This window comes from Paucibacter sp. KBW04 (genome assembly GCF_003852425.1).
Classification (GTDB): Bacteria; Pseudomonadota; Gammaproteobacteria; order Burkholderiales; family Burkholderiaceae_C; genus Paucibacter_A.
In genome coordinates, this window is record NZ_QAJN01000020.1 from 1 (window position 1) to 55,270 (window position 55,270).

Below are 55,270 nucleotides of genomic sequence, written 5' to 3' on the forward strand. Positions count from 1 at the left end.
CCCTTCGTATTCGCTCGAGCCGACTCGCGTCGGCAGGCCGCCGCTCGCGGCTCAGCTTCAACGTTAAAGCGCAGTAAATGCCGACGTTCGAACAGTCCATCTACTTGATCGCGGCGCTCGTTACGGTCGCCAACTGCGCTGCTTGCGCCGCGGTTCTAAGGAGTGGCCTGTATACCCGCAGCCAAGTGATCTTGCCGTCGGCTGCCATTTGGCTTGTTCCCATTTTTGGCGCGCTCCTTATCGCCCTAATCTTGCGCTCGTTAGACCACTCGAAATGAAGCCGTCGTTCCATTTCACGTATGAGAGGGACTGGCGAGTTGCGCCCGTTGCGTTCTGGGTGCATGTGCCCGTTCCGGGAACGAGCGAAGCTTGCGATCCACCAGCGCCAGTTGCTATTCCTCATCTCGGCTATCCAGTCCTCCGCGTGGAGTTCGAGGCACATGAGCTTCAGTTCAGCGCACTGGCGCAGCTAGATCATTTCATCGACGTGCTGTCGCGCAAGCCGCTTCCCACTTCGCGGCAGCTGTCTTCGCGACATGGGCTCCCTGTCGGACCGAATGGCCATTGGTTGAGTCGCTTGCCTGCAGAGCTCAAGTCACCCCGGAAGCGCGCACAACTAGTGCAAGTGCTCGGCGCCGTACGCCAGCAGGTTTCTGGCCCGTGGTCTAACCCGTTGCTGCAGCGGACTGCTTCGCAGTCCGCTGAGCGCCGACATTAGGTTGCTGAATATGCTCAGCGACGTGCCCAGCCCCATCGACCTTCGTCTCATGCGCGATGCCCGCGAGTGGGAAAAAACGGCCATGTCCAAACGCCCGTGGCGAACCGAGTTCTTCGAGGCGTTCGCTTCGGAAATACTCTCCAGTGGCATCCGAGTTCGCCGCATTCTGGAGCTTGGCTCCGGCCCCGGGTTTCTAGCCGAGCACCTGCTGGGCGCTCTTCCCGAAGTCGAGTACGTGGCACTGGACTTTTCTTTGGCAATGCACGAACTGGCGGCCAAGCGCCTCGGCCTCTTGGGCTCGAGCGTTCAGTTTGTCGAGCGCAGCTTCCGCGAGCCTGCTTGGTCAAATGGGCTTGGGCAATTCGGCTGCATTGTCACCAATCAAGCAGTTCACGAGTTGCGCCACAAACGCTATGCCGCTGAACTCCATCAACAAGTCAGGTCCTTGCTCCTGCCGGGAGGCGCTTACCTCGTCTGCGACCATTTCGCTGGCGAGGGTGGCATGAGCAACGACCAGTTGTACATGACTGTTGCCGAACAGGCCGCTGCCTTTGCAAGCGCCGGCTTCGCCAAGGTAGATCAAGTTCTTCTCAAGGGCGGCTTGGTGCTCCACCGGGCATGCTAAGGAGTAGGGCTAGGTCGCGCGCAGCCGCGACCTGACCGGTTTGAAAAATCAGCGCGTAGCCTTCCCCCACTCAAATCTTTACGCCGACGGGCACCGCCTGCCGAGAGCTGCTCGAAGGCTTTTTCTCCACCCCCAGCGCCAAGGCCAGCGGCGCGGGCAGGCGGCGGGCCAGGGCATAGCCCAGGCCGCACAGAGCAAAGGTTAGAAGCACCAACAGCAAGCCCTCGGCCAAGGGTGGCAGCCCCCAAGGCTTGAGCGCCTGGCTGAGCACGACGATGAGGCTCTGGTGCAGGATGTAGACGCAGAACACGGCCGCGCTGAGGCGCTGGCGCAGGGGGCTGTCGAAGTTCAGCCATTGGCGCGCAAAGCCGCAGGCCGCCAGCAAGGCCCACCACTGCATGCCGCCCCACAGCAAACGCATCAAGAAGCGCAAAGCCTCGGGCGGTGGGCTGTCGGCAAAGGTCTTGAAATAAAGCATCAGCAGGCCCCAAGTGCCCAGGGCGGCGAGCAGGGCGGGCCAGCGCAGGCGGGCCATGTTCAGCCACTGGCCCTCGCCGGCGTGGGCCAGCATGATGCCCAGCAGAAACAGGCTCAGATACTGGGCATGGGCATACCAGTCCCAGACGAGGTTATGCGTCACTTCAAAACCTATCAGCGTGACGCGCGCTAGGGCCAGGGGCAGGGCGCCCAGCAGCATCAGGAAGAGCGGCGAGCCGCTGCGCTTGGCGATCGCTTGGCTGCCCCAGGCCAGGCTGCGCGGCGCCCAGCGTGTCAGCAGCAGGGCCAGACCCGTGTACGCCCAGAGGTAAGGCAGGAACCAGAGGTGGTTCCAGGTCGGCACGGTCAAGCAGCGGCGCCGCCCTTCCTCGATGGGGCAGAAGTCGGGCCGCGCGCTGAGGTAGTCGCGCATGAAGTCTGCGTAACTGCCCGTGTAATGCAGCTTCTCGATCACCTCGAAGTAAGACTGCGGCGGCACGATCACCAGCATGCCGAACAGCAGCGGCCACAGCAGGCGCAGGCTGCGGCGCCGAAAGAACGCGAATCCGCTGGGCTGGGCCTTGCCCGCCAGCGCGTGCGCCAGGGCCGCCCCCGAGATCAGGAACAAGAGGCCCATGCGCCAGGGCGAGCTGAGCATCATCAAGGGCTCGATGGCATCGCTGGCCGCTGGGCTTTTGACATGCCAGCCCCAGCTCACGTAGTACATGCCGACGTGATAGAACACCAGCAGGCCAAAGGCCAGGATGCGCAGCCAGTCGAGGAAGAAGAGGCGTGGGGTGTGGGTGTTAGGTTCCATGGCGCCAGCATCGCGCGCCGAATGCGCCTCGCCAAGCGATCTGGGGCGAGTTGGTTTTTCTACGGGGTCAGTCGACGGCAGGCCTGAGCAAGACCGTGGCTTTGAGCGTCAGCGGCACGCCCTTGCGCAGCGAGGCCACGCCGATGACTGAGCGCGCATGCACGCCGGCCTCGCCAAACACCGCCACCAGCAGATCGGAGGCGCCGTCCAGCACCTGGGCATGGTCCTCAAACTCGGGCGTGGTGTTGAGTGAGCCCTGCAGTTCGACGATCTGCTGCACCCGGTCCAGCGAGCCCAAGGCCTCTTGCATCGCCGCAATCAAGGCCAGGCAGGCGGAGCGCGCCAGGGCATAGCCCGCTTCGCTGCCGTAGTCCTGGCCCAAACGGCCTTTGGGCAATTGGCCGTCCACGGCCAGCGGCGCCTTGCCGGAGAGAAACAACAGCGGGCCCGCTTGCACGGCGGCAGCGTAATTGCCGGCCGGCGCGCCGCCGCTGGGGGGGTCCAGGCCCAGGGCCTGCAGTCTTTGTTCTGGTGTCATGCTTGGGCCATGCCTTGGTGGAGCTTGGCCTATTTTGCTTCGGCTTGAAGAACGAGCTGATCCCGGTAGCCGCGCGAGACCCGCAGTTTGGCGCCGGAGCTCAGCGTTAGTTCGGCCTCGCCGCGCGCCAGGCTGGCGATGGCGCGGATATGCGCCGGGTTGACCGCGTGGCTGCGGTGCACCCGCACAAAGCCGGCCTGGCGCACGCTGGCGTGCGCCAAGAAATCGGCCAGGGTGTGGCGGTCCAGATGCTGAGCCGGCGGGGCGTGCAGTTCGATGTAGTTATCGGCCGCGGCCACCCATTCCACCTCGGCCAGGGCCAGCTTCATCAAGCCGCCACCGCGCTGCGGCACCAACCAATGGCCGAGCACCGGCTGCAACTGCTGCAGGGCGCTGAGCAGGGCGATGCGGGGGCGCTCGGACTCGGCCTTCATCTCCTTCACGTGCATGCGCTGGCGCAGCCGCTCCAAGGTCTGGGCCAGGCGCTCGGCGCTGAAGGGCTTGAGCAGATAGTCCAGGGCGTTCAACTCGAAGGCGCGCAAAGCGTGTTCCTCGAAGGCGGTGCAGAAGGCGCAGTGAGTGCCGGTGGGCAGGGCCAGGGCCAGCTCCAGGCCGCTCATGCCGGGCATTTGGATGTCCAGCAAGACGAGATCGGGCTGCAGGGCTTGCGCCAAACGCAAGGCCTCTGTCGCGTCACCGGCCTCGCCCACCACCTGCACCTCGGGTGCATGCGCCAGCAGCAGGCGCTGCAGCTTGGCGCGGGCGGGCGGTTCGTCGTCGACGATCAAGACTTTCATCATGGGCTTGGGGGGCTTAACTCAGCGGGCAGGGTCAGCCTCAGCCGGCTGCCGCCGCCCAGCGCCTCCAGGCTCACCTGGGCACGATGGCCGTAGCAGGCGCGCAGGCGTTCGCGGGTATTGGCCAGGCCAATCGAACCGGCACGCGCATCCCGGCTGGGGGCGACGCCGCTGTTGTCTACCGTGATCTGCAGCAGCCCTTCTGCCAGCTCAGCCTGCAGCTTCAGTCGCACCGGGCCGCTGTGTTGGGCCACATCGTGGGTGATGGCGTTCTCGATCGGCGCGATCAAGAGCAGGCTGGGCAGCAGCGCGGCCTGCGCCGCCTCGCTGGCCTCCAGCTGGATCTGCAAGCGCTCGCCAAAGCGCGCCTGCATCAGGGCCAGATAGGGCTGGACCAGGCGCAACTCCTGCGCCAGGGTGTGACGTTCGCTGTGCTGGGCGTTCAAGGCCTGGCGCAAAAGAGTGGCTAACTCGCAGAGCAGATGGTCGGCGCGCGCCACATCCTCATACATCACCGAGGAGATCAGGTTCAGGGTGTTGAAGAGAAAGTGCGGCTGGATCTGATCGCTCAGGCGCTGCAGCTTCGCTTCGGCCAGCTCGCTGCGCAAGCGCTCCATTTCATGGCGACGGCGTTGATCGGCATTGGCCAGGCGCAGGCCTTCGCAGATGAAGACGAAGAGCAGATAGCTGATGCTGTCCTTGGCGCCCTCGTAGGCAAACATGGTGGGTAGGGGGTCGTGCGAGTAGGGCAGGCCCATCGAGGCGTAGACGCTGGCGCGAATCATGAGCAGGCCGGCGACATGAACCAGCACAAAGACGGCCCAGCCCAGCAAATGCGGCGGCAGCAGAGCCCAGCCGCTCAAGCCGCGCTCGCGCAGCCAGGCGTGCCAGCGATAGAGCGCGATGGCTTCCAGGCCGATGATGAAGACGCTGCTCAACTCCCACAAAAACGGCTCCCAGGGATGGGGCCCACCGCGCATCTGGTAATGCTGGAACTCGGCCAGGCTCAGCAGCAGGCCCACGCCCAGCACCAGGGCGGCGTAAGCCCACCAGAGCAGGTGGCGCTGGGGCGAAGCGAGGTCTGGACGGGTTGCGCTCATGGCCCTCACGCTATCACGCGGCCGCCCCGGGCGAAGAGGGGGAAAGCCATCTCGCCCCGGCGCAAGCGCGGCTCGCCCCAAGACTCTGGCGCGCAGCGGCGGCCCTGTTCGCCGCGCCTGCTGGCGATTCGTCGGCTGGGCTGTTGATACGTCGCCCGCGCCGAACCCAGTCGGGCCAGAGGGCGGAGACTGGCCTCAGTTCAACACAGACCGGAGCCTTCGCATGTTTTCCAAGCCCTCAACCTCCCTCGCTCGCCTGCTGGCGCCCGCAAGTCTGGCGCTGGCCGCCGCCCTGGCGCTGCAAGCACCCGCTCAGGCCGCCGCCGAGCCTGGCCAGATAGGCCTGAGCGTGCGCGGCAGCGGCATGCCTGTCCTGATGATTCCCGGCCTCAGCAGCTCGGCCCAGGTCTGGGACGAAACCTGCGCGGCCCTGCAGCCGCAAGTGCAATGTCTGATCGCCCAGCTGCCGGGCTTTGCCGGTGCGCCCGCCGGGCAGCAGCAGCAAGCGCAGTTTCTGGAAGCCATGCGTGATCAGCTGCAGGCGCTGATCAAGGCCCAAGCACCCAAGCGGGTGACGGTGATGGGCCACAGCCTGGGCGGCGCGCTGGCGCTGATGTTGGCGGCGCAGGCCGATGCCGCGCAAATCGAACGTTTGATCATCGTCGACAGCCTGCCCTTCTTGCCTGCCATCCAGAACCCCAATGCCACGGTCGAGAGCGTGCGTCCGCAGATGGCGGCCATGCGGGATGCCATGTCCAAGGGCAAACCGCAGGCGGCCCAGCTCAAGCCCATGATGGCCAGCATGAGCAAGAGCCCGGCGCGGGTGGAGCAACTGGTGCAGTGGGGCCTGGACTCCGACCCCGCCACTGTGGCCCAGGCCATGTATGAGTTGTGGACTACCGATCTGCGCCCGCTGCTGCCCAAGATCAAGGTGCCGACCTTGGTGTTCGGCGCCTGGGCCGCTTACGCACCCATGGGCTCCAGCCAGGAGATCGTCACCCGTCTGTATCAGGGCCAGTACGCGGCCTTGGAGGGCGTGCAGATCAAGGTCAGCCAGGCGGGCTATCACTTCCTGATGTGGGACGACCCGGCCCTGGTGCAGCAATCCACCCGCGAGTTCATGGGGCTAGCCCGGATGCTTCACGAGGTCGGCCCCAACTGACCTACAACATTGATGCCTGTTGAGTTCTCTGCGCTCAACTCGAATTTCAATTTGGATACAGGGGCCTACGCGGGTTTGCGCGGCGCAGGGCTTGCTGGCTGTCCCTCAACTCCTCGCCAATGCCAATCGGCATTGGCTGCGGCCGTCTCGGGCCACCCCGCCGCGCCCTGCACCACGCAATTCCCGCGTCCCTCATGAAGCATCCGGGCTTGGCGGCGCCGCGTCCTGCCCAACAACGCCCTCGGCCAGCAGCACGGCAATCTCGGCCTCGCCATAGCCCAGCTCTTGCAACAAGGCCTGGCTGTGCTCGCCCAGGCGCGGCGGGTCCAGGCGCAGGGGCAGGCGGGCACCGTCGAGGGTGAGCGGTAGCAGGGGCACGCGGGTGCTGCGGCCATCGGGCAGTGTCATGGGGGCGAGGCCGCCGGTGGCCAGCAGATGGGGGTCTTCCATTAGCTGCTCGGGCCGGGTGATGGGGGCAAAGGGCAGGCCCTGGGCCTCGAAGATGGCCGTCACCTCGGCCAGCGGCCGCTGGCCCAGACGCTCGCGCAGGGTGGGGATCAGCCAGTCGCGCGCCAACACCCGCTGCTGATTGTTGGCAATGCGCGCATCCGCCGCCAAGTCTTGGAAATCAAAGGCCTGGCAAAACAGCTGCCACTGGGTGTCGCTGACCACGGCGAGGAAGACTTGTTCATCCTTGGCCAGCTTGAACACATCGTAGATGCCCCAGGGCGAGATGCGGTTAGGCATGGGCGCAGCGGGCTGGCCGGTGATGGCGAACTGCATCATGTGCTGGGCCACCAGAAAGATATTGTTCTCGAACAGCGCCGACTGCACCTGCTGGCCACGGCCCGTGCTGTGGCGCTGCTGCAGGGCGGCCAGCACGCCGATGGCGCCGAACATGCCGCCCATGATGTCGTTGACGCTGCTGCCCGCGCGCAGCGGGTCGCCGGGCCGGCCCGTCATGTACGCCAGCCCGCCCATCATCTGCACCACCTCGTCCAGGGCCGTGCGGTGTTCGTAAGGGCCGGGCAGAAAGCCTTTGTGCGAGACGTAGATCAGGCGCGGGTTGAGCGCGCTCAAGGCCTCATAGCCCAGGCCTAGCGCCTCCATGCTGCCGCTCTTGAAGTTCTCGCTGAACACATCGGCGCCGGCCAAGAGCTTGAGCGCAATCTCCAGGCCGCGCGGGTCCTTGACGTTCAGGGCCAAGCTCTTCTTATTGCGATTGAACAAAGGGTAAAAGCCCGTGCCCGCGCCCAGCAGGCGGCGGGTGTTGTCGCCGCCCAAGGGTTCGATCTTGATCACCTCGGCGCCCAGATCGGCCAACACCATGCCGCAGGTGGGGCCCATGACCATGTGCGTGAACTCGATCACGCGCAGACCCGCCAGGGGCAGGGCTTGGGAAGAACAAGAGGAGTTTTCAGTCATATCTAAGTCAGCTGAGGCAGAGATGCTCGATACAGTATGTCGTAGCAGCCGAAGCGGGGTTGATGACCGATGTAAATGCGCAAGGTCTGCCTTCGTCTTCGCCGCGCCGATGCCGGACAAAGAAAGCAGGAATCCTGATTCATGACCAAGACTTCTGAATCGCCTAGCCCCTTGCCTGCTTCTTTTGACGAAGCACTGCTGGGCTTACGACTGCGCGCGAACCGCAGTGGCTACGCCCAAGCTTTGAGGGAGTTGGATGCTTTCAAGCAGTCGCGAGCCAGCACTGCCTTGGAGATTCACCGCACCCGGATCTTGGAACTGCATCTTTTGGTGATCACCGGGCAATTGCCTGCGGTGGAGGTGTTGGGCGAATCTACTGCGCTGTTGGCGGCGGCCCTCGCGACCTACGAATCGAACTGGCAAGGGGAGGCCTATTTGCTGCAGGCGACGATTCAGCGTCGATGCGGCATGCGTGCCGCAGCCTTGGCCTCGGCCGTTGCGGCCGTGGACTTGTTTGAGCGACTTGGCAATGAAGACATGCTAGGAGAGGCCGTCATCGCGCAGGCCCTCGCTGTGGACTTTTTGGTGGACGGAACCAAAGCTTTTGTGAGCAAGTGGCTACAGCGCCAGCCGCCTTTGTCTTCAAAAGTCCGCATCCATCTGCACAACGTGATGGGGACGGCCGAGTTCAACTTGGCCGAGCAAAGTGGTGATTTGCAGGCCTATAGGCGAGCAATCGACGAACATGAGCGGGTTGTGGCGATGGCCGGTGAGCTCGGCAAACCTCTTTCACAGGCTCTGGCGCACGTGAACGTCAGCGTCAACGCGGGTTTGCTGGGGGATCTGCATTTGGCCGAAGTCCATTTGCAGGCGATGGACCGCTTGTATGACCCGGTGCGGAACAAGCCTTCGGAATCGCAGCTGTGCTGGGTGGCGTTTTGCCGAGGCCTTGTGGCCTTTGGGCGCGGCGAGCAAGAGGCAGGCTTTGCTTTGCTCCTCAAGGCCAAGGAGCAAGCCCAAGCGACTCGCAGGGCCTGTCTGGCCCCCTTGATCAAGATCCAGGAGCTCTTGCTCAAACATTCTGCCGCCTACGAGCAGGGCCGTTATGTTGCGGATTGGGTGAGCGAGTTGACCCGCCTGCACAAAGAGTTCGCCGCGAACAGTCAAGAGTTGACGGCGACTAGTTTTGAAGAACTCGTTAAATCTGCCCAGGCCACCGGCGAGAACCGCGTCTTGCGCAGCCATGGCGACGCGCTGACGCGTGAACTCGCCGCTAGCAATCAAAGCCTGAAGGACACCGTGCTGGAGTTGCGCAGCGAAGTGGGTCGACGCGAGCGGGCCGAGGCCGAGTTGCAAAAAATCAATGAAGAGCTGGAACTGCGGGTGCAGCAACGCACCGCCGAGCTGCAGACGGCTCAGGCCAGCATCGCAGCGCACGAGCGCATGGCGGCGCTGTCGCGCCTGGTCTCGGGCCTGGCGCACCGGCTCAACACCCCGCTGGGCAATGCGCGCATGGTGGTCAGTGGCTTGGGATCCGCCTGTGAGCAGTTCGAGGCGGACTTGGCCAAGGGCGTGAATGAGCGTGAGTTGCATGAGTTCATCGATCTGACCCGCCAGACCGGCGACTTGGCCGAAGCTGCGCTCAAGCAGGCGAGCGAGTTGATGCGGGTGTTCAAGCAGGTCTCGACCCTGGAGCATGTGGAAGAGGCCAAATGTTTCGACCCGGGTGAGGCCTTGCAGGAGTGCTGCGATTCCATGCAGGAAGAGCTGAAACTTCAAACCGTCGTGCCCCTGCATCTGGAATTGCGCGACCGGCCGCAGTGCTTTGGTTACCTGCAGGTCTTGGCCCAGGTGCTCAAGCATTTGTTGGCGAACGCCATGCTGCATGGGCAGCCGGAACTGGGCGGTGCGGGCCAAGCGGGGGTGTGGATCACGCAGGAGCAGCAGGGCGATCGCTTGCAGATCAGCGTGCGCGATGAAGGGCTAGGAATCCCGCCGGACCGTTTGGCCAGCATCTTTGAGCCCTTCAACAACAAGCTCAATGCCAGCGGCCTGGGCCTGGGCCTGCACATTGCGCGCAATCTGGTCACCGATCTTTTGCAGGGCCAGTTGACTGTGACGAGCCAGCCGGGTCAAGGCACTTGCTTTGTCTTGAGCCTGCCGCTGAGGGTGAATGAGGCGACCCTGGAGTACCCGGCCTTGGCCACGGTCTCATAGTTCAGTCACTGCCAAGCTTGATCGCCTGTGCGAGACTGCCGCGCAGGAGAGATTCAGCCATGTTGTACAAAAAAGTTTGCATCGTCGGCGCGGGCGCCATTGGCGGCTGGTTTGCCGCGTATCTGGGCCAGGCCCTGGGCGCCGAGCTGCGTTTGAGTGTGCTGGCGCGTGGCGCCACGCTGGCCGCGCTGCGTGACAAAGGTTTGCGCCTGCAACTGCCTGGCGGCAATGAGACCGTGCAAGTGCCTGTGCAGGCACTCAGCAATGACCCTGCCGAGCTGGGCGAGCAAGACCTCATTATCCTGGCCGTCAAAGGCCCGGCCCTGGCCGCCGTGGCGCCGGCCGTCAAAGCAATGATGGGCCCGCAGACTCGCGTGCTGGTGGCCATGAATGGTGTGCCCTGGTGGTTCTTCGAGGGCCTGGGCGGCGAGCTGGAGGGGACGCATCTGGACAGCGTGGACCCCGGCGGTGCGGTGTCGGCCTTGATCCCGGCCGAGCAGGTGATTGGCTGCGTGGTTCACGCCAGCTGCGCGACGCCGGAGCCCGGCTGGGTACGCCATGTGATGGGCATGGGCTTGATCATCGGCGCGCCTGCCGGTGGCCGACCCGAGCCGGTGCTGCAACTGGCCGAGCTCTTGGGCCGAGCGGGCTTCAAGGTCAGCGTGTCCGAGCGCATTCAGCGCGATATTTGGTACAAGCTTTGGGGCAATATGACGACCAACCCCATGTCCGCCCTGACCGGCGCCACCTGCGATCGCATCCTCGATGACGATCTGGTGCGCGGCCTGATGACTCGAATCATGTTGGAGGCGGCCGAGATCGGCGCGCGCATGGGCTGCGCCGTGGACCAGACGCCCGAACAGCGCCACGCCATCACCCGCTCCCTGGGTGCCTTCAAAACCTCGATGCTGCAAGACGCCGAGGCCGGCCGGCCGCTGGAGTACAGCGCGCTGATCGGCGCGGCACGCGAGATCGGCCAGAAGCTGGGCATGGAAACGCCGTTTACCGATGCCTTGCTGGGGCTGGTGAGGTTGATGGCGCAGACGCGGGGGCTGGTGTAATTGTTCGGTTGTTGAGACGGCGCACAGCGATATCGGATAACTTGCTTATTCGACGGCCCAGCCGGGAGTTCGCCCCGGCAGGCGACCTACTTTTTTGCGTCGCCAAAAAAGTAGGCAAAAAAGGCGACCCGACGCCTGGCCCCTGCGGGGTCTGTTGCGGTGCTCGCAATCCAGGGCCTCGCGCAGAACTCGCTACGTTCACTGGCGTTCACTGCGCTCGGACAGCCGCGCGAAGTCAGTTCTTGAAGGCGCTTCGCGCCGGCCCTGGATTGCTGCGCTCCTCACCCAGGCTCAACGGGACTTGAATACCGTCACGCCTCGCTGCGCATCGGCTTGAGAGGCTGCATGCGCCAAGCGCATGCAGCGTTAGCTGCGGCACTATTGAGGTGACACGCAGCGAGCCGAGTGGCTTGGGGGTCTTTTGCGCAGGAATTTGCACGATGCCCCGCCTTACTTGGGCAGCTTCAACAAACCCTTGTCGCTGAAGCGCACCGTGCCGAACAAACCACCGGCCAGCTTGCCGGTGAGCACATAAGGCAGCTCGCCGCGCGCGGCTGCGTCGCTAAAGCCCATGGCCTGGCGCACGGCGGCGAAGGCGGAGACGGTCAGCGGCACATTCAGCAGCGTCTCGCCAAAGCGCGGCACCTCGCCTTTTTGGTCGCTGACCCCGCTAGCAAAACTCCTGCCGTTCAGCTCAAGATCCAAGGCCACGCCATCGAAGGCGATGGCGCTGTCGTTCGGGTTCTGCACCCGCAGCTTGACGAGGATGCGCAGCTCCAGGCCCTCGCCGGGCAGGGCTTCGACGCCGGCGACATGAACGCGCAAGGCGTCGCGCTGGCCTAGGGCTGCGCAACCGGCCATGGGAAGCAAGGCGAGGGCGCTCAGGCCCAGCAACGATCGGCGGGATGGGTTCATGGGGCGAGGCTCCGGCGAGATGAAGACGGGCCTCAGTTTGCCAGCACGCGCAGCAGCCATGTGTTGAGGTCTTGCACCTCTTCCATGCACAGCGAGTGCTCCATGGGGTACTCATGCCACTCAATCTGGTAGCCCAGGGCTTGCAGCTGCGTCTGCGCGGCTTGCCCACGGTTCAGCGCCACGACCGGGTCGCGCGTGCCATGAGCCAGGAAGATGGGGGTGTTGCGGTTGGCGCTGTGGGCCTCGGCGGCCGTGCTCTCGGCCAGGGGCAGATAGCCTGACAAACCGGCCAAGCCGCCCAGGCGCTGCGGGTAGCGCAGGCCAGCCAGCAAGGTCATGGCGCAGCCCTGCGAAAAGCCCGACAGCACGATGCGATGGGCGGGGATGCCGCGCGCGACCTCGCGGTCCAGCAAGGCGTGCACCTGGGCAATGGAGGCGCGCAGGCCGGCCTCGTCCTCGCGGCGCTGCAGATCGCTGTGGCTGATGTCGTACCAGGCCCGCATGCGGTGGCCCCCGTTGATGGTGACGGGCCGCTCGGTGGCGCGCGGCATCACGCAGCGCACCGGGCCGACGGCCGCCAGATCCAGGGCGTCGAACATGGGGATGAAGTCGGCCCCGTCGGCGCCCAGACCGTGCAAGACGATCAGCGAGGCTGTTGCCTCGGCGGCGGGGTTGAGTTCGATGGTGGAGAGCAAAGCGGTGGGTGTGGTCATGGGAGTTCCGTGGGCTCAAAGCCGGGATAAATTTTGAATTGAGGCAGTGTGCCTGCGATCTCATGCCAGCTGGCTTTGGAGTCGCAAAAGACATGGCGCTGGGGACGCGCGAGCGGGTCGCCGTCCAGGCTGCCCAAGTGCAAGACCAGGATTTCGGGGCGATTCAGGCGCTGGATGACAACAAGGCCGAAGCCACGCTATTGCGTGGCCCGGCCTTGTATTGTCATCGCCTCAAGCTCGCATCAAACCGGCAAGCTACGCAAGCTGGCCAGGGTCTGCAAGCAAGCATGCGCGGCCTCGCGGCCCTTGAGGACAAAATGCTCGCGGAAGAACTGCGTGTGCTCCTCGTGGCCGTGGAAGTCCCGTGGCGTCAGCACGGCAGACAGCACCGGCACATCGCAGTCCAGCTGCACCCGCATCAGGCCGTCGATGACAGCGCTGGAGACGAATTCGTGCCGGTAGATACCGCCGTTGACGACGAAGGCAAAGGCCACGATGGCGTCGAACTGGCCGCTGCGGGCCAGCCTCTGCGCATGCAAGGGGATCTCGAAGGCCCCGGGGACTTCGAACTGGCGCAGGCCGGAGATGGGGCTTCGACAACGCTCGAACTCGGCCACAAAAGACTGGGTCGCAGCAGCGACGATGTCCTTGTGCCAGCCGGCGCTGATCATGGCCACGCGGGCCGGGGTGTTGCTGGAATTGCTGGGTTGCTGATGGTCAATCTGATTCATGGTTTGTTTCCTCAAAAGGAGGGGTTGCCAGAATCAGGGCGCACGCAAACGCAGCGGCGGCCATGGGCAACGCTGAACGAGCCCCTTGTGCGCCGCACATCCTCGCTTCGGGCGGTCTGCTGCGTTGCAAATCCTCGCCATAGTTGGACTATGGCTGCGGTTTGCGCCTTGCATCCCATCCCGAACCGAGGCGTGCGGCATCACGGGGCTCATTCAGCGTCGCCCTTCCATGTGATTGGAAGAGGCCATCGCCGTGAGACTGCGTTTCTCTTTCATCCGGACTGTGACCGTCGGCTCTGGTTTCGCACCAGATCTGCTGACCCCCCGGCAGACTTGCATCGGCCAAGGGCGCTCGCGGGCTCTTGTGCTTTGAACAGATAAAAACACAAATACCGCCGGTGGGGAATTTCGCCCCGCCCTGAGAACGCTGCCGGGCACAAAGGCCCGGCGGGGGGAATTCTAGGGTCAAGTCTTGCCAGGGGCTGTCGCCCTGGCGTCCTGGTTTAGATCAGCCAAAAGGCCGCACGCCGATCAAGGCCTGATGCCCCCACAAGGCAAATCCCGCCCAGGCGGCAAGGCCAATCAAGACCGTCAGCACCGTGGCGCTGGCCTTGGTTTGCAGCGGGGCAGCTGGGCTGAGGCGATCACGCTGGCGGGCAGCGCGGAAGGCCAAGACGGCCCAGACCAGAAAGCTGCCGAACAGCAGCACATCGGCCAAGGTGTTGTTGGCCAAAAGATGGGCCAGGGCCCAAACCTTGACGCTGAGCATCATCGGATGGCGCAGCCGGGCCTTGATCGCATTGCCCGGAATGTAGGCGGCCACCAGCAGCACAAAGCTCAGCAGGGTCAGCAAGGCCGCCAGATGGTTCATGCCGCGTGGCGTGGCCCACAAGGCCAGCGGCGTCTGCCGGGCCAGGCCGTAGCCATAAACAACAAGGCCAAAGCCGAGCAGGGAGACGGCGGTGTAGGCCAGCTTCCAGCCCTTCTCGCCCAGGCGGGCCCGTTGGCGACCGCGCCAGTCTTCGGCCACGATGCGCGTCGAATGGATACCCAGAAACAGCACAAGACCGGTGATCAGAAGAAGCATGGTGGCTTGGGGTTGCTAGCAGCGCGGCTGCGGTGCGTCTTTGTAACCCATCTCGCGCCACCGCTGGCGTGGCGCCGATCGAGGTCTTACGCGCTCAAGAGCCGATCCAGGCCCCAGAGCAGGCCCGGGTAGACCAGACCCCAGGCGGTCGCGGCCAGGCCCAGGGCCTTGAGGCCGATCAGCAGATTGCGTTTGTCGCTTGGGCTGATGCGCGGGGTTTTCATGGGCGGGCTCCTGAGTTTGCGTTTGACCGCAAAAGCTAGCAATACATATGCCAGCGCCAGGGCCGGCCGCCAGCTTCAGGCGCTGCGATCCACCCGCAGCGCCAGCACGACGGAGCTGGTGGTCTTGATCACGCCCTCGATCTCGCCGATCTCGTCCAGCAAGGCGTCCAGGCGCATGGTGGATTCGGCGCGCAAGAGCGCCATGTAGTCGAACTCACCGCTGACCGAGGCCAGTTGGCGCAGCTCCGGGCACTGGCTCAGACGCTGCACCACTTCCCGGCCGGCCTTGGGCTGAACGGTGATGCCTACAAAGGCTTGCACACCGCGGTCAGCGGCGTCCGTCCCCAGGCGGGCCGTGTAGCCCACGATGGTGCCTGTGGACTCAAGCCGGGCCAGGCGAGCCACCACCGTGGTGCGTGCCACGCCCAGTTTGCGTGCCAGCTCGGCCGTGCTGGCGCGGGCATTGGCCTGCAGCAGGGTGATCAGCTGGCGGTCCACCTGCTCTTTGCTCGCGGCCGGCGGTGCGATGGGCTGGCTGCGGCTTCTCAGGGGTGGGCTGGTCTTGGCGTGGACGGGGGCTTTGTTGGGCGGATTCTTGCTGCTCATCGGAAACCCTAGTTTCAATCATTGCGGCGAATGAATTCGCCGAATCGGCGGATCTACCTGATTATTCGTCGAACTCGTGCTTTCTTTCGTCCGGACTCATCCCTAGACTGGGCCGAAACGAAACCAGCTCAGGAGACATCTCATGAAAGTAGCCCTGCTCGGCGCCGGACATATCGGCCAAACCATTGCCCGCCTTTTGCATGGCAGCGGCGACTACCAGGTGACCGTGATCGACAAGAGCGCGGCGGCCTTAGCCAAGCTGCAGGCCGAGGGCATCGCCACCCAGACGGTGGACACCGAGAACAAGGCCGCCCTGGCCGCCGCTCTGCGCGGCCAGACTACGGTGGTCAACGCCTTGCCTTACCACCTGGCCATCACGGCAGCTCACCTTGCGCTGGAGGCCGGCTGCCATTACTTCGACCTCACCGAAGACGTGGCGGCGACCAAGGAGATCAAGCGCATCGCCGCCGGCGCGCGCACCGCCTTCATGCCCCAATGCGGCCTGGCCCCAGGTTTCATCGGTATCGTCGCCCATCATCTGGCCAAGAGCTTTGACACTTTGCAGGATGTGAAGATGCGCGTCGGCGCCTTGCCGGCCTTCCCCACCAATGCGCTCAAGTACAACCTGACCTGGAGCGTGGACGGGCTGATCAACGAGTACTGCCACCCCTGCGAGTCCATCCACGATGGTGAGCTGATCGCCGCCCTGCCGCTGGAAGGCCTGGAGCATTTCTCGCTGGACGGCACCGAGTACGAGGCCTTCAACACCTCGGGCGGCTTGGGCACTTTGTGCGAGACCCTGTCGGGCCGGGTGCGCAATCTTGACTACAAAACCGTGCGCTACCCCGGGCATCGCGATCTGATGATGATGCTGTTGGATGACCTGCAGCTGAAGAACGACCAAGAGACGCTGAAGAACATCATGCGCAAGTCCATGCCCGCCACCATGCAGGACGTGGTGCTGGTGTTCGTGACGGTGTCGGGCATGCGCGGCGGCTCCTTGGTGCAAGAGGTGTTCGCTCGCAAGATCTTTGCCGAGCGTGATGGGGCCTCGCCTCTGTCGGCCATCCAGATCACCACGGCGGCCGGTATCTGCGCTGCGGTCGATCTCTTCCGCGAAGGCAAACTGCCGCAGTCCGGCTTCATCCGCCAGGAAGAGGTGGAGTTGCCGGCCTTCTTGGCCAACCGCTTCGGCAAGGCTTATCAGCAATCGCGCCAGGTGGAATCAATCGGTTAAGGCAAGAGAGAGAATCCGCTCATGAACGAAATCCAAACACTGATGCAGTCCCTGGGCCTGCCCGCCAGCGCTTACAGCGAGGGCACGCTGAAGGTGCGCTCCCCTATCGACGGCGCCGCCTTGGGCGCCGTGCACGAAGCCTCGGCCGCCGAGATGCAAGCGGCTGTTGGGCGCGCCCACGCCGCCCATCTGAGCTGGCGCAATGTGCCCGCGCCGCGTCGCGGTGAGCTGGTGCGCCTCTTCGGTGAAGAGTTGCGCTTGCACAAGCAAGACCTGGCACGCCTGGTCTCGCTGGAAGCCGGCAAGGTCACCAGCGAAGGCGAGGGCGAGGTGCAGGAGATGATAGACATCTGCGACTTCGCCGTGGGCTTGAGCCGCCAGTTGCATGGCCTGACGATTGCCTCGGAACGCCCCGGCCACCGCATGATGGAGCAGTGGCTGCCGCTGGGTGTGGTGGGCATCATCTCGGCCTTTAACTTCCCCGTCGCTGTCTGGGCTTGGAACTCGGCCCTGGCTCTGGTTTGCGGCAATAGCTGCGTCTGGAAGCCGTCTGAGAAGACGCCGCTGACGGCCTTGGCCACGCAGGCCTTGTTCGACAAAGCGCTGGCACGTTTTGAGGGCGCGCCCGCGCATCTCTCCCAAGTGCTCAACGGCGGCGCTGCCGTGGGCGAGGCCCTGGTGGACGACCACCGCGTCGCCCTGGTCTCGGCCACCGGCTCGACCCGCATGGGCCGGGCCGTGGCGCCTAAGGTGGCGGCGCGCTTCGGCCGTTGCCTGCTGGAGCTGGGCGGCAATAACGCCATCATCGTCAGCCCTTCGGCCGATTTGGAACTGGCCGTGCGCGGCATTCTGTTCGGCGCCTATGGCACGGCCGGCCAGCGCTGCACCACGACGCGCCGCGTCATCATCCACGAGAGCATTCATGACGAACTGGTGGCGCGCCTGGACCGCGCCCGCGCCCAGCTCAAGATCGGCAGCCCCATCGAGGCCGGCACCTTGATTGGCCCGCTGATCGATCCGGCCGCTTTCGATGCCATGCAAAAAGCCCTGGCCGCCGCGCGCGAGCAGGGTGGCGAGGTCAGCGGCGGCGAACGCGCGCTGGCCGCGCAGTATCCGAACGCTTGGTACGCCACGCCTGCCCTGGTGCGCATGCCCGCGCAGACGGCGGTGGTCAAGCAAGAGACCTTTGCGCCCATCCTCTACACGCTCAAGTACAAGAGCCTGGATGAAGCCATTGCGCTGCAAAACGATGTGCCGCAAGGACTGTCCTCCGCCATCTTCACCAATGATTTGCGTGAGGCCGAACTCTTTGTCTCGGCGGCAGGTTCGGACTGCGGCATTGCCAACGTCAATATCGGCACCTCGGGGGCCGAGATCGGTGGCGCTTTCGGCGGCGAAAAGGAAACCGGCGGTGGCCGCGAATCGGGTTCGGACGCTTGGCGTGCCTATATGCGCCGTGCCACCAACACGGTCAACTACTCCAGCGCCTTGCCGCTGGCTCAGGGCGTTAAGTTCGATATCTGAGGCCGCAGGCTGCCTTCGGCGGCCTCTTGTTTTTGGGTCTATTTGAAGATTTTGTAGAAAATCTTTGGCGAGCTAAAAAATACGTGCTACAGTAGCGGTCTTCGCTGTTCAGGCAGCGAAGAAAAGCAAGCCCAGGTGGCGGAATTGGTAGACGCACTAGTTTCAGGTACTAGCGGGTAACTCCGTGGAGGTTCGAGTCCTCTCCTGGGCACCAAACAAGAAAGGCCAGCACGCAAGTGCTGGCCTTTTGCGTTTGGGGCACAGGAAGCAAGGTCCCTGCGGACCTTGCGGGAGGACGAGAAAGGCGCCCGCATGCTTGCGGCGCCGGGGTCGCGGGACGTGACCGAGCCTCTCCTGGGCTGAGGCGGGACCGAACACGAGCCTCGCGGCTTGTGTGACGCTCGCCGAGGCCAAGCCGCCTGCAGGCGGCTTGGCACCAAACAAGAAAGGCCAGCACGCAAGTGCTGGCCTTTTGCGTTTTCCGGCTTTGAAACCAAGCGGCGGGGTCAGGTCTTGCCTAGTCGGCCGGATGTTTTCAAGAGCTCTTCCAGCGCTTGCGCAGGCATGGGCCGGGCATACCAATAGCCCTGGCCGAAATCGCAGCCTGCCTCTAGCAGCAATCGATGCTGCTCCTCGGTTTCCACCCCCTCGGCCACCACCTCGATGCCCAGGGCATGAGCCATGGTGATGATGGCATTGCACAGGGCCAACTCCTTGGCGCCGGTCTTCAGATGGCTGACAAAACTCTTGTCGATCTTGACCTGATCGATGGCCAGGCGCTGCAGATAGGACAGTGAGCTGTAGCCGGTGCCGAAGTCATCCAGCGAGACCTGCATGCCGGCCTTGCGCAAGCTGTCCAGATGCAGGGTGACGAGCTCATCCGCCTCCAGCAGCAGGCCCTCGGTGATCTCCACCGCGATGGCCTGGCCAGGCAGGCCCAACTCCTTCAGGCGCCGCGCCCAGGCATGGCCTTGAGCCTGCCCATTGGGCAGACCGCTGCTGCGGAACTGCACCGGGGACTTGTTGATATTGAGCTGAAAGCGTGGGTTGAAGCGGCTGCGCCAGTCTTGCACCTGCAGCGCCACCTGCTCGAACACCCATTCGCCGATCTCGATGATCAAGCCACTGGTTTCGGCCAAGGGGATGAACTCGCCCGGTCCCAGCAGGCCGCGGCTGGGGTGCTGCCAGCGTAGCAAGGCCTCGGCCTTGTGGATCAGCCCGTCGCTGAGCCGAACAATCGGTTGGTAGACCAGGCTGAACTGCTGCTCGGACAGGGCATCGTGCAAATCATTGCCCAGGCGCGCCCGCTCTTGTGCGGCGGTCTGCAGGGCCGGCGTGAAGCGGCACAGGCGGTTGCGGCCGGCGCCCTTGGCCATATAGAGCGCCTGATCCGCGTGTTTGAACAAGGTCTCGATCTGCTCGCCATCGGCCGGGTACAGGCTCAGGCCAATGCTGGCCGAGACAAACACGCGTTCGCCCTCCAGGCGGAAGGCAAAGGCCAGGGCTTGCAAGATGTTTTGCGCAATGGCCTCGGCCTGCTGGGGCGAGTCAATCTCGCTCAGCACCACGGTGAACTCGTCACCGCCCATGCGCGCCACCGTGTGGGGGGCCGGGGCGCAGGCGACGATGCGCTGCGTGGCTTGCACCAGCAGCAGGTCGCCCATGGCATGACCCAGCAGGTCGTTGACCTCCTTGAAGTGATCCAGATCGATGAAGAGCACGGCGACCGAGCGGCCGCTCTTCCAGGCCACATGTTGGGCTTGCTCCAAGCGCTCGCGCAGCAGGCGGCGGTTGGGCAGGCCGGTGAGGGCATCGAAATGGGCTTGTTGCCAGATCAAGGCCTCGCTCTGCTTGCGGGCGGTGATGTCGGTGTGGGTGCCCACCATGCGCAGCGGCCGGCCTTCTTCGTCACGGCTGATCACCATGCCGCGGCTGAGAATCCATTTCCAACTGCCATCCTTGCAGCGCACGCGGTGCTCATTGCTGTAGAGCGGCGCGCGGCCCGAGAAATGAGCTTCGCGGTCCAAGCTCATCTGGGCCAGATCGTCGGGGTGGGTCAGTGCGTCGAACTCGGCCGGGCTGGGTTGAATCTCATTCGGCGAGTAGCCATACATCTGCAGATAACGTGGCGAGTAAATCTCCACCCCGGTTTGTACATACCAGTCCCAGACGCCATCGCCATTGCTTTCCAGCGCCAGCTTCCACAGGTCATCGGCCTGGCGCAAACGGGTTTCTTGTTCCTTGCGTTCATGCACATCGCTCATGCTGAGCAAGACCTGACCCTCGGGCAGCAAACGAGCCTGGGTTTGATGCCAGCAAAAGCCCCCATCAGCCGCAAGCCAGCGGCAATCCAGCAACAGATCTGCCCCTTGTTTTAGCTTCAAGAGCTGCGCCTCTAAGGACGGGAGATCGGCCGGGTGCAAGCGCGCCAGCCAGGGCTGGCCTTGCAGTTCTTGCAGGCTCAGGCCGGTATAGGCCAGCAGGCTTTGGTTGGCTTGCAACAGCGTATAGCTCGGGCTCAGCAAGGCCACGCCTTGCGGCAGCTGGTCCAGCCAATGTGCGGCGGGCAGGGGCCATCCTGGCGCTTGTTCTGGCGAAGGGGGCGAATCCCGCTGGCCGGTGGATACGGAGTTAGGGGCCATGTTCACGGCCACATCATGCCGATGGAACTGAAAAATGGCGATGAAATCTTCACCGAAGCAGGCCTGGGAACATGCGGTTACTACAAAAACTGTTGCGAATACTGGGCAGGCGGAAGCCCGAGCACGCAGGATGCCGGGCGCAGGGACTGTGCATGCAGGGGCGAGTATCGGTCGCAAGCCTTGATGCAGCGCAGTGCCGCCCTGCCTCTTGCGTGCAAAATGACGCGCTAAAGTGTTGGATGTAATGATTCACGCCGACTCACAGAGGCCTCTTGATCGGGGTTCTCGGTGATTCAGTGAAAATAGCGCCGCCCGAGCTGGTCGGGCACCATTTGAGATGAGACCCTGGAATGAATAAAACCGAACTGATTGAACATCTGGCCACCAAGCACGCGCTGACCAAGGCCGAAGCTGGCCGTATCCTGGAAACCCTGCTGGACGCCGTGGTCACCACCGTCAAGAAGGGTGGCGCTGTGTCCATTCCTGGCTTCGGCTCGTTCAAGCAACACTCGCGTGCCGCTCGCACCGGCGTGAACCCCAGCACCGGCGACAAGATCAAGATCGCCGCCGCCAAGCTGCCCAAGTTCACTCCTGGCGCTGGTTTCAAGGCCGCTGTGGATCCCAAGGCTGCTGCCCGCAAGGCTGCCAAGGCTGCCGACGCTAGCGCTGCCAAGGTCGCTGCAAAGCCCGCCGCCAAGAAGGCCAAGAAGTAAAAATCATGAGCTCAGGGCCTTGCGCCCTGTTCTCAGTTGCCTGAAGACCTCCCGGTCCTCAGGCTCACCCGGCAAAGCCAGGTGTTCGCAGGAACACTTGGCTTTGTTGTTTCTGGCGGGCCGCCTTAGCCCTGCGTCACGCGCGCTTCGAAATGCTCGACCTGGGGCGGCGCGGCAAAGAAGGGGCCGACGATGGCGCGCCAGGCCGGGAACAGCGGGCCGCCGCGGAAGTGCACCGTGTGGTCTTCCAGCGTGGCCCATTCGATCTGCAGCAGATAGCGCTCGGGCGATTCAATGCCTTGCTGCACACGGGCCGAGACAAAGCCCTGGGCTTGCGAGATGACGGTCTTGAGGCCATGGGCAATGGCTTCTTCGAAGGCGGCCTGCTGGCCGGGGGCGATGCGGATGTCGGCGATTTCGAGAATCATGGGTCTACTTTCCAACAAAGAAAAAATGAATCAGCTCAGCGCCTGCACCTGCACGGCGGTGACCTTGAAGCCGGGGATCTTGCCCGAGGGATCGAGCGCACTGCCGGTCAGCAGATTGGCCGTCGCCTCCCAGTAGCAGAAGGGCAAGAAAACCTGCCCCTGGCGCACCTCAGTGCTTTGCTGCAGCAGGGCTTGCAAATCGCCAAAGCGGGAGCTCATGCGTACCGCTTGACCATCGTGTAAGTGCAGGGCGGCGATGTCCTCCGGGTGCATGCTGATCAGGGGCTGGGGCGAGAGCGCCTCCAGAGCGCTGGCCCGCCGCGTCATCGCGCCGGTATGCCAGTGTTCCAACACCCGGCCGGTGGCCAGCACCAGGGGGAATTGCGCGTCGGGCTGCTCGGGCCCGGGCGTGAAGGTGGTAGGGACCAACTGGGCGCGGCCATCTTTTGTGGGGAAGCGCTCGATGAAGACCACGTCCTCGCCGGGCCTGTCCTCGCGCGGGGCTGGGGTGACCACGGCTTCTTCCCTTAGCAAGCGGGCCCAGCTCACACCGGCCAGCGGCGCCATCAGCTGGCGCATCTCCTCAAACACGCGCGCCACCGGGGCCTGGGCGGCCGCCTGGCCGTCGCCGTCCTCGGCCTGCCAGTACTGCCAAGGCAGGCCGATGCGGCGGGCCAGTTGCTCAATGATCCAGAGGTCTTGCCGGGCCTCGCCGGGCGGCGTCAGGGCCGGGCGGCCGACTTGGATCAGGCGGTCGGTATTCGTGTAGCTGCCCCATTTCTCAGGGTGAGCGGAAGCGGGCAGGATCACATCGGCCAGCAAAGCCGTCTCGGTCGCGAAGATGTCTTGCACCACCAGATGCTCCAGCCTGGCGAGGCCGGCGCGGGCGTGATCCAGATCGGGGTCGGACATGGCGGGGTTTTCGCCTTCGATGAACATGGCCTTGATGCGCCCCTCATAAGCCGCATGGATGATCTCCACCACCGTGAGGCCAGGTTCGGCGCCCAAGGTGGCATCCATGCCCCACAAGGCCTCGAACTGCTCGCGTACCTCGGCATGAATCACCCGTTGGTAATTGGGCAGCATCATGGGGATGAGGCCGGCGTCGGAAGCGCCTTGTACATTGTTCTGGCCGCGCAAGGGGTGCAGGCCGGTGCCAGGGCGGCCGATCTGGCCGGTGATCATGGCCAGGGCGATCAGACAGCGCACATTGTCGGTGCCATGCACATGCTGGCTGATGCCCATGCCCCAGAAAATCATCGAGGCGCGGGACTTGGCGTAAAGCCGCGCCACCTCGCGCAGGGTCTCGGGCGGGATGCCGCAGATCTCGCTCATGCGCTCCGGCGTGCATTCGGCCACGGCCGCCTTCAAGGATTCATAACCATTGACCCGAGCGGCAATGAAGGCTGGGTCGGTCAGGCCTTCCGCAATGATGATGTGCAGCAAGGCATTGAGCAGGGCCACATCGCTGTCCGGCCGGAAGGCCAGATGGTGGCGGGCGAAGCGAGTCATGGGCGCACGGCGCGGGTCGGCCACGATCAGGGTCGCGCCCTTTTCTTTCACCGCGTTCTTGATGAAGCTGGCCGCCACCGGGTGGTTGGAGCTGGGGTTGGCGCCGATCAGCAAGATCACCTCGGCGTGCTGCACATCCGATACCGGGTTGCTCACCGAGCCTGAACCCAGGCCCTCCAGCAAGGCCGCCACCGAGCTGGCGTGGCAAAGCCGCGTGCAGTGGTCGACGTTGTGGGTGCCAAAGCCCTGGCGGATCAGCTTTTGAAAGAGATAGGCCTCCTCATTGCTGCCCTTGGCCGAGCCGAAGCCAGCCAGCGGGCTGGCCTTGCCGCGCGCCGAGTCGCCTTGCAGATGGCGTTTGAAGCCGGCTGCGGCTAGGTCCAGGGCTTCCTCCCAGCTGGCGGGGCGGAAGAGGGCAGACAAGGGCAACTCGCCGCGCCGCACCCGCTGAATATCGGCCGGGTCCTTGGCCACGCCCTCACGGCGCACCAAGGGCAGGCGCAGGCGCTCCTCGCTCATCACATAGTCGTAGCCATAGCGGCCTTTGACGCACAGGCGCCCATGATTGGCCGGACCATCGCGGCCGGTGGCTTCCAGAATGCGCTCGTCCTTGACTCGGTAGCTCAGCTGGCAGCCCACGCCGCAGTAAGGGCAGACCGAATCCACCTCGGCATCGGCCAGCAGCAGGGCCGCGCCATTGGCTGGCGTCAGGGCTCCTGTGGGGCAGGCTTGCACGCATTCGCCACAGGCCACACAGGAGCTTTGGCCCAGGGCATCGTCGGCATCGAAGGCGATGCGGGTGTGGGCGCCGGAGCCGGCAACACCCAGCACATCGTTGACCTGCTCGTCACGGCAGGCGCGCACGCAGCGCATGCATTGAATGCAGGCATCCAGATGCACCTGGATGGCCGGGTGGCTGAGGTCGGGCTCGGGCTGCTCGCGCGGCGCAAAGCGGGGCTGGCTCACGCCCAGCGCTTGGCACCACTGCGACAACTCAGATTCCCGGCTGTGGGCCTGGGCCGGCGCATTGGCCAGCAGCAACTCCAAGACCATCTTCTGGCTGCGCTGCACCCGTGGCGTGTTCAGCTGCACCTGCATGCCTTGGCTGGGCTTGCGGCAGCAGGAGGCAGCCAAGGTGCGCTCACCGGCGATCTCAACAACGCAGGCACGGCAGTTGCCCGCGGGGCTCAGCCCCTCGCTGTGGCAGAGGTGGGGGATGGCAATCTGGGCGCGGCGAGCGGCTTCCCAGATCGTTTCGCCACCTTGGGCTTCGATGGTCTGGCCGTCTAGTTGAAAAGTTATGCTGCTCATGGCTTAGAACTCCTGCGGGAAGTAGCGCAGGGCGCAGCGCATGGGGTTGGGGGCCGCCTGGCCTAGGCCGCAGATGGATGCCTCGCTCATCACCTGAGCCAGCTCCTCCAGCAAGGGCGCGTTCCACTCGGGCGCTTGCATCAGCTGCACCGCGCGCTGTGTGCCTTCGCGGCAAGGCACGCATTGGCCGCAGCTCTCATGGGCAAAGAATTCCATGGCCTTGAGGGCCAGGTCACGGGCGCGGTCGGCCAGCGAGAAGACGATGACGGCGGCCGAGCCGATGAAGCCCCCATGCGGCTGCAAGGTGTCGAAGTCCAGCGGCTCATCGGCGAGGTGGGCCGGGAAGATGCCGCCCGAGGCGCCGCCTGGGAAGAAACCGTAAAGCTCGTGGCCGGGCAGCATGCCGCCGCCGTACTCCTCCACCAGCTCACGCAGGCTGATGCCGGCCGGCGCCAGATGCACACCCGGCTTGGCCACCCGGCCGGAAAGAGAAAACGAGCGCAAGCCCTTGCGTCCGCGCCGGCCCTGAGCGGCGAACCAGTCGGCGCCGCGCTCCAAGATGTCGCGCACCCAGAACAGTGACTCCATATTGTGTTCAAGCGTGGGGCGGTCGAAGAGGCCGCGCTCCGCCACATAGGGCGGGCGCTGGCGCGGCCAGCCGCGCTTGCCCTCGATGGACTCGATCATGGCGGACTCTTCCCCGCAGATATAAGCCCCCGCACCGCGGCGCAGATGGATTGAAGGGGTCGCATGGCCTTGGGCCTGCAGATGCGCTTGCAGCGCGGCGATTTCCTTCGCCAGCAAGTCCCGCAGGGCCGGGTACTCGTCGCGCACATAGATGTAGATGGCGTCTATGCCTACGCAATGCGCGGAGATCAGCACGCCCTCCAGAAAACGCTGGGGTTCGCGCTCCAGATAGTGGCGGTCCTTGAAGGTGCCGGGCTCGCCCTCGTCGATATTGACGGCCATCAGGCGCGGCGCCGGTTGGGCGCGCACCAACTGCCATTTGCGGCCGAGCGGAAAACCCGCGCCGCCCAGGCCGCGCAGGCCGGCCTCGCTGAGGGTCTGGATGCTGGCCGCTATCTCGCGCTGGCCGCGCAGCAGCTCAAGCAGCAGGCGGTAGCCGCCGTGGGCGATGTATTCGGTCTGGCTTTGTGGCTGCAGGGTCAGGTCTTGCCAGCCTGCTGCTGGCGGTGATTGCAGCAGGGCCTGGACTGTTTGCGCGTCGGCCTGGCCCACAGGCCGCTGGCCTATCACCACCACCGGCGCTTGTTCGCAGCGGCCCACGCACGAGACCTCGATCACCCGCAGGCCTTGCTGGTCTTGCAGCAGCTGGCGCAAGTCCTGGCTCAGGCCTTGGGCGCCCTGCATGGCGCAGCTGAGCGAGACGCAGACGCGCAGCTTCAGCTCGGGCGGCGCCTTGCTGTCATCGCGGTCGATTTCAAAGTGGTGATAGAAGCTGGCCACCTCATGCACCTCGGCCTGCGACAAGCCCATGGCCTCGGCCAGCGCGGCCAGCAGGTCCACACCCAGACGGCCGCGGCTGTCCTGAATGCGGTGCAGATGCTCGATCAACAGGCTGCGATCGCGCGGCAGCTCGCCCAGCAGGTCACGGATGGCCTGGCGCGCCTCGGCGCTGGGCTGGCGCCCGCGCAGGCCGCCGCCGCGCTTGGCCGCGGCCGGGCGGCCGGCCTCGGCGGGCTGCAGGGGAATGACCCGGGCTGGGGGCTTGCTGTGGACGGACATGTCGTATCCCTAAACTTGTTCTCTTTGTGCGCAGGGCGTTCAGCCGGTTGGCCGGCTGGCGTGGGCCGATTGTCAGGCTGTTGCGGCAAGCCCAAGATTACCGAAAGCACTGATTCGACCGATCGGTCGAGACTGCGATACTGCGGCGCTGACCAGGAGTTTGACTTGATGACTATGCCTACGACATTGCAGCTGGCCGTCGATGCGCGCGGCGTGGCGCGCATCACCATGAATCGCCCGGAGGTGTTCAACGCCTTCAATGAATTGATGATTGCCGAGCTGGCGCAGGCGGTGGAGCAGCTGAGCGCTGACGCGAGCGTGCGCCTCATCGTCTTGGCCGGCGCGGGCAAGGCCTTCAGCGCGGGCGCGGATATCCAGTGGATGAAACGCGCCTCCGAGGCCAGCCAAGAAGAGAACCTGCAGGATGCTCGTCGCTTTGCCCAGATGTTGCATCTGATCGCCGACTGCCCTAAGCCGACCCTGGCTCTGGTGCAAGGCCTGGCCCTGGGCGGTGGTGTGGGTCTGGCCGCGGCCTGCGATATCGCGCTGGCGAGTGCGGATGCCAAGTTCGCCGTCAGCGAGGCGCGCTTCGGTATCTTGCCCGCGGTGATCGGGCCCTATGTCGTCAATGCCGTGGGCCCGCGCCAAGCGCGTCGGCTGGCGCTGACGGCCAGCCGCATCACGGCCGAGCAGGCTTTGACCATGGGCTTGTTGCATGAGGTGGTGGCGACGACGGCCGATCTGGATGCCGCGCTGGAGCGCTGGGTGGCCGAGCTGCTGCTGAACGGCCCGCTGGCCCAGGGTGAGATCAAGCGTTTGATCGCGCAGCTGGAGATCGGTCCCGTCACCGCCGAGGTGCGCGAGCTGACGGCGCAGACGATTTCCCGCGTGCGCATGGGTGATGAAGCCAAGCAAGGTTTTGCCGCCTTTTTGGCCAAGCAGCCGGCACCTTGGGTGCCCCAGGCAGACTCAGACTCGACGACGAATTGAATAGAAGCAAGAGGCAGGCAAATGAGTGATGCAGTCGAAACAAGTTCGGGCGCTTGGCGCGTAGCCAGCGTCGCCGCGGGCGAGGCCTTGATCGGCGTCGTCGGTGCCGGTGTGATGGGTGCGGGCATTGCCCAGATCGCCGCCCAGGCCGGTCACCCGGTGCGCTTGCTGGATGTACGCGAAGGCGCGGCAGCAGCGGCCATCGCGCAGATCGGCAAAGCCCTGGATGGCCTGGTCGCCAAAGGCCGCATGGAGGCCGCCGAGCGCGAGGCCGTGCTGGCGCGCATCCAGCCCGCCACGGCCACAGCCGACTTGGCCGATGTGGCCTTGGTGATCGAGGTCATCATTGAAAAGCTGGAGCCCAAGCAGGCCTTGCTGCGTGAGCTGGACGCCTTGCTGGCGCCCGATGCCATCATCGCCAGCAACACCTCGTCCATCAGCGTGACGGCCTTGGCCAATGGCATGCAGACGCCCTCGAGATTGGTGGGCATGCATTTCTTCAACCCGGTGCCACTGATGAAGCTGGTGGAGGTGGTGTCGGGAGCCGAGACGGCTGCGGATGTGGCCCAGGCCATTGAGGCCCTGGCACGCCGCTGGGGCAAGACGCCGGTGCATGCCAAGTCCACCCCGGGCTTCATCGTCAATCGCATCGCCAGACCGTATTACGCCGAGACCTTGGCCCTGCTGCAAGAGCAGGCCGGTACGCCCGCCCAGTTGGACCATGCCCTGCGCGGCGTGGGCTTCCGCATGGGGCCTTGCGAGTTGATGGACTTGATCGGGCACGACACCAACTTCTTGGTCACGCAGTCGGTGTTTGAGGCCAATTTTGGTGACAAGCGTTTTGTGCCCTCGCAGGTGCAAAAGGCCCTGGTCGACGGTGGACGCCTGGGACGCAAGGTGGGCAAGGGCTTTTATGAGGGGCAGCCGCCCACGCCGGCTGCGTTGGCGGCGCCGGAGGCCGAATTGGCGCCGATCAGCGTGGTGGGTCAAGGCCCGCTGGTGGATCAGCTGCTGTCCTGGTTGACGCGCAAGGGCCTGCCCTTTAGCCGTGGTTCTGCCGCGGACTGGGCCGGTCTGGTGGTGGGCGAGACTCATGTTCACCTCAGCCAAGGCAAGACGGCGGCGCAATTGGCGTCCGAGCGGGCTCACCCAGAGTTGGCGGTAATGGACTGGCCGGTCGCGCCCGAGCGTTGCACGGGCCTGGCCCTCAGTCTGGCGCCAAGAACTTCTGCCCAGGCCAAGGCGCAGCTGGTTGATGTGTGGCGGGCCTTGGGCTGGGAGCCCTTGTTCTTGCGCGATGTGCCGGGTCTGGTGGTGGCGCGCACTGTGGCCATGTTGGTCAACGAGGGGGCGGACGCTGTTTGGCAAGGCGTGTGCGAGGAGAGCGCGGCCGATCTGGCCATGAAGCTGGGCGTCAATTACCCGGCCGGGCCATTTGAGTGGCTGCGCGCCGTTGGTGCCGCCAGCTGTGCGGAGCTGCTGGACGGTTTGTTCCAGGCCTATCGCAGCGAGCGTTACCGTGTCAGCCCCCTGCTGCGGCAGCAGGTCTGGGCGGCCTGAGGCTCTCGGCCCAGGCTTGACTAAGCATTAAAAAAGCCCGCCCGGTGTCTGACCGGGCGGGCTTTTGCTTGTGTGGGTCTGAGCAGGTTTACAGCAGCATGCGCAGATGGGCTTGGGCTTGCAGCAGCGGAGGCAGGCAATGCTCCACCAATTGCTCCATGCTCATGCGCGAGGCATGCACGCTGATATTCATGGCCGCCACGACTTCGCCGCGGTAGTTGCGCAGGGGGACGGCGACGGTGCGCAGACCCATTTCCAATTCCTGGTCGATGCAGGCATAGCCCAGCGAGCGCGCACGGGCGATCTCGATGCGCAGGCGCTCGGGCAGCACGATGGTGTTGGGGGTCAGGGCCACCAATTCCTGGCGCTTGATCCAGGCATCCACCTCTTCCGGCGGCAAGGCGGCCAGCAGCACGCGACCATTGCCCGAGCAATGAGCCGGCACGCGGGTGCCAGGCTGCAGCGTGGGCGAAACGACCCGACCGGCGCTGGTGGCGGCGATGCAGATGACGTCGTTGCCGTCCAGCACGCCGGCCGAGCTGGCCTCCTTGAGCGCGTAGGCCAGCTTGTGCAGCTCGGGCTCGACGATGCGTGGCAGGCGAGCCGAGTGCATATAGCTCTGGCCCAGGCGTAGCACCTTGGGGGTGAGCGCAAACATCTTGCGATCCTGCGAGACAAAGCCCAGATGGGTCAGGGTCAACAGATAGCGGCGCGCGGCGGCACGGGTCAGACCCGTGCGCACGGCCACCTCGCTGATGGTCAGGCGGGGGCGTTCCTGATCGAAGGCTTCGATCACGGCCAAGCCTTTTTCAAGGCCGGCCACCAGGTCGCGTTTCAGCGGGCCTTGGGGCTCGGGGGCGAGGCTGGGCGAGGCTGGCGTGGCCAGGGACGCCAGATTGACTTGGTCTTCAAAAGCGCGAGCAGCTGACATGGATGGTGTGCGTTAGGCGCCCTAAAACCGAAGAGCGCAGGTCGAAAAGTGCGAACTATAAAAGTCAACCCCTAGTTTGTCCGTAAGTTTCACGAAAGCCGGGCGATGTGCGCACTGTTGTGCACCATGTTGGTGCGATTTGCCAATAGCCAAGCCCACGGCCCAAAAGGGCGGGTGTCGGCGGGCGATGAGTCGCTCAAAACATCGAGCGGCGATCAGGCGGCAGTGCGAAAAGCTGGTTTCTTGAAACGGGATGACAGGGAGCTAACGGATTAATTCTTTGGAGGCTCAACCCTGCGGGGCGACCTTGCTGCGCTGCGGCGGCTGGGTCGATGCGGCCATGTTTGGCTCTGCAAATGTGCGGATCTCAACTCCCTCTTGGATCCAGTATCCCACGGTTGTGGCGTTTTTGTACACCCTGCGCCCTTTTTTGCGGGCTTTTTTGGCGCCAGAAACATAGCGGAAACAAAGCGGCCGCCAAGAACTAGGTTCTGGCGGCCGCGGGATTGAGTGCTAATTCTGGGGCGTTGGGCGCACCCTGCCGAAAGTTTTTTACATGGCTGTGGCTCGGCTGACGCTCAGGCTTTACGGAGCTTCAGACTCTTTCGATGATCAGGGCAATACCTTGGCCGACGCCGATGCACATGGTGCAAAGCGCGTAGCGGCCCCCTGTTTGCTGCAATTGGTTGATGGCGGTTGTCACCAGGCGCGCTCCGCTGGCGCCCAAGGGATGGCCCAAGGCAATGGCACCACCGTTGGGGTTGACGCGCGGGTCATCGTCGCGCAAGCCGAGTTGGCGCAGCACGGCCAGACCTTGGGCGGCGAAGGCTTCGTTCAACTCGATCACATCCATCTGCGCCAGGCTCAGGCCGGTTTGGGCCAGCACGCGCTGGCTGGCCGGGGCGGGCCCGATGCCCATGATGCGAGGCGCCACGCCAGCGCACGCCATGCCGACCACGCGGGCGCGGGGCGTCAAGCCATTTTTTGCCGCACTGGCTTCGTTGGCCAGCAAGAGGGCGCAAGCCCCGTCGTTGACGCCTGAGGCATTGCCGGCCGTGACCGTGCCGCCTGGGCGCACGATGCTTTTCAGCTTGGCCAGCGCTTCCAAGCTGGTTTCGCGCGGATGTTCGTCACGGCTGACGCTCAGCGCATCACCCTTTTTCTGCGGGATCAGCACGGGGGTGATTTCGCGGTCGAAAAAGCCCGAGGCCTGGGCGGCGACGGCGCGCTGCTGGCTGGCCAGGGCCATGCGGTCCTGGGCTTCTCGCTCGATGCCGAAGTCGCTGGCCACGTTTTCAGCCGTTTCGGGCATGGAGTCCACGCCGTACTGCTCCTTCATCAGCTTGTTGATGAAGCGCCAGCCAATGGTGGTGTCGTAGACGGCGTTGTTGCGCGAGAAGGCGGTCTCGGCTTTGGGCATGACGAAGGGCGCGCGGCTCATGCTCTCGACGCCGCCCGCCAGCATCAGACCGGCTTCGCCGGCGCGGATGGCGCGGGCGGCCGAGCCGATGGCGTCCATGCCGGATCCGCACAGGCGGTTCAGCGTGGCGCCCGGCACTTCGATGGGCAGGCCGGCCAGCAGGGCGGACATGCGGGCGACGTTGCGGTTGTCCTCCCCGGCCTGATTGGCGCAGCCGTAAAGAATGTCATCGACGCTGGCCCAGTCGACGCCGGGATTGCGCGCCATCAAAGCACGCAGCGGGATGGCGCCGAGATCGTCGGCCCGCACCGAGGAAAGTGCGCCGCCGTAGCGACCGAAGGGTGTGCGAATGGCATCGCAGATAAAGGCTTGGGAGCTCATGCTGGGGTCCAGTCAAAAGGCGCTGAGGGTTGAAAAGTTCGCAATAAGAACTTGAGTTCAATTGATGAACAATATTAAGCGCGCACTTGCGCCGGGGTCAAGGAATGGGCGTGACAATTTGCACATGAAAATTGAGCTGTGCGTATGGCGGGGCGTTTCCTCCCACTAGACCTTAAGTTTTGTGCATAGGCTGCCGATGCTGGACTTGAGGGCGCCTCACCGAACAGGCGTAGGAATGATATGAAGGACAGAATTGCCGATCCGCTGATTGATGTCAGCCAGCTCAAGGTGGGAATGTTCATCCACCTGGATTTGGGCTGGATGTCGCATCCATTCCCGCTCAGCAGTTTCAAGCTGACCTCCGAAGAGCAGTTACAGATTCTGCGTCGCCTGGGCCTGACGCAAGTGCGCTGGAGCCCCAGCAAGAGTGAGCTGTTGACCGACTCCTCGGTGCCACCGGTCACTCCGAGCGTGGCCGAGCAGGTCGTGCCAGCGATGTCGGCCGAGGAGTTGGCGCGTGAAGCCCATCGTCAGGCCTTGCTGGCGCAGCGCGCCGCCCTGAGTTTGTGCGAGCGCCAATATGGTGAGGCAGCCGCCGCATTCCGCGAGGTCATGGACTTGGTGCCGCGCGACCCGCGCAATGCCAAAGACCATTCCCTGGCCTTGACCAGCGCCTTATTGGACAAGATGTTGGTGGAGGGCGATCTCAATATCCGCCTGCTTAACGAGGGCGCAGGCGATCGCAGCACGGCCCATGCCTTGAATGTGTCCATCATCTCCTTGCTTCTGGGCCGAGCTTTCGGACTCGGGCGCGAGGAAATGATGGATTTGGGCGTGGGTGCTTTGCTGCACGACATCGGCAAGATCGAGTTGCAAGCCCGTTTGCGCAATCGCGACGAGGGCTTTTCGGTGGCCGAGTTGCAAATCTACCAACAGCACGTGGCCAAGGGTGTGGCCCTGGCTCAGGGCATGGGCTTGGCACCGGCACCCATGCTGATCATTGCCCAGCACCATGAGAATGCCGACGGCAGCGGCTTCCCCCAGCGCATCAATATGGACAAGATGAGCGCCGGGGCACGCATCGTGGCCCTGGTCAACCGTTTCGACGGCTTGTGCAACCCCTTGCTGGCCTCCAAGGCCATGACGCCGCACGAGGCCTTGTCGCTGATGTTTGCTCAGGGGCGCAATCGTTTCGACGCCACCATGCTGAATGCTTTCATCCGCATGATGGGTGTCTACCCACCGGGCTCGGCGGTGCAACTCACCGACGACCGCTACGCCCTGGTCGTTGCGGTCAACTCCTCGCGGCCGCTTAAGCCGCGGGTAATGGTGCATGACCCCAAGGTGCCGCGCGACGAGGCCTTGGTGCTGAATCTGGAAGATCAGCCCGATCTGGGCATACGCCGTAGTCTCAAGGCTCAGCAGCTGCCGCGCGCCGCCCTGGACTATCTGAGCCCGCGCACCCGTGTGGCCTACTTCTTTGAACCCGTCGCCGGCGGCATGGCCGACGCGGAATTAGCGGCGTGAACGTCCTGCCCTTCCAGGCACCGCCTCCGACCTCAGATCCTGCTCCGTACGCAGCCCTGCTGGAGGGCCTGCTGGAGGCGACCTGGTTGGTGGACGGGCAAAGCCGCTGCATCCTGGCCGTGAACGCGGCGGCGACACGCCTGCTGGGCGTGCCGCCCGAGCAATTGCTGGGGCAGCTGGTGGAGTCGCTGGCGCAGACGCCGGAAGATGCCTTGTTCTGGCAGGAAGCGGCAACCGACCCTCGGGCCTTGCTCAATTCCGAGACCATGATGCGCCATGCCGATGGCCATCTGCTGTGGGTGACCCGCCGTATCACCTTTATTGCGCCGGGCGAGAGTGCATTGCCGGCACGCGGCGGCTATTGGTTGGTCGCCATGTATGACCAAACGCGCCAGCGCCAGTCCGAGGACGAGCGGGAGGCCTTGGTGGCCGAGTTGCAGGCGACGCTGGAGTCCACCGCCGACGGCATTCTGGTGGCCGATCTGGCTGGCCGCATGCGTTCCTTCAACCGCCGTTTTGCGGCCATGTGGGGCATTCCGGTCGATTTGCTGCGGGCCCGGGATGACGAGGCGGTGCAGCTGTGGATGCGGCGCAGCGTTTGCGAAGCTGGGGCCTACGCCGCTCGCTTGGCCGCCATTCAAGACGCTCCCTTGCTGCAGAGCAGCGACATCATCAAGCTGCTGGATGGCCGGGTGCTGGAGCGGGTCTCACTGCCGCAGTTCAGCCGTGGCCGGCCGATAGGGCGGGTGTTCTCCTATCGCGATCTGAGCGAAAAGCTGGCCGCCAGCCAGCGCATCGAGGAGTTGGCCCATTCGGACATGCTCACCGGCCTGCCCAACCGCCGCGCCCTGGGTGAGCGCATCGAATACATGAAGGCCGTGGCCAAGCGGGAAAGCGGTTTGTTTGCCCTGCTCAATGTTGATCTGGATCGGTTCCAGCAGATCAACGAAACCCTGGGTCACTCCTATGGTGACCGGGTCTTGAAGGAAGTGGCCGAACGGCTCAAGGACTGCCTGCGTGAGGTGGATTCGGTGGCCAGAGTCAGTGGCGATCAGTTTGCGCTCTTGATTCATCAGGCCGACGCTCGCGGCGCCGAGCATGCGGCGCGCCGGGTGCAGGAGACCATGTCCCGGCCCTTTAATTTCGATACCCTCAGCTTTACCGTCACCTGCAGCACCGGCATTGCCCTGTTCCCGGGCGATGGCAGCAATGCGGATGAGTTGATGGCCAGTGCCGAACGGGCCATGCACTGGGTCAAGGAGAGCGGCCGCGGAGGCTTCCATTTCCACCGCCCCCGCAAGGAAGTGGATCTGCTGTCGCGCATGCGCCTGGATCACGCCATGCGCCAGGCCTTGCAAGAGGGGCAGTTCCGCCTGCACTTTCAGCCGCAGCTGGCGCTGAGCAGCGGTCAGGTGATCGGGGCCGAGGCCTTGATTCGCTGGCGCGATCCCTTGCGCGGTGAGATCTCGCCCTCCGAGTTCATCCCGGTGGCCGAGGAAAGTGGCTTTGTGGTGGCTATAGGCGAATGGGTGCTGCAGCAAGCGGTGGAGCAGGCCTCGGCCTGGCTGCGCAAGGGGTGGCGCATGCCGGTGGCGGTCAATGTCTCGGCCTTGCAATTCCAGCAGTCCCGCTTTGTGGATACGGTGGCCCTTGCCTTGCGATCCTCGGGTCTGCCGCCGGCCTTGCTGGAGTTGGAGCTGACCGAAGGCATCTTGCTCGGTGATGCCGAGGAGGCCTTGCATCGCTTGAAAGCTCTGGCTGCTCTGGGTGTATGCATGTCCATCGACGACTTTGGCACGGGATACTCCAGCCTGGCCTATCTGAAGCGTTTCCCGATTCAGCGTTTGAAGATAGACCGCAGTTTTATTCAGGGCCTGCCGGCAGATGCTAGCGATGTTGGCATCGTCAACGCCATCATTCAGATGGGGCAGGCCTTGCGCCTGCACGTGATTGCCGAAGGCGTGGAGACCGAGGCGCAGCGCGACTTTCTGGCGCGGGCGGGCTGTGATGAGTTTCAGGGCTTTCTTTATGCGCCGGCCTTGGATGCGGCGGCGTTTGAAGAAAGAGTGTGGCGCAGCGGCAAGGCGCCGCCAGGTCGCAGCGGCCGCCACCTGCTGGGCGGGCTGCTGGGTTGAGGGGCTCTGGAAATGCATCGCAGGCGGTGCATCTCCAGAGCCCTTTTTCGATGCAGCTCTCTAGTTTGCCGCACCTGTTTGCTGGTTTGCCCAAGTGGCGAACGGCGCGCCTGCACTCACAATGGTGGCAGACCGTGAAGAGCGAACAAGGAGGGTGCTGTGATCTATAAATTCAAGTCCAAGGCCGCTGCCGATGTGATCATGTTGGGGCCACAGGGCGAGCAGATCCTGCGCCTGCTCGGTCGCGAACCCTCGGCCCAAGGCATCTTGCTCAAGGATCAGCTGACCCCGGCCATTGCCAACCTGGAGCGGGCGGTGGCCGAGGACGAAGCCCGCTTTGCCCAAGCGGTGGCCGAAGCCGAGGCGGCCGGTGAGCCCGCACCCCGGCGCGCCGAGGTCAGTCTCAAGCAGCGCGCCTGGCCTTTTGTGGAACTGTTGCGTTACAGCCTTGCTGCGGGGCAAGACGTGGTCTGGGGTGTCTGAGGCATGAGTCTGGACGGCAGCACGCGCATCCTGGCGATTCGCCACGGCGAAACCGCCTGGAATCGCGAGGCGCGCATCCAGGGGCAGCTGGACATTCCCCTCAATGAAACCGGCCTGGCCCAGGCCCAGCGTCTGGCGCGGGCGCTGGTGGGCGAAGGCATTGACGCCTTGTATGCCAGCGACCTGAGTCGGGCGCGCCAGACCGCTGCGGCGGTGGTCGCTGAACTTGGCTTGGAGCTGCGCCTGGACGCCGAGTTGCGGGAGCGCAGCTTTGGCGTGTTCGAGGGGCATAGCTGGCCTGAGATCACCGCCCGCTGGCCCGCCGAGAGCGAGGCCTGGCGGCGCCGGGATGCAGATTTCGGCGCCCCTGGTGGCGAGGTTTTGCAGGACTTCTATCAACGCAGCGTGGCGGCCTTCGAGCGCATCGCACGCGCTCACCCTGGGCAAACCCTGGCCATCGTGACGCATGGCGGCGTCTTGGATTGCTTGCATCGGGCGGGTTCGCGCCAGTCATTGACGGCCCCGCGCAGCTGGAAACTGGGCAATGCGGCGATCAACCGATTGCTTTATTCGCCGCAGGGCTTCACCGTCGTGGGTTGGAATGACGAGTTCCATCTCGACGGACTGCTCCCTCAGACCTCGACTCAGGACGAGCCCAAGCCGGCTCGGGCCTGAATTCTCTCCACTCTTGACCGCTTGGTTTGCCGATGGAAGCTGCACAGATCATTGTTCTCGTGGCCCCGCTGTTTTTTCTGCTGATCGGGGTGGAGTATTGGGTGGGGCGGCGCCGTGGCCGCAATGCCTACCGACTCAATGATGCGCTAAGCAGCATCGGGCTCGGCATGGTCAGCCAATTGGTGGGCGGCCTGACCAAGCTGTTCACGCTGGGCATCTATGTCTGGGTTTACGAGCACTGGGCCTTGCTGCCCGGTTTGTCCAAGGACTCCCTGATGGTCTGGGGTTTGGGCCTGCTGATCTACGACTTCCTCTATTACTGGCATCACCGCTTCGGTCATACGGTGGCCTTGTTCTGGGCGGCTCATGCCGTGCATCACCAGAGTGAGGACTACAACCTGTCCACCGCCCTGCGCCAAACCAGCAGTGGCTGGCTGGCGGGCTGGATCTTCTACCTTCCCATGGCCTTGATCGGCTTCCCGCCCCTGGTCTTTGTGGTGGTGGCCTTGATCGACCTGCTGTATCAATACTGGGTCCACACCCAGCAGATCGGCCGTTTGGGCTGGTTTGACCGCTGGTTCTGCTCGCCCTCTAACCACCGCGTTCATCACGCCGTCAACGACCCCTATCTGGACCGGAACTATGGTGGCATCCTGATTTTGTGGGACCGTCTCTTCGGTAGTTTTCAGGAAGAGCTGGACGAGGAGCCCTGTGTTTATGGGACAAGAGACGCCTTGCAAAGCTGGAATCCCTGGGTCGCCAACTGGCATGTCTACGGCTTCTTGCTGAAAAAAACAGCAGCGACGCCAGGCTTGATCAACAAGCTGAGGGTCTGGTGGGAGCCTGCGCACTGGCAGCCGCCGGGAGTCGCTGCCGCCAAGAGCGAGGCCTATGACCCCAGGGCGCAACAGCGCTATGACCCCCAGGTGTCGCCCCTGCGCCGCCGCTTGGCCAGCCTGTTGTTTGTGCTGGTCTTGGGCCTGACCAGCTGGGGTTTGTGGCAGGCGCATCTGCTGACTTGGTGGCAGCAGGCCGAGGTCTTGGCGGTGGTGATGGTGGGTTTGTGGGCGGTCTCCCGGCTGTGCAGCAGAGCGACTCAAACCGTCTCGTCGAGTCAAACCAAGCCCGCCTGATCCAGGTCTAAATCAAGGCCAGGCAAGTGCTGAAGCGCATGGCCAGGGGTGTATCAGATAAGTGTTGCAATTTCGCGTCGAATGATTTGGCGCCGAACTACGGACTTCTATACTCGCTCCACATTGCGCTCAAAGACCGGGCATTGAAGCCCAGCACAAACTTAACTCACAAAGGTAAACGATGAAAAAGATCGCTCTCGTGGCAGCTCTGGCCGCCGTCGCAGCTCCCGCAGCATTCGCTCAAAGCTCGGTCACCCTGTGGGGCCGTATCAACACCTCGGTTGAAAGCCAAAAGGTTGCAGACCAAGACCGCAAGGCCGTTGTGCAGAACAACTCTTCGCGTCTGGGCTTCAAGGGCACCGAAGATCTGGGTGGCGGTTTGAAGGCTAGCTTCCTGCTGGAACACGGTCTGAATTCCGATGACGGCAAGGCTACCAACACCGCCTTCTGGAATCGTGAAGCCGCTGTGCAATTGAGCGGCAGCTTCGGTACCGTCAAGCTGGGCCGTTGGACCAATGGTTCCTACTTTGCTACGGCCGACTATGTGTCCATGCACAACCATGACACCGGCACCTCTTCCGACGCGCTGTACTCTGGCGTGGGCTGGACCGAATCCAACAAGGTCGGCTACTTCACCCCCAACTACGGCGGCTTCACCGCTGAAATCACCGCTCACGCGGGTGAAAACGTCGACAAGCGCGCTTTCGACCTGTCGGCTAACTACGACCAAGGTCCTCTGCACCTGGGTTTTGGCTACAGCAACCAAGGCGATGCCAACCAGTACGCCATCCGCGGCTTGTATGAGCTGGGCGCTTTCACCTTCGGTGGCTACTACCAGCGTGAAGACATCGGTACCGGCGCCAAGCCGACCCGCAATATCGGCCGCGTCTCCGCTATGTACACCATGGGCGCTTCCGAGTTCCACGTGAACGTCGGTGGTACCGAGTCTGGCGGCGCTTATGGTTCCAATGGCGCCAAGCAATACACCCTGGGTTACAACTACAACCTGAGCAAGCGCACCAAGGTGTACGGTTTCTACACCGCCATCGACAGCACCGCTAACAACAAGGTCGGCGATTTTGACTCTGTGGCTGTTGGCGTCCGCCACAACTTCTGATCGATTTCGAACAGATGCAAAAAAGCGACCTTCGGGTCGCTTTTTTTGTGTCGGCGTGACTGCGGAAGAACTCAGTAGCACGGCCCTTTGAGTGGGTCGTTACTTACTCCTCGAACAGCTGTCCAGCCACCTTGGGCGGTGTCACCCCCAGATGGCGAAAGGCTGCCAAGGTGGCGACCCGGCCGCGCGGCGTGCGTTGCAGATAGCCTTGCTGGATCAGATAGGGTTCGATCACGTCCTCGATGGTGCCGGCCTCTTCGCCGATGGCGGCGGCCACGTTCTCCAGGCCCACGGGCCCGCCGTCAAAGCGGTGCACAATGGCTTCCAGCAGCTTGCGGTCCATCAGATCGAAGCCCTGCGGGTCCACGTCCAGCATGGCCAAGGCCTTGTCGGCCACGCTCTTGCCGATATGGCCGTTACTTTTCACCTCGGCGTAGTCGCGCACCCGACGCAGCAGGCGGTTGGCGATACGCGGTGTGCCGCGTGAGCGGCGAGCAATCTCCAAGGCGCCTTCGGCGTCGATGGGCGTGTTGAGCAGGGCGGCCGAGCGCGTCACGATGCGCTGCAATTCCAGCGCGGTATAGAACTCCAGCCGCGCCACGATGCCGAAGCGGTCGCGCAAGGGGTTGGTCAGCATGCCGGCTCGGGTGGTGGCACCGACCAGGGTGAAGGGTTGCAGATCCAGTTTGATGGATCTGGCGGCCGGACCCTCGCCAATCATGATGTCGATTTGATAGTCCTCCAGCGCGGGGTAGAGGATTTCCTCCACCACCGGCGAAAGCCTGTGTATCTCATCGATGAAGAGCACATCGTTCTTCTCAAGATTGGTCAGGATGGCGGCCAGATCCTTGGGCTTTTCCAGCACCGGCCCGGAGGTCTGGCGCAGATTGACGCCCAACTCCGCGGCAATGATGTGGGACAGCGTGGTCTTGCCCAGGCCCGGCGGACCGAAGAGCAGCACATGATCCATGGCCTCATCGCGTTTGCGGGCCGCGCCGATGAAGATCTCCAACTGCTCGCGGGCCTTGGTCTGGCCCACATACTCATCCAGCAGCTTAGGACGCAGGGCCCGCTCGATGGCCTCTTCTTTGGGCGAGGTGGGGGCGGCGCTGATGACGCGCTGCTGCTGCGGCGCGCTGGCGAAATCGTCGGTCTGGATGCTCATGCGTCTGGATTATCGCGACAAGGACTTCAAGGCCAGCTTGATGCCATCGCTAACGCCCACATCCGGCGGCAAGGCTTTCAAGGCCAGGCCTGCCTCTTTCTCGCTATAGCCCAGGGCGATCAAGGCCTGCAGGATATCGGCCTGATTGTCATTGCTGAGGGTCAGCGGCGAGGCTAGATCGGCGCCCAGCTTGCCTTTTAGTTCCAGCAGCAGGCGCTCGGCCGTTTTCTTGCCGATGCCGGGCACCTTGACCAGGCGTGCCACCTCTTGCCTTGTCACCGCCTGGCCCAGTTCCGCGACCGACAAGCCCGACAAGAGACTCAAGGCCATCTTGGGCCCGACGCCGGTGATCTTGATGAGTTGCCGGAAGGCGCCGCGCTCTTCGCTGCTCAGGAACCCGAACAGGATCTGCGCATCCTCCCGCACCACGAAATGGGTCAGCAGGCTGACCTTCTCGCCCAGGCCGGGCAGGTTGTAGAAGGTGCTCATGGGCACGTCGACTTCGTAGCCGACGCCCTGGACATCGACGAGGACTTGCGGGGGCGATTTTTCCGCGATGACGCCAGTGAGTCTGCCTATCATCGCTTGATTATCGGGTCGTTCCTGGCGGGCCGAAGCGGGGCGTTCAGTTCCTGCCGAACAGGCCCAGGCGCTGGGCTTCCAAAGCGGCTTCGGCACGCGAAGACACATTGAGCTTGCGGTAGATTTGCTTCACATAGTCGGCGATGGTGTGGCGGGACAAGCCCAGCTGCACGCCGATCTCCGGCAAGGTGTAGCCCTTGGCCACGCGCAAGAGCACCTCGGTTTCGCGGTCGGTGAGCGAGACTTCATGCAGCACGGCCGCAACCTGTGGGCGCTTTTGGTTAGCGAAATGCGCGATCACCTTGCGTGCGATGGAGGGTGACAGCGGCGGCTCGCCCTGGCTCATGCGCTGCAGCTGCTCAAACAGCAGCTCGCGCGACTGCTCTTTCAGCAGATAGCCGAAGGCGCCGGCTTGCAGGGCGGGGAAGAGATGCTCGTCGTCGTCGTGGATGGTGACGATGACGGACTGCACCTCGGGCTGTTTTTCGCGCAAGGCGGCGATCACATCCACGCCCGAGCCGTCGGGCAGGCCCAGGTCCAGCAAGGCCAGGGTGAAGCGCTGGCTGTTCACCAAGGCCAGGGCATCTTGCACGCGCGAGCATTCGGTGATTTGAGCGTTGGAGAACACCTGTTTCACCAAGGCCTTCAACCAGGCGCGAATTTCAGGAATGTCTTCAAGCAGAAGGATGTGGTCCATGGTCGTTTTGCTTCCTGTGAGGGCGCGCGGCCGGCGCTCGGTCTTTCGTTCGAGGTCTGGTTTCAGGCGGAGCAGCGGGCAGCGCAAAGTTCGTCGCTTGCCAACGGTAAGGCTTTATCGGCCCGCCGCCTAGCTGCCTGAAGCAGCAAGCCGGGAATTGTCGTCGCTAGCGGCGGTTTCGGTGCAGATTCAGAGCGGAATCGTGAGACGAATCACGGTTCCCCAGCCGGGGCCGGACTCCACCAGGCATTGACCATGCATCTGCTTGGCGCGCGACTTCATGCTGGCCATGCCGTGGCCGCGGTCCAGGCGTCCGTCCAATTCGGCGGGTATGCCCTGGCCGTTGTCCTGGATGACGACCAGGAAGTCGCCGTCCTGCACATTGCAGCTGATGGTGCAGTGGGTACCACCGCTGTGCTTGATGATATTGCTGACGGCCTCGCGGAAGATGCGTGTGGTTTGCACGTAAGCCCGCGCCGGCAGGGTGTGGACCACATCCTCGGCCGGGGCCTTCCACTCGGCCAGGATATTGGCCTGACCCAGGCGTGACACCACCTCGGCCCGCCAGTCTCCCAGCGCGTCCAGCAGTTGCACCGGCTTGCCGGTGAGGCCGCGTACCGACAAGCGCATCTCTTCCAGCGCCTCGCGGGCCAGGGTGGAGATGCGGTCCGATTCGCTAGTATGGACGATGGTCAGCAGCTTGGCGCCCAGGTCGTCATGCAGATCGGCGGCGATGCGCTTGCGTTCGCGCTCGGTCACCTGCTCCAGCTTTTGTTCCACCGTGCCGGCAAAGCTGCGCTCCATCTCGGCTACTTTCTCGGCCATGCCTTGCTCGATTTGCACCTGACGCAGATCGCTGTCGCGCCGGGCGCGCGCAAAGCTGGCCACGAACTGCAGGCCCAGGGCGATCATCAGCACCGGCTGAGCCAGCACCAGCCACACCGTCCAGGCGGGCAGCAGGGGCAGCATGGCCAGTGCTTGGTCGCCCAGCATGGCCAGGCAGCACAGACCGATCAGGGCGCTTAGCTTGAGCAGATCGGCGCGCTCCTTGGCCGGGACCGGGGTGATCGCTTGCAGCGAAGTCCAGCGCTGGCGCAGATACCAGGCCAGCAGGACGACCAACTCCAGCGTCAAGGCGGCATGCCAGATGCGGGCCAGGGCGAAGTCGCTGAAAAATCCCGCGATCAACACGCAGGCCGGCGCCACGAATACCTGCCACCACAGCGCCTGCTCCAGGCGGGGCAGAGGCTTGTCCAGTTGGCGGGTCAGATAGTGCATGCCAAACATCACCACCAGGGCCAGCATCAGCAGAATCACCGCCTGCAGCCACAGCGCAGGCGCCACGGTGGCGAAACGCAGGACTTGATAGGCCACGCCGGCCAGCATCATGCTGCCCAGACAGCTGACCTGCGATTCACGCGGATAGAGGCGGGCGATGATCTCCGCCGTAATGCTCAAAATCAGCAGCATGCCAAGCAGCCATTGATGCGCTTGCAGGGCCGAGAAGCCCAGCTGCAGCTGCATGGGCTCGCCCCCGCCGCTGGCGGCTTGCGACCAGCCAGCAACGGGCCAGAGCAGGGCCGCAAGCAGCAGGCTTGCGCCGGCGGCAAGACCTATCGGATTGAAACGGCGCAGCCATCCCATCTGCCCCGTCCCCGCATGATTCGATGTGCGTTTTTGCATGAGGGGCGATTGTGCAGTAGCGGGGGCACGGCTGGAACTCCCCAGAGTCGATGGCTTTTCACCCGCCAGCGACAATAGTGACTTTCTTGGATTTGATTGAGAAAGTGCTGACGTGATTCTTCGCCACGAGTTTGCCCCGGTCGACAACCGGCGCCTGGCCCATTTGTGCGGCAGTCTGGACGAGCATCTGCGCCAGATCGAGCTGGCCCTGGGTCTGCGCATCACGCGTCAGCATGAGCGCTTCCGCATCGATGGCCTCAAGGCTGCGGCCGAGCGCGGCCTGCTCTTGTTGCAGACCTTGTATGAACGAGCGCGCCGCTCGATTCCGCCCGAGACTTTGCAGCTGGCGATTGCCGAAGCCGCCGGTGAGGTGGCGGCGGCGGCAGTCAAGGGCCGCAGCAAACGTGCGGCAGCGATGGTGAGCCCCACCCTGCCTAGCGAGGAACAGCCCTTGGTGCTGCGCACCCGACGCAGCGATTTGGCGGGCCGCACGCCCCGTCAACATGAGTATCTGCGCCACATCATGGCGCATGACATCACCTTCGGCCTGGGGCCGGCTGGCACGGGCAAGACCTATCTGGCCGTGGCTTGCGCGGTGGATGCGCTGGAGCGCAGCAGCGTGCAGCGCATCATCCTGACCCGCCCGGCGGTGGAGGCCGGCGAGCGCCTGGGTTTCTTGCCCGGCGATTTGACGGCCAAGGTTGACCCCTATCTGCGCCCTTTGTATGACGCGCTTTACGATCTGATGGGTTTTGATCGCGTCACCAAGGCCTTTGAGAAAGGCCAACTGGAAGTGGCCCCCCTGGCCTTTATGCGTGGCCGCACGCTCAACCATGCCTTCGTGATTCTGGACGAGGCGCAGAACACCACGCCCGAGCAGATGAAGATGTTCCTGACCCGCATCGGCTTTGGCAGCAAATGCGTGGTCACCGGCGACACCAGCCAGGTCGATCTGCCCAAGGGCATGACCAGCGGCTTGGTGGATGCCGAGCGGGTGCTGGCCAAGGTCAAGGGCATTGCCATGACCCGCTTCACCAGCGCAGATGTTGTGCGTCACCCCCTGGTGGCGCGGATTGTGGAAGCCTATGAGGCACGCTCGGCCATGCTGGCCAAGCTGTCGGCCCGAAATGATGGAGGTGCTGCATGAGCCAGCCCGAGTTGAGTTTGTCCCTGCAGTTTGCCGACCCGCGCCACCGCGCCCTGCTGCCGCGCCACAAGGTGGCGCGCTGGATCCGTGCGGCTCTGGAGTTGCCCGGCGAGATCACGGTGCGCATCGTCGGCGCCGAGGAAGGCCAGCGCTTGAATGCCGAGTTTCGCGCCAAGGACTACGCCACCAATGTGCTGACCTTTGACTACAGCGCCGAGCCAGTGGTGTGTGCCGACCTGGTCATCTGCGCCGAGGTGGTGGAGCGTGAGGCCGCCGAGGCCAAGTTGGACATTGCTGCCCACTACGCCCATATGCTGGTCCATGGCACCCTGCATGCGCAGGGTTATGACCACGAGGAAGACGACGAGGCCGAATGCATGGAAGCGCGGGAGAGCGAGATCCTGCAAGGCCTGGGCTTTGCCGACCCCTACGCGATTACTAACTGAAACTAATGGCGGCTGCTTAAATAGCGCTTGCGCCAGAAGAACAGCCCCAAGCTGAGGCCCACGGCCAGCATCAGGCCAAAAGCGACCCAGAAGCCGGCGGCCTTGTGAATCAAGGGCAGGCCGTCGAAGTTCATGCCGAAGATGCCGGTGATCAGGTTCAGCGGCAGAAAGATGGCGGTCAGCACCGTCAGCGTGCGCATGATGCTGTTGGTCCGGTGCCCAAGGGCCGAGAAATGCATCTGCACCGCGGCCTCGGAGGAGGACTCCAGCCGGCGCACATGGGTCAGCACCCGCTCGATATGTTCCAGCACATCGCGTGAGCGCACCCGCAGCAGCTCGCGCTCACGGCGCACTTGGGGATCCTCGCTCAGCGGCCATTCGTCCAAAGCGTCTATCCATTCCTGGATGGCGCTGCGCTGGTCCTCGCTGATTTCCTCCAGACGGTGCAAGGCATCGCGCGAGGCCAGCAGCAGAGACCAGTTGTCGAAATGGCTGTGTGCATCCATCAACTCGCGCTGCAAACTGCCCAGATGGCGGCTCAGCAGGCGGCGCAGCTCCAGATAGTTGTCCACCGTGTGATTGACCATGCGCAGCATCAGCTCGGCCGGGCTGGTGGGCAGGCGGGCGCTGCCGCGCAGATCGCGGCCCTCGGTGAGGTGGCCCAGCTTGTCGGCGAAGAAGTCGCGCACCACGCAGTCGGCCGGGTGGACCGAGATCAGCACATGGTCGAAGACCGCGAAGCCTATGGGGCTGGTGTCGATGGCGTTCAAGGCCTGGGCCGCCGCGCTGGCGCTGGGTGCTTGCTCGTCCGCCAGCAAATTCTCCGAGCCCGGCAGGGCCGCCAAGCGGCGGAACACGATCAGGTCATACCAGGAGGTGTAGTCAAAGTGCGAGGGCAGCTGGGCATTGATCAGATCGGAGACATGCAGATCCACCAACTGCCCGCAGTCCCAGCGCTGCAGTTTTTGCTGCACCTCGCTGAAGCGTTGTTCAAACTCGGGCCGGGCGTAACTGGCCCACAGAAAGCCCTCGGAGGGCAGGTCTGCGGGTAGCTGACCCAGTTCGATGAAACGGTCACCGTGGATGTGGAAGAAGCGCATGTTTCAGTGCTCAACGCTCAGCGCTTGAGCAGACGGGCGGCTTCCAGCGCGAAGTAAGTCAGCACGCCATCGGCGCCGGCGCGCTTGAAGGCCAGCAAAGACTCCATCATCACCGCGTCGTGATCCAGCCAGCCATTGGCGGCTGCCGCCTTGATCATGGCGTATTCGCCGCTGACTTGGTAGGCAAAGGTCGGCACATGGAACTCGTCCTTGACCCGGCGCACGATGTCCAGGTAAGGCATGCCGGGCTTGACCATCACCATGTCCGCGCCCTCGGCGATGTCCAGCGCCACCTCGCGCAAGGCCTCATCGCTGTTGCCGGGGTCCATCTGATAGGTCTTTTTATCGGCCTTGCCCAGATTGCCGGCCGAGCCCACCGCGTCGCGGAAGGGGCCGTAAAAGGCGCTGGCGTACTTGGCGCTGTAGGCCATGATGCGGGTGTGGATGTGGCCCTTGGCCTCCAGTGCCTGGCGGATGGCGCCGATGCGGCCGTCCATCATGTCGCTGGGCGCCACAAAGTCCACGCCGGCCTCGGCCTGCACCAGGGCTTGGGCGGTCAGCATCTCCACCGTGCGATCGTTGATGATGTAGCCCTTCTCGTCCAGCACGCCGTCCTGGCCATGGCTGGTGAAGGGGTCCAGGGCCACATCGGTCAGGATGCCCAGCTGCGGCGCATGCGCCTTGAGGGCACGCACCACGCGCGGAATCAAACCATCGGGGTTGGTGGCCTCGCTGCCATCGGGCGTCTTCAGCGAGGCGTCGATGACGGGGAACAGGGCCAGCACCGGAATGCCCAGGCTCACACACTCGTCCGCCACCTTGAGCAAATGATCCAGGCTCAGGCGCGACACGCCGGGCATGGACAGCACGGGCTCCACCCGGTCCTGACCCTCATGCACAAACACCGGCAGGATCAGATCGTTGCAGCTGACCGCGTGCTCGCGCACCAGGGCGCGGGTGAAGGCATCAAAGCGCAGACGACGGGGGCGGCTGGCTGGGAAGGGGGCGGGTTTGGCAGCGGTCATGGTGTTGGGTTGGCGCAGAAATTGGGGGCTCGGAAGGGCCGCTCAACAGGCCTATCGTCGCTCACCGAACTGAGGGGGTTGAGCCTGATTTCAGGGGCAAAATGCTCAATCTAAGCAATTGTCCGTACGTTCGCAGCTGTATCAATTCTGTTAATATTGACTCCGAATGATAGCCGCAAGGTCGTCGTTCCCTGCTTTTCCTCCCTGAGCAGGAGCCTTAGCGTGATGACAGCGATAAGGCTTTAGCGCCCCGGCTTTTGGCCGGGGCTTTTTTTTGCCCGGACCTTGCTGGCTTGCGGCTTGCTGCCCAGATCTTCGCTCAGAACCAGCGGGTTTTCCCATGCCCGCATAATGGGCCCATGCTCTGGATCAAAGCCTTTCACATCGTCTTCGTCGCGAGCTGGTTCGCCGGCCTGTTCTATCTGCCGCGGCTTTTCGTCAATCTGGCCATGGTACCGACCGAGAGCCATGCCGAGCGCGAGCGCTTGCTGCTGATGGCGCACAAGCTCTACCGCTTCAGCACTTTGTTGATGGTGCCGGCGCTGCTGCTGGGTTCGGTGCTTTGGTTGTACTACGGCATTGGTCGTGGCCCCGGCAATTACTGGATGCACGCCAAGCTGGGCCTGGTGCTGCTGGTCGGCGGCTACCACCATGCTTGTGGGCGCATCCTGCACCGCTTTGAGACCTTGACGAACAAGCGCCCGCATCGCTGGTACCGCTTCTTCAACGAGGTGTCGGTGCTGATGTTTGCGGCCATCGTGATTCTGGTGGTGGTGAAGCCTTTCTAAGCGAGGCCGGGACTTGAATATGGTGCGTCGGCAAAGTTCCGCCACCTGGCTGCTGTTGGCCTATCTGGCCCTGATCGTCTACGCCAGTCTCTACCCCTTCTGGCCCTGGACCTGGCCGCCAGGCATGGCCTTGCGCGACCTGATCGGCCTGCCCTGGCCCAAGTATTTCGGCAATTTCGATATGCAGGCCAATGCCCTGGGCTATGCGCCCCTGGGTCTCCTGGGCTTGGCCGCGGGCCTGCGCAGCGGCCTGAGTCTGCGGGGCGCCTTGTTGCTGGGCTTGCTGCCGGCGCCCGCCTTGTCCTTCCTGCTGGAGACCTTGCAGTTCTTTCTGCCGGGGCGGGTGCCGTCCTCGCTGGACTGGCTTTTGAATGTGGGCGGGGCCTGGATGGGCGTCTTGCTAGGCCTTTTGCTGAATCATTTTGGAGGCCTGCGACGCTGGCATGAGTTGCGGGCCTATTGGTTCCAGCCGCATTGCGCGGGCGCCCTGGCCTTGCTGGCCTTGTGGCCGGTGGGCCTGCTGTTCCCGACGCCGGTTCCCCTGGGTCTGGGTCAGTGGCTGCCGCGTCTGCAAAGCCTGGCGGTGAGTGCGCTGGAGGACACCCCCTGGGCCCTGCAGTGGGCCGAGGATGCCGATGTTGCTTTGGACATGGCGCGCGCGCTGCCGCCCGGCGTGGAGGCCATCATCATTGCCCTGGGCCTGCTGGCGCCCAGCCTGCTGGCGCTGGCCGTAGCCCAGCGTGGTTGGCGTCGCCTGTGGCTGGTCATGGGCTTCTTGAGCTTGGGCATGTTGACGACGGCTTTGTCCACGGCCATGAACTTCGGACCTCAACATGCCTGGGCCTGGCTGACGCTGGCAAGCTGGCCGGGTCTCGCTGCGGGGGTGATCCTGGCGGCCTTGGCCTTGTTGCTGCCGCGGCGTCTGTGTGCGGCCTTCGGCCTCTTGGTTTTGTGTGCCTTGATCGCCCTGATCAATCAAGCGCCTACCAGCCCCTATTTGCACATGAGTCTGCAGGCCTGGGAGCAAGGGCGTTTCATCAATCTTTACGGCCTGGCGCAATGGATTGGTTGGGTCTGGCCCTTTGCCTCTATCGCCTGGTTGCTGACCCTGATCGGCCGCCGAAGCCTTTGAGCGCCCAGGGTTTTAACAAGCGCCTGCCTACAATCAAGCCATGAGCTATTTCGAACGCCACATCTTCTTCTGCCTCAACCAACGCGAGAACGGCGACAACAGCTGCGCGCAACATGGGGCTCAACAGGGCTTTGATCATTGCAAGGCGCGGGTGCGCGAGTTGGAGCTGGGCGGTGTGGGCGCCGTGCGGGTCAACAAGGCCGGTTGCCTGGATCGCTGCGCCGGTGGCCCGGTGGCGGTGGTCTACCCCGAAGCGGTTTGGTACAGCTATGTGGACAACAGCGATATCGACGAAATCGTCGAGAAGCACTTGAAGCAAGGTGAGGTGGTGGAGCGCTTGCGCCTGCCCGATCACATCGGCCGCTGAGTGTCTGTGCTGGCTATGAATTCACGCACCCAAAAGACGCTCATCGCGGGCCCTGCCGGCGCGATTGAATGCGCCATCGATTTGCCTGCCGAGGAGCAGGCGACGACGGGCATGGCCCTGATCTGCCACCCCAACCCGACCCAGGGTGGCACCATGGACAACAAGGTGGTGCAGACCGTCGCTCGCGCTTGTGTGCAGATGGGTTTGCGCGCCGTGCGATTCAACTTCCGTGGCATCGGCAAGTCCGAAGGTGCTTGGGATGAAGGCCGTGGTGAGATCGACGATGCCCTGGCCGTGCTGCAAGCCCTGCGCCAGGCGGATGAGCCTCTGCTGCTGGCAGGCTTCTCCTTCGGCGGCTATGTGGCTTCGCAAGCGGCCTTGCGTTTGCCTGAAGGCCTGCGTGCCCGCCGCCTGCTGCTGGTGGCACCGGCCACCAGCCGATTTGACACGGCCGCCGTGCCCGCCAATACCTTGGTGATCCACGGCGAACAAGACGATGTGGTCCCGCTCAGCTCCGTGATGGACTGGGCGAGGCCGCAATCCCTGCCCATCACCGTGGTCCCCGGTGTTGGGCATTTTTTCCACGGGCAGCTCCCGCTGCTCAAAAGCATTGTGCTGGGTGCCTGGCCGGCCTGAACGGCGGACGGACGCGCGGCCCTCTTTGCTTTACTGTCCCTGAGACCTTCCCTGATGAAACGACTGATTGCCCTCGTGCTGGCCGCTGCCAGTGTCTTTAGCGCCGCCTCCGCCCAGGCTCAAGCGCCGCAAGCGCCCGAGCTGGCCGCCCGCAGCTATCTGCTGCTGGACATGACCGCCAACCGCGTGCTGACCGAGTACGACGCCGACAAGCCGAACGACCCGGCATCGCTGACCAAGCTGATGACGGCCTATATCGTCTTTGGCGCTCTGCGCGACAAGAAGCTGACGCTGGAGCAGACCCTGCCCGTGTCCAAGCGCGCCTGGGATGAGCGCAAGGGCGATCCTTCGCTGATGTTTATCGACACCACCATGAGCCCGAAGGTCGATGAGCTGCTGCGCGGCATGATCATCCAGTCTGGCAATGATGCCTCGGTCGCCCTGGCCGAAGGTGTGGCCGGCTCGGTGGAGCAGTTCGTCGCGATGATGAATCGCCAGGCCCAGGCCTGGGGCTTGAAGAACACCGAGTTCAAGAACCCCACCGGCATGACCGAGCCTGGCCATAAGAGCAGCGCGCGCGATCTGTCGGTGATTGCCGCCAATCTGATTCGCGACTTCCCCGAGCACTACAGCTACTACTCGCAGAAGGACTTCACCTTCAACAAGATCCGCCAGGAGAACCGCAATCTGCTGCTGCGCCGTGACCCCACGGTGGACGGCTTGAAGACAGGCTTCACCGATGCTGCCGGCTATTGCCTGATTTCCAGCGCCCAGCGTGACTTTCCGAATGGCAAGCGTCGCCTGCTGAGCGTGGTGATGGGCACGGCCTCCAAGGAAGCCCGCGCCAGCGAAAGCCAGAAGCTGCTGAACTGGGGCTACACCAGCTTTGACGCCGTGCGCCTGTTTGACAAGGATCAGGCAATCGCCACCGTGCCGGTCTGGAAGGGCGCAGCGCCCCAAGCCAAGCTGGGCGCAGCGGGTGCCGTCTTCGTGGCCGTGCCGCGTGGCGATGGCGCCAAGCTGCAGACCAAGGTGGAGCGTACCGACCCCCTGGTCGCACCGCTGACCAAGGGCCAGCGTGTGGGCACCGTCAAGATTTCCACCACGGCCGGCGTGCCGGTGGCCGAAGTGCCCCTGATCGTGCAGGAAGCCGTGCCGCAGGCAGGCATCTTTGGCCGCGCTTGGGATGCTTTGCGGCTTTGGATTAAGTAAAACCACGGCGCTTCGGCGTAAGCTCATGCGCTGGAACAAGGGCTTTGTGAGGATCAGCGCATGAGCAATCAAAAGCAAGCGAGTGGAGTTGGCAGCCTGCCCGCGGTGGACTGCTACCTCAACGGCGAGTTCACACCCTTGGCCGAGGCCAAGGTGTCGGTAATGGACCGGGGCTTCATCTTTGGTGATGGGGTCTACGAAATGTTGCCGGTTTATGAGCGACGCTTGTTCCGCTTTGAGGCGCATATGGACCGGCTGGAACGCAGCCTGGCCAAGTTGCGCATCGCCAGCCCCTTGCTGCGCGCCGAATGGCTGGGCGTTGCTCGCCAGCTGATCGAAGGCGTGGGCGCCGATGATCAATGGGTCTATTTGCAGGTGACGCGGGGCGTGGCGCCGCGCAACCATGTGATGCCCGCCGACATCACGCCCACCGTGTTTGCCTACAGCACGCCGGCCCGTTGGCCCTGCGCCGAGGAGCGCCATCAGGGCGTGGCCTGCGTCACCTCGCGGGACTTTCGCTGGGAGCGCGGCGACATCAAGAGCACCTCGCTCTTGGGCAATGTGTTGGCACGGCAGATCTCGGCCGATCAAGACGCGAGCGAAACCATTCTCTTGCGCGATGGCTTTCTGACCGAGGCCTCGGCCTCCAATGTCTGGATCGTCAAGGAAGGTGCCTTGCTGGGTCCGCCCAAGAGCGAGCATGTGCTGGAAGGCATACGCGTCGAGTTGCTGCGTGAGCTATGTGAAGACATCGGTGTGGGCTTCAATCTGCGCCCCATCTCCGAGCTGGAGTTGCTGAGTGCCGATGAGATCATCCTCAGCTCGGCCACCAAGGAAGTGCTGGCCGTCACTCAGCTGGATCACCAGCCGGTCGGGCATGGCGCTCTGCATGGCAAGCCCGGCCCGGTGTATGCGCGCTTGTACGAGGCCTATCAGGCGGCCAAGCGCAGGCAATCCATCTGAATTTAACGAGTTATTTGTATGAGCAAGACGATTCCCCCTCAACTGCCGGAGATTCCCCCCGAGCAGTCCCTGATCGAATACCCCTCGCGTTTCCCCATCAAGGTGATGGGCGCGCATGTGGAGGGTTATGTGGAGGCCGTGGTGGCCGTAGCCAAGCAGTTCGATCCCGAGTTTGATCCGGCCACCGTTGAGACCCGCCCCAGCAAGGCCGGCAACTATCTGGGCGTGACCGTCACCGTCACCGCCACCAGCCGCGAGCAGCTCGACGAGCTCTACCGCACCCTCAGCACCCACCCCATGGTCAAAGTGGTGCTTTGACGGCGTCTTCGCCTGTTTGGGGCGCTGCCACCGAGCCCAGCCTTGCGTCCACCTCCTTGAGCTTGAAGGGCGCCGCCTCATCGCCATTGGCTGCGGCGATCTCGTACCAGTAGCGCGCCAGGCGCAGGTCCGGCGCTAAGCCCAGGCCTGTCTCGTACATGGAGGCCAGCAGGTACTGCGCCCCTACATCCCCGCCGTTCGCCGCCGCCCGGAACCAATGCGCGGCCTGCACCTCGTTCTTGGCGATGCCGCGCCCAAGATAGAAAGCGGTGGCCAGGGCGACCTGGGCATCGACGCTGCCATGCTCGGCGGCGCGCGCATACCAGCGATTGGCCTGCGCCAGATCTGATTTGCCGGTCTTGGACTGCAGCCCCATCTCGTAAAACTGCCCCAAGGCTAGCTCGGCCCGTACCAGGCGGTGGGCGGCGGCACGCTCTAGCAGGCGGCGGGCTTTTTGGGGCTCGGGCTGGGGCAGCTCTGCGCGCAGATGCATCATGGCCAGGTTGTAGTCGGCCAGGGGGAGCTGCTGGGCGGACAAGCCCTGGAACAGCTGGGCTGCCGTTTTGCTGTCCCCCGCTTCGTAGGCCGCCAGCGCTTGGGCCATAGTGTCGGCACGGCTTGGCGTCATGGCCATGAGGCTGATGCAAAGCGCCAGCAGGAGGGGCGACAAGGCGGCAGTTTTTTTCATGGCGTTTCCTGGTGCAAAGTTTGGCAGGGTTGAAGACTAGCTGGCTTTGAGTCGCCCCAGGAGGCGCAGGCCTTACAGGCTGCGAGCTACCATTGCGCCCATGATTCTTGTGAAAACTCTGGGCCTGGTGGACTATGCGGCCACGGTGGAGGCCATGCGCAGCTTCACCGAGACCCGCGGACCCGAGACGCCCGATGAAATCTGGCTTTGCGAACACCCGCCCACCTACACCCAGGGCCTGGCCGGCAAGGCCGACCATGTGTTGAACAGCGCCGGCATCCCGGTGGTGCAAACCAACCGGGGCGGGCAGGTGACGTACCACGGCCCTGGCCAGGTGGTGGCCTACCCCCTGATCAATCTGCAGCGTGCTGGCTACTTTGTGCGCGAGTACGTGTTTCGCCTCGAGGCGGCGGTGATCCAGACCCTGGAGACCTTTGGCATCACCGGCCATCGCGTGGCGGGTGCGCCCGGTATTTATGTGCGCCTGGACGAGCCCGGCGCTCACGCCGCGCTGACCGGACCGGCCGATCCTTTGGACCCGTTTCGTGGCCTGGGCAAAGTGGCGGCCCTGGGCATCAAGGTCAGCCGGCACTGCACGTATCACGGCGTGGCCCTCAATGTGGACATGGATTTGAAGCCCTTCCAAGGCATCAATCCCTGTGGCTATGCGGGGCTGGCGACGGTGGACCTCGTTACACTTGGGGTTTGTGCGGAGTGGGCCCTGGTGGCCCAGCGTTTCGGTGAGCGCCTTGGCGCCCAGCTGGAACGCTGAGATCCGAGGCCTCCAAAAGAGGCGGGAACCGAGGCGGTAACGAGGCAAAAATGGCCAGCGACAACATCACCCATGAACTGAAAACTGGCGAGGCCTACGATGCCAGCGCCAAGCAAAAGGCGCAAGCCAAGACGGCCCGCATCCCGATCAAGATCGTGCCGGCCGAGATGCTGAAGAAGCCGGACTGGATCCGCGTCAAGGCCGGTTCGCCCTCGACCCGTTTCTACGAGATCAAGCAGATTCTGCGTGAGCACAAGCTGCACACCGTCTGCGAAGAGGCTTCTTGCCCGAATATCGGCGAGTGCTTCGGCAAGGGCACGGCCACCTTCATGATCATGGGTGACAAGTGCACCCGCCGCTGCCCCTTCTGCGATGTGGGCCATGGCCGCCCCGACCCCTTGGACGCCGATGAGCCCGTCAATCTGGCCAAGACCATCGCAGCCTTGAAGCTCAAGTATGTGGTGATCACCAGCGTGGATCGCGACGACTTGCGTGACGGTGGCGCCGGCCATTTCGCCGAGTGCATCCGCCAGGTGCGTGAGCTGAGCCCCACCACTCAGATCGAGGTCTTGGTGCCCGACTTCCGTGGCCGCATGGACCGGGCCCTGGACATCTTGCGCGCCGCGCCGCCCGATGTGATGAACCACAATCTGGAAACCGCACCCCGTCTGTACAAGGAAGCGCGCCCGGGTTCCGACTACCAATTCAGCCTGAATCTGCTCAAGCGTTTCAAGGAAGAAGTGCCCCATGTGCCGACCAAGAGCGGCATCATGGTGGGCCTGGGTGAAACGGACGAAGAGATTCTGCAAGTCATGCGTGATATGCGTGAACACAATATCGACATGCTGACCATCGGCCAGTACCTGGCGCCCTCGGGCCACCACCTGCCGGTGCGCCGCTATGTGCACCCCGACACCTTCAAGATGTTCGAGACCGAGGCCTACAAAATGGGCTTCAGCCATGCGGCCGTGGGCGCTATGGTGCGCTCCAGCTATCACGCCGACCACCAGGCCGAACTTGCCACGCAAGCGATTGACGCGGCCGCCGCGAAGTAAATAGCAGCCCCGCTAAAACAGACAAGCCGCTGAGGTCCGAGGACCTCAGCGGCTTGTTTTATTTGGGGGCTGCCAGCGAGCGAGCGGGTGGGCTTGTTTCAGCTCTCGGCCAGCAGTTTCTCCACCAGGCTGTGCAGGGCCACGAAATCGGGTTCGCCCACATAGCGTTTGACGATTTCACCGCGCTTATTGATCAAAAACGTGGTCGGTGTGAGCTGCACCTTGCCGAATTGCTTGGCGATCTCGCCGGTGTTGTCGATGGCGACGCCAAATGGCAGGCGGCGGCTTTCGGCGAAATTGGCCACAAAGGCCGGTGGGTCGTAGCTCATGGCCACGGCCAGGGTGTCGAAACCGCGGGCCTTGAATTTCTCGTGGGTGGCGATGATCTCGGGCATCTCCTTGACGCAGGTCGTGCAGCTCGTGGCCCAGAAGTTTACCAACATGACCTTGCCCGTCCACTGGCTGGAGTCGCGCTTGACGCCGTCCAGCAAGACATAGCTGACCGGCGGTGCCTGTTCGCCCTTGCCCAGGTTTTGGCTGGCCCAGAAGCCGCCGCCCGCGAGCGCGGCCAGGAGCAGAGCCGGGGCTATCCATCGAGTTGCATTCATGGCCTGCAGTTTAGCGTGCGGTCAATTCAGAACTCTTTTGACAGTTCGAACAGCAGCACCGAGGGCAGGGCATCCACCAGATGCTGGCGTGAGATGCGAGCCAGGCCGTCGGCGGTGGCCGTGGAGAGCTGGGTCATATGCGGGTCGGGCATGACCTCGATAAAGCTGAAGCTCGGCACCTCGCGCATCACGTCTTCGAACAGCAGGT

Annotated in this window: 52 protein-coding genes, 1 tRNA gene and 1 riboswitch (1 of these 54 cut by a window edge); of the genes, 27 read left to right on the forward strand and 26 right to left on the reverse strand. The window is 63.9% G+C overall.

Annotated features, from left to right (window positions below):
- Positions 1-728: 728 nt before the first annotated feature.
- The gene (locus DBR47_RS22780; protein ID WP_124454473.1) at positions 729-1,343 is read left to right on the forward strand and encodes a trans-aconitate 2-methyltransferase; all 615 of its coding nucleotides are present in this window, start codon (positions 729-731) and stop codon (positions 1,341-1,343) included.
- A 70-nt stretch (positions 1,344-1,413) separates the two neighbouring features.
- On the opposite strand, the gene DBR47_RS22785 is transcribed toward DBR47_RS22780, so the two are convergent.
- From DBR47_RS22785 to DBR47_RS22800, 4 genes are all read right to left on the reverse strand, one after another.
- On the reverse strand, positions 1,414-2,637 hold the full coding sequence (locus DBR47_RS22785; RefSeq protein ID WP_124454475.1) for an acyltransferase family protein: 1,224 nt from the start codon (positions 2,635-2,637) through the stop codon (positions 1,414-1,416).
- 67 nt (positions 2,638-2,704) lie between these two features.
- Complete coding sequence (locus tag DBR47_RS22790; RefSeq protein ID WP_124454477.1) at positions 2,705-3,175, reverse strand: RidA family protein; 471 nt, start codon at positions 3,173-3,175, stop codon at positions 2,705-2,707.
- 29 nt (positions 3,176-3,204) lie between these two features.
- The gene (locus tag DBR47_RS22795; protein ID WP_231512463.1) at positions 3,205-3,972 is read right to left on the reverse strand and encodes a LytTR family DNA-binding domain-containing protein; all 768 of its coding nucleotides are present in this window, start codon (positions 3,970-3,972) and stop codon (positions 3,205-3,207) included.
- Positions 3,972-5,072, reverse strand: coding sequence for a sensor histidine kinase (locus DBR47_RS22800; RefSeq protein WP_124454481.1), 1,101 nt, complete (start codon positions 5,070-5,072; stop codon positions 3,972-3,974). The genes DBR47_RS22795 and DBR47_RS22800 overlap by 1 nt, the downstream gene beginning before the upstream one ends.
- Positions 5,073-5,295: 223 nt before the next feature.
- Here DBR47_RS22800 and DBR47_RS22805 point away from each other — a divergent pair, with 223 nt between their 5' ends.
- Positions 5,296-6,234: an alpha/beta fold hydrolase gene (locus tag DBR47_RS22805; protein WP_124454483.1), complete on the forward strand. Its 939-nt coding sequence runs from the start codon at positions 5,296-5,298 to the stop codon at positions 6,232-6,234.
- Positions 6,235-6,426: 192 nt separating this feature from the next.
- Here DBR47_RS22805 and DBR47_RS22810 read toward each other — a convergent pair whose 3' ends face one another.
- A complete protein-coding gene (locus DBR47_RS22810; protein WP_124454485.1) occupies positions 6,427-7,659 on the reverse strand; it encodes a CaiB/BaiF CoA-transferase family protein in 1,233 nt (410 codons plus the stop codon).
- Between the two features lie 141 nt (positions 7,660-7,800).
- Here DBR47_RS22810 and DBR47_RS22815 point away from each other — a divergent pair, with 141 nt between their 5' ends.
- Positions 7,801-9,876 (forward strand): sensor histidine kinase, encoded by a 2,076-nt coding sequence (locus DBR47_RS22815; protein ID WP_124454487.1) that lies wholly within the window; start codon positions 7,801-7,803, stop codon positions 9,874-9,876.
- A gap of 59 nt (positions 9,877-9,935) precedes the next feature.
- Entirely contained in the window at positions 9,936-10,937 is a 1,002-nt protein-coding gene (locus DBR47_RS22820; protein WP_124454488.1) for a 2-dehydropantoate 2-reductase, read from the forward strand.
- Positions 10,938-11,387: 450 nt separating this feature from the next.
- On the opposite strand, the gene DBR47_RS22825 is transcribed toward DBR47_RS22820, so the two are convergent.
- The 6 genes from DBR47_RS22825 to DBR47_RS22845 form a co-directional block, all read right to left on the reverse strand.
- Positions 11,388-11,852, reverse strand: a complete 465-nt coding sequence (locus DBR47_RS22825) for an LEA type 2 family protein (RefSeq protein WP_124454489.1) — start codon at positions 11,850-11,852, stop codon at positions 11,388-11,390.
- 32 nt (positions 11,853-11,884) lie between these two features.
- A complete protein-coding gene (locus DBR47_RS22830) occupies positions 11,885-12,565 on the reverse strand; it encodes an alpha/beta hydrolase (protein WP_124454491.1) in 681 nt (226 codons plus the stop codon).
- A gap of 242 nt (positions 12,566-12,807) precedes the next feature.
- Complete coding sequence (locus DBR47_RS22835; RefSeq protein ID WP_124454493.1) at positions 12,808-13,296, reverse strand: 6,7-dimethyl-8-ribityllumazine synthase; 489 nt, start codon at positions 13,294-13,296, stop codon at positions 12,808-12,810.
- Between the two features lie 259 nt (positions 13,297-13,555).
- Positions 13,556-13,726, reverse strand: a riboswitch (FMN riboswitch).
- A 78-nt stretch (positions 13,727-13,804) separates the two neighbouring features.
- Positions 13,805-14,383 carry an NnrU family protein gene (locus DBR47_RS22840; RefSeq protein ID WP_124454495.1) on the reverse strand — a complete coding sequence of 193 codons (579 nt, stop codon included), beginning with the start codon at positions 14,381-14,383 and terminating at the stop codon, positions 13,805-13,807.
- Between the two features lie 86 nt (positions 14,384-14,469).
- Positions 14,470-14,607 (reverse strand): hypothetical protein, encoded by a 138-nt coding sequence (locus DBR47_RS24630; RefSeq protein WP_156089058.1) that lies wholly within the window; start codon positions 14,605-14,607, stop codon positions 14,470-14,472.
- 75 nt (positions 14,608-14,682) lie between these two features.
- The gene (locus tag DBR47_RS22845; RefSeq protein ID WP_124454497.1) at positions 14,683-15,213 is read right to left on the reverse strand and encodes an Lrp/AsnC family transcriptional regulator; all 531 of its coding nucleotides are present in this window, start codon (positions 15,211-15,213) and stop codon (positions 14,683-14,685) included.
- Positions 15,214-15,355: 142 nt separating this feature from the next.
- Here DBR47_RS22845 and DBR47_RS22850 point away from each other — a divergent pair, with 142 nt between their 5' ends.
- The 3 genes from DBR47_RS22850 (at position 15,356) to DBR47_RS22860 (ending at position 18,188) form a co-directional block, all read left to right on the forward strand.
- Positions 15,356-16,450 carry a saccharopine dehydrogenase family protein gene (locus DBR47_RS22850; RefSeq protein ID WP_124454500.1) on the forward strand — a complete coding sequence of 365 codons (1,095 nt, stop codon included), beginning with the start codon at positions 15,356-15,358 and terminating at the stop codon, positions 16,448-16,450.
- A gap of 21 nt (positions 16,451-16,471) precedes the next feature.
- On the forward strand, positions 16,472-17,974 hold the full coding sequence (locus DBR47_RS22855; RefSeq protein WP_124454502.1) for an aldehyde dehydrogenase family protein: 1,503 nt from the start codon (positions 16,472-16,474) through the stop codon (positions 17,972-17,974).
- Positions 17,975-18,103: 129 nt separating this feature from the next.
- Positions 18,104-18,188, forward strand: a tRNA-Leu gene (locus DBR47_RS22860).
- Between the two features lie 292 nt (positions 18,189-18,480).
- Here the strand turns inward: DBR47_RS22860 and DBR47_RS22865 are convergent.
- A complete protein-coding gene (locus tag DBR47_RS22865; protein WP_231512466.1) occupies positions 18,481-20,616 on the reverse strand; it encodes a bifunctional diguanylate cyclase/phosphodiesterase in 2,136 nt (711 codons plus the stop codon).
- A gap of 350 nt (positions 20,617-20,966) precedes the next feature.
- On the opposite strand from DBR47_RS22865, the gene DBR47_RS22870 reads away from it, so the two are divergent.
- A complete protein-coding gene (locus DBR47_RS22870) occupies positions 20,967-21,329 on the forward strand; it encodes an HU family DNA-binding protein (RefSeq protein WP_124454506.1) in 363 nt (120 codons plus the stop codon).
- Positions 21,330-21,454: 125 nt separating this feature from the next.
- Here the strand turns inward: DBR47_RS22870 and DBR47_RS22875 are convergent, their stop codons facing one another.
- Genes DBR47_RS22875 through DBR47_RS22885 form a run of 3 tightly spaced genes read right to left on the reverse strand, consistent with a single transcriptional unit; the run spans position 21,455 to position 26,326 of the window.
- A complete protein-coding gene (locus DBR47_RS22875; RefSeq protein WP_124454508.1) occupies positions 21,455-21,757 on the reverse strand; it encodes an antibiotic biosynthesis monooxygenase in 303 nt (100 codons plus the stop codon).
- A 30-nt stretch (positions 21,758-21,787) separates the two neighbouring features.
- The gene (gene fdhF / locus DBR47_RS22880; protein ID WP_124454510.1) at positions 21,788-24,580 is read right to left on the reverse strand and encodes a formate dehydrogenase subunit alpha; all 2,793 of its coding nucleotides are present in this window, start codon (positions 24,578-24,580) and stop codon (positions 21,788-21,790) included.
- Positions 24,581-24,583: 3 nt separating this feature from the next.
- Positions 24,584-26,326 (reverse strand): NADH-ubiquinone oxidoreductase-F iron-sulfur binding region domain-containing protein, encoded by a 1,743-nt coding sequence (locus DBR47_RS22885; protein WP_124454513.1) that lies wholly within the window; start codon positions 26,324-26,326, stop codon positions 24,584-24,586.
- Between the two features lie 168 nt (positions 26,327-26,494).
- Here DBR47_RS22885 and DBR47_RS22890 point away from each other — a divergent pair, with 168 nt between their 5' ends.
- Both DBR47_RS22890 and DBR47_RS22895 read left to right on the forward strand, forming a co-directional pair.
- Complete coding sequence (locus DBR47_RS22890) at positions 26,495-27,316, forward strand: enoyl-CoA hydratase-related protein (protein WP_124454515.1); 822 nt, start codon at positions 26,495-26,497, stop codon at positions 27,314-27,316.
- A 21-nt stretch (positions 27,317-27,337) separates the two neighbouring features.
- On the forward strand, positions 27,338-28,876 hold the full coding sequence (locus DBR47_RS22895) for a 3-hydroxyacyl-CoA dehydrogenase (RefSeq protein WP_124454517.1): 1,539 nt from the start codon (positions 27,338-27,340) through the stop codon (positions 28,874-28,876).
- An 88-nt stretch (positions 28,877-28,964) separates the two neighbouring features.
- Here the strand turns inward: DBR47_RS22895 and DBR47_RS22900 are convergent, their stop codons facing one another.
- Positions 28,965-29,807 (reverse strand): IclR family transcriptional regulator C-terminal domain-containing protein, encoded by an 843-nt coding sequence (locus DBR47_RS22900; protein ID WP_124454520.1) that lies wholly within the window; start codon positions 29,805-29,807, stop codon positions 28,965-28,967.
- Between the two features lie 595 nt (positions 29,808-30,402).
- On the reverse strand, positions 30,403-31,608 hold the full coding sequence (gene pcaF / locus DBR47_RS22905; RefSeq protein ID WP_124454522.1) for a 3-oxoadipyl-CoA thiolase: 1,206 nt from the start codon (positions 31,606-31,608) through the stop codon (positions 30,403-30,405).
- Positions 31,609-31,848: 240 nt separating this feature from the next.
- Here pcaF and DBR47_RS22910 point away from each other — a divergent pair, with 240 nt between their 5' ends.
- The 6 genes from DBR47_RS22910 to DBR47_RS22935 all read left to right on the forward strand — a co-directional run bounded on the left by DBR47_RS22910 (position 31,849) and on the right by DBR47_RS22935 (position 38,678).
- The gene (locus DBR47_RS22910; RefSeq protein ID WP_124454524.1) at positions 31,849-33,135 is read left to right on the forward strand and encodes an HD-GYP domain-containing protein; all 1,287 of its coding nucleotides are present in this window, start codon (positions 31,849-31,851) and stop codon (positions 33,133-33,135) included.
- A complete protein-coding gene (locus tag DBR47_RS22915) occupies positions 33,132-35,270 on the forward strand; it encodes a bifunctional diguanylate cyclase/phosphodiesterase (protein ID WP_231512464.1) in 2,139 nt (712 codons plus the stop codon). Before DBR47_RS22910 ends, DBR47_RS22915 begins: the two co-directional genes overlap by 4 nt.
- A gap of 159 nt (positions 35,271-35,429) precedes the next feature.
- Positions 35,430-35,753 (forward strand): DUF1840 domain-containing protein, encoded by a 324-nt coding sequence (locus tag DBR47_RS22920; RefSeq protein ID WP_124454526.1) that lies wholly within the window; start codon positions 35,430-35,432, stop codon positions 35,751-35,753.
- A 3-nt stretch (positions 35,754-35,756) separates the two neighbouring features.
- On the forward strand, positions 35,757-36,428 hold the full coding sequence (locus DBR47_RS22925; RefSeq protein ID WP_370454950.1) for a histidine phosphatase family protein: 672 nt from the start codon (positions 35,757-35,759) through the stop codon (positions 36,426-36,428).
- Positions 36,429-36,460: 32 nt separating this feature from the next.
- Entirely contained in the window at positions 36,461-37,561 is a 1,101-nt protein-coding gene (locus DBR47_RS22930; RefSeq protein ID WP_124454527.1) for a sterol desaturase family protein, read from the forward strand.
- Between the two features lie 181 nt (positions 37,562-37,742).
- Positions 37,743-38,678, forward strand: a complete 936-nt coding sequence (locus DBR47_RS22935) for a porin (RefSeq protein WP_124454529.1) — start codon at positions 37,743-37,745, stop codon at positions 38,676-38,678.
- Between the two features lie 103 nt (positions 38,679-38,781).
- Here the strand turns inward: DBR47_RS22935 and ruvB are convergent, their stop codons facing one another.
- The 4 genes from ruvB to DBR47_RS22955 form a co-directional block, all read right to left on the reverse strand.
- Positions 38,782-39,843, reverse strand: coding sequence for a Holliday junction branch migration DNA helicase RuvB (gene ruvB, locus DBR47_RS22940; protein WP_124454531.1), 1,062 nt, complete (start codon positions 39,841-39,843; stop codon positions 38,782-38,784).
- A gap of 9 nt (positions 39,844-39,852) precedes the next feature.
- On the reverse strand, positions 39,853-40,425 hold the full coding sequence (gene ruvA, locus DBR47_RS22945) for a Holliday junction branch migration protein RuvA (RefSeq protein WP_124454533.1): 573 nt from the start codon (positions 40,423-40,425) through the stop codon (positions 39,853-39,855).
- 43 nt (positions 40,426-40,468) lie between these two features.
- Complete coding sequence (locus DBR47_RS22950; protein WP_124454535.1) at positions 40,469-41,122, reverse strand: response regulator transcription factor; 654 nt, start codon at positions 41,120-41,122, stop codon at positions 40,469-40,471.
- Positions 41,123-41,311: 189 nt separating this feature from the next.
- The gene (locus tag DBR47_RS22955; RefSeq protein WP_231512465.1) at positions 41,312-42,805 is read right to left on the reverse strand and encodes a sensor histidine kinase; all 1,494 of its coding nucleotides are present in this window, start codon (positions 42,803-42,805) and stop codon (positions 41,312-41,314) included.
- 112 nt (positions 42,806-42,917) lie between these two features.
- On the opposite strand from DBR47_RS22955, the gene DBR47_RS22960 reads away from it, so the two are divergent.
- Together DBR47_RS22960 and ybeY are read left to right on the forward strand one after the other, a co-directional pair.
- Positions 42,918-43,952, forward strand: a complete 1,035-nt coding sequence (locus DBR47_RS22960) for a PhoH family protein (protein WP_124454540.1) — start codon at positions 42,918-42,920, stop codon at positions 43,950-43,952.
- Complete coding sequence (ybeY, locus tag DBR47_RS22965) at positions 43,949-44,398, forward strand: rRNA maturation RNase YbeY (protein WP_124454542.1); 450 nt, start codon at positions 43,949-43,951, stop codon at positions 44,396-44,398. Before DBR47_RS22960 ends, ybeY begins: the two co-directional genes overlap by 4 nt.
- A 2-nt stretch (positions 44,399-44,400) precedes the next feature.
- Here the strand turns inward: ybeY and DBR47_RS22970 are convergent, their stop codons facing one another.
- On the reverse strand, positions 44,401-45,498 hold the full coding sequence (locus tag DBR47_RS22970; RefSeq protein ID WP_124454544.1) for a magnesium transporter CorA family protein: 1,098 nt from the start codon (positions 45,496-45,498) through the stop codon (positions 44,401-44,403).
- A gap of 17 nt (positions 45,499-45,515) precedes the next feature.
- The gene (gene hemB / locus DBR47_RS22975) at positions 45,516-46,523 is read right to left on the reverse strand and encodes a porphobilinogen synthase (RefSeq protein WP_124454546.1); all 1,008 of its coding nucleotides are present in this window, start codon (positions 46,521-46,523) and stop codon (positions 45,516-45,518) included.
- A 359-nt stretch (positions 46,524-46,882) separates the two neighbouring features.
- Here hemB and DBR47_RS22980 point away from each other — a divergent pair, with 359 nt between their 5' ends.
- The 7 genes from DBR47_RS22980 to DBR47_RS23010 are packed head-to-tail and all read left to right on the forward strand — an operon-like array spanning position 46,883 to position 51,939.
- Positions 46,883-47,311 (forward strand): CopD family protein, encoded by a 429-nt coding sequence (locus DBR47_RS22980; RefSeq protein ID WP_124454548.1) that lies wholly within the window; start codon positions 46,883-46,885, stop codon positions 47,309-47,311.
- 19 nt (positions 47,312-47,330) lie between these two features.
- Complete coding sequence (locus DBR47_RS22985) at positions 47,331-48,443, forward strand: VanZ family protein (protein WP_231512467.1); 1,113 nt, start codon at positions 47,331-47,333, stop codon at positions 48,441-48,443.
- A gap of 40 nt (positions 48,444-48,483) precedes the next feature.
- Entirely contained in the window at positions 48,484-48,810 is a 327-nt protein-coding gene (locus tag DBR47_RS22990; protein WP_124454552.1) for a ferredoxin, read from the forward strand.
- A gap of 15 nt (positions 48,811-48,825) precedes the next feature.
- Positions 48,826-49,446, forward strand: a complete 621-nt coding sequence (locus DBR47_RS22995; RefSeq protein WP_124454554.1) for an alpha/beta hydrolase — start codon at positions 48,826-48,828, stop codon at positions 49,444-49,446.
- Between the two features lie 54 nt (positions 49,447-49,500).
- Positions 49,501-50,658 carry a D-alanyl-D-alanine carboxypeptidase family protein gene (locus DBR47_RS23000; RefSeq protein WP_124454556.1) on the forward strand — a complete coding sequence of 386 codons (1,158 nt, stop codon included), beginning with the start codon at positions 49,501-49,503 and terminating at the stop codon, positions 50,656-50,658.
- A 60-nt stretch (positions 50,659-50,718) separates the two neighbouring features.
- Positions 50,719-51,621 carry a D-amino acid aminotransferase gene (locus DBR47_RS23005; protein ID WP_124454558.1) on the forward strand — a complete coding sequence of 301 codons (903 nt, stop codon included), beginning with the start codon at positions 50,719-50,721 and terminating at the stop codon, positions 51,619-51,621.
- Between the two features lie 18 nt (positions 51,622-51,639).
- A complete protein-coding gene (locus DBR47_RS23010) occupies positions 51,640-51,939 on the forward strand; it encodes a YbeD family protein (RefSeq protein WP_197047239.1) in 300 nt (99 codons plus the stop codon).
- Here the strand turns inward: DBR47_RS23010 and DBR47_RS23015 are convergent.
- The gene (locus DBR47_RS23015; protein ID WP_124454560.1) at positions 51,923-52,627 is read right to left on the reverse strand and encodes a tetratricopeptide repeat protein; all 705 of its coding nucleotides are present in this window, start codon (positions 52,625-52,627) and stop codon (positions 51,923-51,925) included. The genes DBR47_RS23010 and DBR47_RS23015 overlap by 17 nt on opposite strands.
- 100 nt (positions 52,628-52,727) lie before the next feature.
- Here DBR47_RS23015 and lipB point away from each other — a divergent pair, with 100 nt between their 5' ends.
- Positions 52,728-53,399, forward strand: coding sequence for a lipoyl(octanoyl) transferase LipB (gene lipB, locus DBR47_RS23020; RefSeq protein ID WP_124454562.1), 672 nt, complete (start codon positions 52,728-52,730; stop codon positions 53,397-53,399).
- Positions 53,400-53,449: 50 nt separating this feature from the next.
- Entirely contained in the window at positions 53,450-54,454 is a 1,005-nt protein-coding gene (lipA, locus tag DBR47_RS23025; RefSeq protein ID WP_124454564.1) for a lipoyl synthase, read from the forward strand.
- Between the two features lie 98 nt (positions 54,455-54,552).
- Here lipA and DBR47_RS23030 read toward each other — a convergent pair whose 3' ends face one another.
- Together DBR47_RS23030 and DBR47_RS23035 are read right to left on the reverse strand one after the other, a co-directional pair.
- Positions 54,553-55,062, reverse strand: coding sequence for a peroxiredoxin (locus DBR47_RS23030; protein ID WP_124454567.1), 510 nt, complete (start codon positions 55,060-55,062; stop codon positions 54,553-54,555).
- 26 nt (positions 55,063-55,088) lie between these two features.
- Positions 55,089-55,270: the 3' end of a hypothetical protein gene (locus tag DBR47_RS23035; protein ID WP_124454569.1), read on the reverse strand. It continues 997 nt past the right edge of the window; 182 of the gene's 1,179 nt are visible here — the last part of the coding sequence; its start codon lies beyond the right edge, outside the window — the gene reads right to left on this strand; it ends in the stop codon at positions 55,089-55,091.

What these genes read in the sequence shown, in the direction of transcription:
- DBR47_RS22780 (WP_124454473.1), top strand. Translation starts at nt 729, where the DNA reads ATGCTCAGCGACGTGCCCAGCCCCATCGACCTTCGTCTCATGCGCGAT.
- DBR47_RS22785 (WP_124454475.1), bottom strand. Translation starts at nt 2,637, where the DNA reads ATGGAACCTAACACCCACACCCCACGCCTCTTCTTCCTCGACTGGCTG.
- DBR47_RS22790 (WP_124454477.1), bottom strand. Translation starts at nt 3,175, where the DNA reads ATGACACCAGAACAAAGACTGCAGGCCCTGGGCCTGGACCCCCCCAGC.
- DBR47_RS22795 (WP_231512463.1), bottom strand. Translation starts at nt 3,972, where the DNA reads ATGAAAGTCTTGATCGTCGACGACGAACCGCCCGCCCGCGCCAAGCTG.
- DBR47_RS22800 (WP_124454481.1), bottom strand. Translation starts at nt 5,072, where the DNA reads ATGAGCGCAACCCGTCCAGACCTCGCTTCGCCCCAGCGCCACCTGCTC.
- DBR47_RS22805 (WP_124454483.1), top strand. Translation starts at nt 5,296, where the DNA reads ATGTTTTCCAAGCCCTCAACCTCCCTCGCTCGCCTGCTGGCGCCCGCA.
- DBR47_RS22810 (WP_124454485.1), bottom strand. Translation starts at nt 7,659, where the DNA reads ATGACTGAAAACTCCTCTTGTTCTTCCCAAGCCCTGCCCCTGGCGGGT.
- DBR47_RS22815 (WP_124454487.1), top strand. Translation starts at nt 7,801, where the DNA reads ATGACCAAGACTTCTGAATCGCCTAGCCCCTTGCCTGCTTCTTTTGAC.
- DBR47_RS22820 (WP_124454488.1), top strand. Translation starts at nt 9,936, where the DNA reads ATGTTGTACAAAAAAGTTTGCATCGTCGGCGCGGGCGCCATTGGCGGC.
- DBR47_RS22825 (WP_124454489.1), bottom strand. Translation starts at nt 11,852, where the DNA reads ATGAACCCATCCCGCCGATCGTTGCTGGGCCTGAGCGCCCTCGCCTTG.
- DBR47_RS22830 (WP_124454491.1), bottom strand. Translation starts at nt 12,565, where the DNA reads ATGACCACACCCACCGCTTTGCTCTCCACCATCGAACTCAACCCCGCC.
- DBR47_RS22835 (WP_124454493.1), bottom strand. Translation starts at nt 13,296, where the DNA reads ATGAATCAGATTGACCATCAGCAACCCAGCAATTCCAGCAACACCCCG.
- DBR47_RS22840 (WP_124454495.1), bottom strand. Translation starts at nt 14,383, where the DNA reads ATGCTTCTTCTGATCACCGGTCTTGTGCTGTTTCTGGGTATCCATTCG.
- DBR47_RS24630 (WP_156089058.1), bottom strand. Translation starts at nt 14,607, where the DNA reads ATGAAAACCCCGCGCATCAGCCCAAGCGACAAACGCAATCTGCTGATC.
- DBR47_RS22845 (WP_124454497.1), bottom strand. Translation starts at nt 15,213, where the DNA reads ATGAGCAGCAAGAATCCGCCCAACAAAGCCCCCGTCCACGCCAAGACC.
- DBR47_RS22850 (WP_124454500.1), top strand. Translation starts at nt 15,356, where the DNA reads ATGAAAGTAGCCCTGCTCGGCGCCGGACATATCGGCCAAACCATTGCC.
- DBR47_RS22855 (WP_124454502.1), top strand. Translation starts at nt 16,472, where the DNA reads ATGAACGAAATCCAAACACTGATGCAGTCCCTGGGCCTGCCCGCCAGC.
- DBR47_RS22865 (WP_231512466.1), bottom strand. Translation starts at nt 20,616, where the DNA reads ATGGCCCCTAACTCCGTATCCACCGGCCAGCGGGATTCGCCCCCTTCG.
- DBR47_RS22870 (WP_124454506.1), top strand. Translation starts at nt 20,967, where the DNA reads ATGAATAAAACCGAACTGATTGAACATCTGGCCACCAAGCACGCGCTG.
- DBR47_RS22875 (WP_124454508.1), bottom strand. Translation starts at nt 21,757, where the DNA reads ATGATTCTCGAAATCGCCGACATCCGCATCGCCCCCGGCCAGCAGGCC.
- fdhF (WP_124454510.1), bottom strand. Translation starts at nt 24,580, where the DNA reads ATGAGCAGCATAACTTTTCAACTAGACGGCCAGACCATCGAAGCCCAA.
- DBR47_RS22885 (WP_124454513.1), bottom strand. Translation starts at nt 26,326, where the DNA reads ATGTCCGTCCACAGCAAGCCCCCAGCCCGGGTCATTCCCCTGCAGCCC.
- DBR47_RS22890 (WP_124454515.1), top strand. Translation starts at nt 26,495, where the DNA reads ATGACTATGCCTACGACATTGCAGCTGGCCGTCGATGCGCGCGGCGTG.
- DBR47_RS22895 (WP_124454517.1), top strand. Translation starts at nt 27,338, where the DNA reads ATGAGTGATGCAGTCGAAACAAGTTCGGGCGCTTGGCGCGTAGCCAGC.
- DBR47_RS22900 (WP_124454520.1), bottom strand. Translation starts at nt 29,807, where the DNA reads ATGTCAGCTGCTCGCGCTTTTGAAGACCAAGTCAATCTGGCGTCCCTG.
- pcaF (WP_124454522.1), bottom strand. Translation starts at nt 31,608, where the DNA reads ATGAGCTCCCAAGCCTTTATCTGCGATGCCATTCGCACACCCTTCGGT.
- DBR47_RS22910 (WP_124454524.1), top strand. Translation starts at nt 31,849, where the DNA reads ATGAAGGACAGAATTGCCGATCCGCTGATTGATGTCAGCCAGCTCAAG.
- DBR47_RS22925 (WP_370454950.1), top strand. Translation starts at nt 35,757, where the DNA reads ATGAGTCTGGACGGCAGCACGCGCATCCTGGCGATTCGCCACGGCGAA.
- DBR47_RS22930 (WP_124454527.1), top strand. Translation starts at nt 36,461, where the DNA reads ATGGAAGCTGCACAGATCATTGTTCTCGTGGCCCCGCTGTTTTTTCTG.
- DBR47_RS22935 (WP_124454529.1), top strand. Translation starts at nt 37,743, where the DNA reads ATGAAAAAGATCGCTCTCGTGGCAGCTCTGGCCGCCGTCGCAGCTCCC.
- ruvB (WP_124454531.1), bottom strand. Translation starts at nt 39,843, where the DNA reads ATGAGCATCCAGACCGACGATTTCGCCAGCGCGCCGCAGCAGCAGCGC.
- ruvA (WP_124454533.1), bottom strand. Translation starts at nt 40,425, where the DNA reads ATGATAGGCAGACTCACTGGCGTCATCGCGGAAAAATCGCCCCCGCAA.
- DBR47_RS22950 (WP_124454535.1), bottom strand. Translation starts at nt 41,122, where the DNA reads ATGGACCACATCCTTCTGCTTGAAGACATTCCTGAAATTCGCGCCTGG.
- DBR47_RS22955 (WP_231512465.1), bottom strand. Translation starts at nt 42,805, where the DNA reads ATGCAAAAACGCACATCGAATCATGCGGGGACGGGGCAGATGGGATGG.
- ybeY (WP_124454542.1), top strand. Translation starts at nt 43,949, where the DNA reads ATGAGCCAGCCCGAGTTGAGTTTGTCCCTGCAGTTTGCCGACCCGCGC.
- DBR47_RS22970 (WP_124454544.1), bottom strand. Translation starts at nt 45,498, where the DNA reads ATGCGCTTCTTCCACATCCACGGTGACCGTTTCATCGAACTGGGTCAG.
- hemB (WP_124454546.1), bottom strand. Translation starts at nt 46,523, where the DNA reads ATGACCGCTGCCAAACCCGCCCCCTTCCCAGCCAGCCGCCCCCGTCGT.
- DBR47_RS22980 (WP_124454548.1), top strand. Translation starts at nt 46,883, where the DNA reads ATGCTCTGGATCAAAGCCTTTCACATCGTCTTCGTCGCGAGCTGGTTC.
- DBR47_RS22985 (WP_231512467.1), top strand. Translation starts at nt 47,331, where the DNA reads ATGGTGCGTCGGCAAAGTTCCGCCACCTGGCTGCTGTTGGCCTATCTG.
- DBR47_RS22990 (WP_124454552.1), top strand. Translation starts at nt 48,484, where the DNA reads ATGAGCTATTTCGAACGCCACATCTTCTTCTGCCTCAACCAACGCGAG.
- DBR47_RS22995 (WP_124454554.1), top strand. Translation starts at nt 48,826, where the DNA reads ATGAATTCACGCACCCAAAAGACGCTCATCGCGGGCCCTGCCGGCGCG.
- DBR47_RS23000 (WP_124454556.1), top strand. Translation starts at nt 49,501, where the DNA reads ATGAAACGACTGATTGCCCTCGTGCTGGCCGCTGCCAGTGTCTTTAGC.
- DBR47_RS23005 (WP_124454558.1), top strand. Translation starts at nt 50,719, where the DNA reads ATGAGCAATCAAAAGCAAGCGAGTGGAGTTGGCAGCCTGCCCGCGGTG.
- DBR47_RS23010 (WP_197047239.1), top strand. Translation starts at nt 51,640, where the DNA reads ATGAGCAAGACGATTCCCCCTCAACTGCCGGAGATTCCCCCCGAGCAG.
- DBR47_RS23015 (WP_124454560.1), bottom strand. Translation starts at nt 52,627, where the DNA reads ATGAAAAAAACTGCCGCCTTGTCGCCCCTCCTGCTGGCGCTTTGCATC.
- lipB (WP_124454562.1), top strand. Translation starts at nt 52,728, where the DNA reads ATGATTCTTGTGAAAACTCTGGGCCTGGTGGACTATGCGGCCACGGTG.
- lipA (WP_124454564.1), top strand. Translation starts at nt 53,450, where the DNA reads ATGGCCAGCGACAACATCACCCATGAACTGAAAACTGGCGAGGCCTAC.
- DBR47_RS23030 (WP_124454567.1), bottom strand. Translation starts at nt 55,062, where the DNA reads ATGAATGCAACTCGATGGATAGCCCCGGCTCTGCTCCTGGCCGCGCTC.